Origin of the sequence: Chromobacterium subtsugae (assembly GCF_035919665.1) — a bacterium.
GTDB lineage: Bacteria > Pseudomonadota > Gammaproteobacteria > Burkholderiales > Chromobacteriaceae > Chromobacterium > Chromobacterium subtsugae.
Genome location: NZ_CP142381.1, coordinates 3,105,591 through 3,163,261, shown reverse-complemented (window position 1 = coordinate 3,163,261; position 57,671 = coordinate 3,105,591). Strand labels below are relative to the sequence as shown.

The 57,671-nt window shown below is 62.3% G+C and carries 50 protein-coding genes and 2 pseudogenes (2 of these 52 cut by a window edge); 33 read left to right on the top strand and 19 right to left on the bottom strand.

Annotation, left to right across the window (positions count from 1 at the left end):
- The 7 genes from trhP to argS all read left to right on the top strand — a co-directional run.
- Positions 1-813, top strand: the 3' portion of a protein-coding gene (trhP, locus tag U6115_RS15200; RefSeq protein ID WP_043573256.1) for a prephenate-dependent tRNA uridine(34) hydroxylase TrhP. The gene continues 534 nt to the left of window position 1, outside the view; only the last 813 of its 1,347 coding nucleotides appear in the window; the start codon falls outside the window, past its left edge; it ends in the stop codon at positions 811-813.
- Between the two features lie 689 nt (positions 814-1,502).
- Positions 1,503-2,603, top strand: coding sequence for a polyamine ABC transporter substrate-binding protein (locus U6115_RS15195; protein ID WP_080770168.1), 1,101 nt, complete (start codon positions 1,503-1,505; stop codon positions 2,601-2,603).
- A gap of 194 nt (positions 2,604-2,797) precedes the next feature.
- Entirely contained in the window at positions 2,798-3,703 is a 906-nt protein-coding gene (locus U6115_RS15190) for an ABC transporter permease subunit (protein WP_043573210.1), read from the top strand.
- Positions 3,700-4,539 carry an ABC transporter permease subunit gene (locus tag U6115_RS15185; protein ID WP_043573207.1) on the top strand — a complete coding sequence of 280 codons (840 nt, stop codon included), beginning with the start codon at positions 3,700-3,702 and terminating at the stop codon, positions 4,537-4,539. Before U6115_RS15190 ends, U6115_RS15185 begins: the two co-directional genes overlap by 4 nt.
- Positions 4,540-4,589: 50 nt before the next feature.
- A complete protein-coding gene (locus U6115_RS15180; RefSeq protein ID WP_043573204.1) occupies positions 4,590-6,059 on the top strand; it encodes a DUF3138 family protein in 1,470 nt (489 codons plus the stop codon).
- A gap of 104 nt (positions 6,060-6,163) precedes the next feature.
- Entirely contained in the window at positions 6,164-7,198 is a 1,035-nt protein-coding gene (locus tag U6115_RS15175) for an MBL fold metallo-hydrolase (protein ID WP_043573201.1), read from the top strand.
- Positions 7,199-7,357: 159 nt separating this feature from the next.
- Positions 7,358-9,076 (top strand): arginine--tRNA ligase, encoded by a 1,719-nt coding sequence (gene argS, locus U6115_RS15170; RefSeq protein ID WP_043573198.1) that lies wholly within the window; start codon positions 7,358-7,360, stop codon positions 9,074-9,076.
- Positions 9,077-9,155: 79 nt separating this feature from the next.
- Here the strand turns inward: argS and U6115_RS15165 are convergent, their stop codons facing one another.
- The 3 genes from U6115_RS15165 to U6115_RS15155 all read right to left on the bottom strand — a co-directional run bounded on the left by U6115_RS15165 (position 9,156) and on the right by U6115_RS15155 (position 13,379).
- On the bottom strand, positions 9,156-9,788 hold the full coding sequence (locus U6115_RS15165; protein ID WP_043573195.1) for a HugZ family pyridoxamine 5'-phosphate oxidase: 633 nt from the start codon (positions 9,786-9,788) through the stop codon (positions 9,156-9,158).
- Between the two features lie 96 nt (positions 9,789-9,884).
- On the bottom strand, positions 9,885-11,504 hold the full coding sequence (locus U6115_RS15160) for a S53 family peptidase (protein WP_047238327.1): 1,620 nt from the start codon (positions 11,502-11,504) through the stop codon (positions 9,885-9,887).
- Between the two features lie 246 nt (positions 11,505-11,750).
- Positions 11,751-13,379, bottom strand: a complete 1,629-nt coding sequence (locus U6115_RS15155) for a S53 family peptidase (protein WP_065202896.1) — start codon at positions 13,377-13,379, stop codon at positions 11,751-11,753.
- Between the two features lie 740 nt (positions 13,380-14,119).
- On the opposite strand from U6115_RS15155, the gene U6115_RS15150 reads away from it, so the two are divergent.
- The 7 genes from U6115_RS15150 (at position 14,120) to U6115_RS15120 (ending at position 23,541) form a co-directional block, all read left to right on the top strand.
- Positions 14,120-16,666: a TonB-dependent receptor gene (locus U6115_RS15150; RefSeq protein WP_052257942.1), complete on the top strand. Its 2,547-nt coding sequence runs from the start codon at positions 14,120-14,122 to the stop codon at positions 16,664-16,666.
- A gap of 166 nt (positions 16,667-16,832) precedes the next feature.
- Positions 16,833-17,486 (top strand): hypothetical protein, encoded by a 654-nt coding sequence (locus U6115_RS15145; RefSeq protein ID WP_043573192.1) that lies wholly within the window; start codon positions 16,833-16,835, stop codon positions 17,484-17,486.
- 36 nt (positions 17,487-17,522) lie between these two features.
- Complete coding sequence (locus U6115_RS15140; protein WP_043573190.1) at positions 17,523-18,269, top strand: MotA/TolQ/ExbB proton channel family protein; 747 nt, start codon at positions 17,523-17,525, stop codon at positions 18,267-18,269.
- Positions 18,270-18,275: 6 nt separating this feature from the next.
- Complete coding sequence (locus U6115_RS15135; protein WP_043573243.1) at positions 18,276-18,710, top strand: ExbD/TolR family protein; 435 nt, start codon at positions 18,276-18,278, stop codon at positions 18,708-18,710.
- A 10-nt stretch (positions 18,711-18,720) separates the two neighbouring features.
- Positions 18,721-19,143: an ExbD/TolR family protein gene (locus U6115_RS15130; RefSeq protein ID WP_043573188.1), complete on the top strand. Its 423-nt coding sequence runs from the start codon at positions 18,721-18,723 to the stop codon at positions 19,141-19,143.
- A 155-nt stretch (positions 19,144-19,298) separates the two neighbouring features.
- Positions 19,299-20,405 carry an efflux RND transporter periplasmic adaptor subunit gene (locus U6115_RS15125; protein WP_047238488.1) on the top strand — a complete coding sequence of 369 codons (1,107 nt, stop codon included), beginning with the start codon at positions 19,299-19,301 and terminating at the stop codon, positions 20,403-20,405.
- A 10-nt stretch (positions 20,406-20,415) separates the two neighbouring features.
- The gene (locus tag U6115_RS15120) at positions 20,416-23,541 is read left to right on the top strand and encodes an efflux RND transporter permease subunit (protein WP_059184231.1); all 3,126 of its coding nucleotides are present in this window, start codon (positions 20,416-20,418) and stop codon (positions 23,539-23,541) included.
- 42 nt (positions 23,542-23,583) lie between these two features.
- Here U6115_RS15120 and U6115_RS15115 read toward each other — a convergent pair whose 3' ends face one another.
- Positions 23,584-23,952 (bottom strand): hypothetical protein, encoded by a 369-nt coding sequence (locus U6115_RS15115; protein WP_047238486.1) that lies wholly within the window; start codon positions 23,950-23,952, stop codon positions 23,584-23,586.
- A gap of 337 nt (positions 23,953-24,289) precedes the next feature.
- Here U6115_RS15115 and U6115_RS15110 point away from each other — a divergent pair, with 337 nt between their 5' ends.
- The 11 genes from U6115_RS15110 (at position 24,290) to U6115_RS15060 (ending at position 38,429) form a co-directional block, all read left to right on the top strand.
- Complete coding sequence (locus U6115_RS15110) at positions 24,290-26,020, top strand: ABC transporter substrate-binding protein (RefSeq protein WP_236849624.1); 1,731 nt, start codon at positions 24,290-24,292, stop codon at positions 26,018-26,020.
- A gap of 21 nt (positions 26,021-26,041) precedes the next feature.
- Positions 26,042-26,980, top strand: a complete 939-nt coding sequence (locus U6115_RS15105; RefSeq protein WP_047238484.1) for an ABC transporter permease — start codon at positions 26,042-26,044, stop codon at positions 26,978-26,980.
- A gap of 16 nt (positions 26,981-26,996) precedes the next feature.
- Complete coding sequence (locus U6115_RS15100) at positions 26,997-28,058, top strand: ABC transporter permease (RefSeq protein ID WP_052878145.1); 1,062 nt, start codon at positions 26,997-26,999, stop codon at positions 28,056-28,058.
- Positions 28,059-28,083: 25 nt separating this feature from the next.
- Positions 28,084-29,787, top strand: coding sequence for an ABC transporter ATP-binding protein (locus U6115_RS15095; protein WP_047258685.1), 1,704 nt, complete (start codon positions 28,084-28,086; stop codon positions 29,785-29,787).
- Positions 29,788-30,329: 542 nt separating this feature from the next.
- A complete protein-coding gene (locus U6115_RS15090; protein ID WP_047238722.1) occupies positions 30,330-32,909 on the top strand; it encodes a TonB-dependent receptor in 2,580 nt (859 codons plus the stop codon).
- A 254-nt stretch (positions 32,910-33,163) separates the two neighbouring features.
- A complete protein-coding gene (locus tag U6115_RS15085) occupies positions 33,164-33,751 on the top strand; it encodes a hypothetical protein (RefSeq protein ID WP_236849623.1) in 588 nt (195 codons plus the stop codon).
- Positions 33,752-33,787: 36 nt separating this feature from the next.
- Complete coding sequence (locus tag U6115_RS15080) at positions 33,788-34,534, top strand: MotA/TolQ/ExbB proton channel family protein (protein ID WP_043573190.1); 747 nt, start codon at positions 33,788-33,790, stop codon at positions 34,532-34,534.
- Positions 34,535-34,540: 6 nt separating this feature from the next.
- Positions 34,541-34,975, top strand: a complete 435-nt coding sequence (locus tag U6115_RS15075) for an ExbD/TolR family protein (RefSeq protein WP_043573243.1) — start codon at positions 34,541-34,543, stop codon at positions 34,973-34,975.
- 10 nt (positions 34,976-34,985) lie between these two features.
- Positions 34,986-35,408: an ExbD/TolR family protein gene (locus U6115_RS15070; RefSeq protein WP_043573188.1), complete on the top strand. Its 423-nt coding sequence runs from the start codon at positions 34,986-34,988 to the stop codon at positions 35,406-35,408.
- 73 nt (positions 35,409-35,481) lie between these two features.
- A complete protein-coding gene (locus U6115_RS15065) occupies positions 35,482-37,485 on the top strand; it encodes a M13 family metallopeptidase (protein WP_043573185.1) in 2,004 nt (667 codons plus the stop codon).
- Positions 37,486-37,733: 248 nt separating this feature from the next.
- A complete protein-coding gene (locus U6115_RS15060; RefSeq protein WP_230623333.1) occupies positions 37,734-38,429 on the top strand; it encodes an endonuclease in 696 nt (231 codons plus the stop codon).
- A gap of 75 nt (positions 38,430-38,504) precedes the next feature.
- Here the strand turns inward: U6115_RS15060 and U6115_RS15055 are convergent, their stop codons facing one another.
- From U6115_RS15055 to dinG, 3 genes and pseudogenes are all read right to left on the bottom strand, one after another.
- Entirely contained in the window at positions 38,505-39,674 is a 1,170-nt protein-coding gene (locus tag U6115_RS15055) for a porin (protein ID WP_043573182.1), read from the bottom strand.
- A 200-nt stretch (positions 39,675-39,874) separates the two neighbouring features.
- A pseudogene (locus tag U6115_RS15050) lies at positions 39,875-40,162 on the bottom strand (DUF3579 domain-containing protein); the annotation flags it as partial.
- Between the two features lie 117 nt (positions 40,163-40,279).
- Complete coding sequence (gene dinG / locus U6115_RS15045; protein ID WP_043573237.1) at positions 40,280-42,403, bottom strand: ATP-dependent DNA helicase DinG; 2,124 nt, start codon at positions 42,401-42,403, stop codon at positions 40,280-40,282.
- 156 nt (positions 42,404-42,559) lie between these two features.
- On the opposite strand from dinG, the gene U6115_RS15040 reads away from it, so the two are divergent.
- The 5 genes from U6115_RS15040 to U6115_RS15020 all read left to right on the top strand — a co-directional run bounded on the left by U6115_RS15040 (position 42,560) and on the right by U6115_RS15020 (position 48,111).
- On the top strand, positions 42,560-44,518 hold the full coding sequence (locus U6115_RS15040; RefSeq protein WP_043573177.1) for an aminotransferase class I/II-fold pyridoxal phosphate-dependent enzyme: 1,959 nt from the start codon (positions 42,560-42,562) through the stop codon (positions 44,516-44,518).
- Positions 44,519-44,711: 193 nt separating this feature from the next.
- On the top strand, positions 44,712-45,635 hold the full coding sequence (gene argF, locus U6115_RS15035) for an ornithine carbamoyltransferase (protein ID WP_043573175.1): 924 nt from the start codon (positions 44,712-44,714) through the stop codon (positions 45,633-45,635).
- 47 nt (positions 45,636-45,682) lie between these two features.
- Positions 45,683-46,909, top strand: coding sequence for an argininosuccinate synthase (locus U6115_RS15030; RefSeq protein ID WP_043573173.1), 1,227 nt, complete (start codon positions 45,683-45,685; stop codon positions 46,907-46,909).
- 82 nt (positions 46,910-46,991) lie between these two features.
- On the top strand, positions 46,992-47,903 hold the full coding sequence (locus U6115_RS15025; protein ID WP_043573171.1) for a DMT family transporter: 912 nt from the start codon (positions 46,992-46,994) through the stop codon (positions 47,901-47,903).
- 4 nt (positions 47,904-47,907) lie between these two features.
- On the top strand, positions 47,908-48,111 hold the full coding sequence (locus U6115_RS15020) for a DUF2788 domain-containing protein (RefSeq protein WP_043573169.1): 204 nt from the start codon (positions 47,908-47,910) through the stop codon (positions 48,109-48,111).
- 64 nt (positions 48,112-48,175) lie between these two features.
- Here U6115_RS15020 and U6115_RS15015 read toward each other — a convergent pair whose 3' ends face one another.
- The 3 genes from U6115_RS15015 to U6115_RS15005 all read right to left on the bottom strand — a co-directional run bounded on the left by U6115_RS15015 (position 48,176) and on the right by U6115_RS15005 (position 49,656).
- Positions 48,176-48,700, bottom strand: coding sequence for a DUF1993 domain-containing protein (locus tag U6115_RS15015; RefSeq protein WP_043573165.1), 525 nt, complete (start codon positions 48,698-48,700; stop codon positions 48,176-48,178).
- Between the two features lie 75 nt (positions 48,701-48,775).
- Positions 48,776-49,126 carry a sulfatase-like hydrolase/transferase gene (locus U6115_RS15010; protein WP_146008474.1) on the bottom strand — a complete coding sequence of 117 codons (351 nt, stop codon included), beginning with the start codon at positions 49,124-49,126 and terminating at the stop codon, positions 48,776-48,778.
- A 152-nt stretch (positions 49,127-49,278) separates the two neighbouring features.
- Positions 49,279-49,656, bottom strand: a complete 378-nt coding sequence (locus U6115_RS15005; protein WP_231882445.1) for a DNA adenine methylase — start codon at positions 49,654-49,656, stop codon at positions 49,279-49,281.
- A gap of 52 nt (positions 49,657-49,708) precedes the next feature.
- Here U6115_RS15005 and U6115_RS15000 point away from each other — a divergent pair, with 52 nt between their 5' ends.
- Both U6115_RS15000 and U6115_RS14995 read left to right on the top strand, forming a co-directional pair.
- Positions 49,709-50,002 (top strand): transposase, encoded by a 294-nt coding sequence (locus U6115_RS15000; protein WP_043580908.1) that lies wholly within the window; start codon positions 49,709-49,711, stop codon positions 50,000-50,002.
- Positions 49,999-50,868, top strand: a complete 870-nt coding sequence (locus U6115_RS14995; protein WP_101527501.1) for an IS3 family transposase — start codon at positions 49,999-50,001, stop codon at positions 50,866-50,868. Before U6115_RS15000 ends, U6115_RS14995 begins: the two co-directional genes overlap by 4 nt.
- 46 nt (positions 50,869-50,914) lie before the next feature.
- Here U6115_RS14995 and U6115_RS14990 read toward each other — a convergent pair.
- The 6 genes and pseudogenes from U6115_RS14990 to U6115_RS14965 form a co-directional block, all read right to left on the bottom strand.
- A pseudogene (locus tag U6115_RS14990) lies at positions 50,915-51,313 on the bottom strand (DNA adenine methylase); the annotation flags it as partial.
- Between the two features lie 153 nt (positions 51,314-51,466).
- Positions 51,467-51,874 carry a phage tail assembly chaperone gene (locus tag U6115_RS14985; RefSeq protein ID WP_052258353.1) on the bottom strand — a complete coding sequence of 136 codons (408 nt, stop codon included), beginning with the start codon at positions 51,872-51,874 and terminating at the stop codon, positions 51,467-51,469.
- A 10-nt stretch (positions 51,875-51,884) separates the two neighbouring features.
- Positions 51,885-52,982 (bottom strand): phage tail protein, encoded by a 1,098-nt coding sequence (locus tag U6115_RS14980; protein WP_052258355.1) that lies wholly within the window; start codon positions 52,980-52,982, stop codon positions 51,885-51,887.
- Positions 52,982-53,557, bottom strand: a complete 576-nt coding sequence (locus tag U6115_RS14975) for a phage tail protein I (RefSeq protein WP_043579925.1) — start codon at positions 53,555-53,557, stop codon at positions 52,982-52,984. Before U6115_RS14975 ends, U6115_RS14980 begins: the two co-directional genes overlap by 1 nt.
- Complete coding sequence (locus U6115_RS14970) at positions 53,550-54,656, bottom strand: baseplate assembly protein (RefSeq protein WP_043579928.1); 1,107 nt, start codon at positions 54,654-54,656, stop codon at positions 53,550-53,552. The genes U6115_RS14975 and U6115_RS14970 overlap by 8 nt, the downstream gene beginning before the upstream one ends.
- Positions 54,653-55,024 carry a GPW/gp25 family protein gene (locus U6115_RS14965; protein WP_230623438.1) on the bottom strand — a complete coding sequence of 124 codons (372 nt, stop codon included), beginning with the start codon at positions 55,022-55,024 and terminating at the stop codon, positions 54,653-54,655. Before U6115_RS14965 ends, U6115_RS14970 begins: the two co-directional genes overlap by 4 nt.
- A 330-nt stretch (positions 55,025-55,354) precedes the next feature.
- Here U6115_RS14965 and U6115_RS14960 point away from each other — a divergent pair, with 330 nt between their 5' ends.
- The gene (locus U6115_RS14960) at positions 55,355-55,732 is read left to right on the top strand and encodes a DUF4145 domain-containing protein (protein WP_181243208.1); all 378 of its coding nucleotides are present in this window, start codon (positions 55,355-55,357) and stop codon (positions 55,730-55,732) included.
- Here U6115_RS14960 and U6115_RS14955 read toward each other — a convergent pair.
- The 3 genes in view from U6115_RS14955 to U6115_RS14945 are tightly spaced (each overlapping or abutting the next) and all read right to left on the bottom strand, a layout consistent with a single transcriptional unit that may run on beyond the window.
- Positions 55,729-56,337 carry a phage baseplate assembly protein V gene (locus U6115_RS14955; protein ID WP_043579932.1) on the bottom strand — a complete coding sequence of 203 codons (609 nt, stop codon included), beginning with the start codon at positions 56,335-56,337 and terminating at the stop codon, positions 55,729-55,731. The genes U6115_RS14960 and U6115_RS14955 overlap by 4 nt on opposite strands.
- Complete coding sequence (locus U6115_RS14950; protein WP_043579934.1) at positions 56,334-57,506, bottom strand: phage late control D family protein; 1,173 nt, start codon at positions 57,504-57,506, stop codon at positions 56,334-56,336. The genes U6115_RS14955 and U6115_RS14950 overlap by 4 nt, the downstream gene beginning before the upstream one ends.
- A protein-coding gene (locus tag U6115_RS14945) for a tail protein X (protein ID WP_043579936.1) crosses the window boundary here: on the bottom strand, positions 57,494-57,671 show its 3' portion. 29 nt of this gene lie beyond the right edge of the window; 178 of the gene's 207 nt are visible here — the last part of the coding sequence; its start codon lies beyond the right edge, outside the window; the stop codon is at positions 57,494-57,496. The genes U6115_RS14950 and U6115_RS14945 overlap by 13 nt, the downstream gene beginning before the upstream one ends.

Sequence of the window (57,671 nt, the reverse complement as noted above, 5' to 3'; positions counted from 1 at the left end):
CTGTCCGGCTACTTCAACCACCGCGATCCCAACCAGGGCACCTGTACCAACGCCTGCCGCTGGGACTACAAGATGCACGACACCCAGGGCGACGACGCCGGCGATGTGCAGGTGATCCAGTTCGACTTCAACAAGGCGATGGAAGAGGCCAATCAGAGCTTCTCTTCCTGCGGCAGCCAGCAGCGCCATCCTTTGGCCGACAAGACCTATCTGATCGAAGAAGGCAGCCGTCCGGGCGAACTGATGCCCATCATCGAGGACGAGCACGGCACCTACATCATGAACTCCAAGGACCTGCGCGCTGTCGAGCAGGTGGAGAAGCTGGTGAAGATAGGCGTGGATTCGCTGAAGATCGAAGGCCGCACCAAGAGCCTGTACTACGTGGCGCGCGCCGCCCAGGTGTACCGTCAGGCGATCGACGACGCGGTGGCCGGCCGCCCGTTCGACCTCAAGCTGCTGTCCGACCTGGATGGCCTGGCCAACCGCGGCTACACCCCGGGTTTCCTGGAGCGCCATCAGACCCAGGAATACCAGAACTACCTGACCGGCCACTCCAAGGCCAAGCAAAGCCAGTATGTCGGCGATGTGATCGAAGTGGACGCCGACGGCTGGGCGCTGATCGAGGTGAAGAACCGCTTCGGCGTCGGTGACAGGCTGGAGGTGATCCACCCGTCCGGCAACCGCATCATCGAACTGGCGGAAATGACCCGCAACGGCGAGTCGGTGCAGCTTGCCGCCGGCAACGGCATGCAGGTGCGCATCCCCGGCCTGCAGGGCTATGACAGCAAGGCGCTGATTACCCGCCTGATGTGAGCGGCGAGCGTCGCTGTACGGAAAAGGCCGCCGCGAGGCGGCCTTTTTGTTTGGCGCGTCGCCGCGGGTGTTGCGGGATTTCCACTGGACGGCGCCAGCGGCCGGCGGCGGGGTGGCGGAGCGTTTTTCTGGAGATGACAATGTCTTGACTGGCCGCCCGGCCAGCGCGGCACCTTGGCGGGCTGGCGCGGCTGAGGTGTTGATGATCCTAGACGGCACGCGCGGACATCGGCTGTCGTGTCGAATTTTTTACCCATGCCGACGCTGTCGCTATTGCAAGCATAAGTAATTGTGATTAAAAAGTAGTGACATAAAGAAAAGTGGTGTGGATTTTATTAAACACCAATGCCGTACCTGGAGATAGAGAGAGGAACCCATGATGCAAGCAGCCCACCTGTGGCCCGCCTGTCCGGCATCGCGCCGCCTCAGCCCGTCCGCCTCCTTTGCCGCCCGCGCCTCCCGCCGCCGGCCTAGCCCTTCCGACTCTTCCTGAATTCCTGCCCGATTGCGCGCATGCCGGATGCGATCCGGTTTACATGCCGTAACGCGCCGGCGATGGCGCGCGCCTGCCCAGGGTGTATGTTGGCAGTAGCGCCGGCGCGGCGCGGGCGGTAGGAAACAATGCGGTTCTTTGCTTCCCCTGGATTCGGGGGAAGCGTCTATGGTCGTGCTTACCTAGGAAGCCTGTCATGAAGAAGAAACTGATTCGCAAGGTTCTGTATTCGCTGCTGCTGTTGTTGCCAGCCGCCGGCGCGCTGGCGGAGGACAAGGTGCTGAATGTCTACAACTGGTCCGATTACATCGCCAAGTCCACCATCCCCGGCTTTGAAAAGCAGACCGGGATCAAGGTGAAATACGATGTCTACGACAGCGACGACACGCTGCAGGCCAAGATGCTGACCGGCCGCGCCGGCTACGACATCGTGGTGCCCACCTCCAACTTCATGGCCAAGCAGATCGAGGCCGGCATCTACCAGAAGCTGGACAAGTCCAAGATTCCCAATCTCGCCAACCTGGACAAGGCGCTGATGGCCAAGATCGTCGACGCCGATCCGGGCAACGCCCACGGCGTGCCCTGGGCCTACGGCACCGATGGCCTGGGCTACAACCTGACCAAGGTGAAGGCCGTCCTCGGCGCCAGCGCGCCGCTGGACAGCTGGGACATCCTGTTTGATCCCAAGTACGTGTCCAAGCTGAAGGGCTGCGGCGTGTCGGTGCTGGACCAGGCCAACGACGTTTTCGCCGTCACGCTGCACCATCTGGGCAAGGATCCCAACAGCAAGAACCCGGCCGACTACCAGGCCGCGTTCGAGGCGCTGAAGAAAATCCGCCCCTACATCACCCAGTTCAATTCCTCCGGCTACATCAACGACCTGGCCAACGGCGACATCTGTCTGGCGCTGGGCTGGTCCGGCGACGTCAACATCGCCAAGCACCGCGCCGCCGAGGCCAAGCGCAGCTATCAGCTGGCCTACGTGATCCCCAAATCCGGCGCGCCGATCTGGTTCGACGTGATGGTGATTCCGAAGGACGCGCCGCACCCGGAGGCGGCGCTGGAATGGATCAACTACATCGAAACGCCGCAGGTGAACGCCGCCATCACCGACGAGGTGTTCTACCCGACGGTGAACGCCGCGGCGCGCAAGTTCGTCAAGCCCGAGATCGCCAACGATCCCACCATCTATCCGCCGGAGTCGGTGATGAAGGCGCTGTTCCTGCTCAAGCCGCTGCCGCCGGACATCATGCGCCTGCAAAACCGCCTGTGGACGCAGCTGAAGACCGGCCGCTAAGCCGGCTTCCGGCCGGATGACGCCGTCCGGTCTTGTCTGTATCGCACAACTATAGTCCGCCGCCCGGCGCCGCCGGGACGGCCGGACAGCCGTGGGACATTGTCCGCCCGGGCCGGGCGGTCTGATGGTGTCGGCGAAGCCGCTTCGCCGATGGGGACGCAATGTTCGGACGCCTCAGGCGTCGTGGTGCCGCCATGAAACTACCCGATTCGAAATGGTTGCCGTCGGGCAGGGGGGCCGTGATTTCGGTGCCTTTCCTGTTCCTGTTCGTGTTCTTCCTGCTGCCCTTCCTCTTGGTGGTGGGCATTAGCTTCTCCCAGCAGCAGCTGGGCATTCCGCCGTACACGCCGCTGGTCAAGCTGGAAAACGACGTGTACACGATCGCGCTCAATCTGAGCCATTACCGCTTCATGTTCACCGACGACCTGTATTTCGCCACCTATGTCAGCTCGGTGAAGATGGCTTTCTTCTCCACGGTGCTGTGTTTGCTGATCGGCTATCCGATGGCCTATTACATCGCCCGGGCCGAAGGCGCGACGCGCAACACGCTGATGATGATGGTGATGCTGCCGTTCTGGACCTCTTACCTGATCCGCGTCTACGCCTGGATTGGCATTCTGAAGAACGACGGCTTTCTCAATCAGTTCCTATTGTGGCTGGGGGCGATAGACAGCCCGCTGCACCTGTACCACACCAATTGGGGCGTTTACATCGGCATGGTGTTCTCCTATCTGCCGTTCATGATCATGCCGCTGTACGCCCACTTGGTGAAAATGGACCTGACACTGCTGGAGGCCGCCTACGATCTGGGCGCCAAGCCGTGGCGCGCGTTCTGGCAGGTGACTTTGCCCTTGTCCAAAAACGGCATCATCGCCGGCAGCCTGCTGGTCTTCATCCCGGCGGTGGGCGAATACGTGATTCCGGAGCTGCTGGGCGGATCGGACACGCTGATGATAGGCCGGGTGATGTGGGACGAGTTCTTCAACAATATGGACTGGCCGATGGCCGCCACCGTCACTTGCTGCATGGTGCTGCTGCTGTTGGTGCCGATGGCGCTGTTTCAGCATTACCAGGTGAAGACCATGGAGGAAGCAAGATGATCAAGCCGAGCAAGCCGCTGTCTTTCCTGGTGCTGGGGCTGGGTTACGGTTTTCTCTACCTGCCCATCGCCTTGCTGGTGATCTATTCGTTCAACGAATCCAAGCTGGTGACGCTGTGGTCCGGCTTTTCGCTGAAGTGGTACGCCGCCTTGCTGGACGATGACGAACTGATCACCGCCGCCTGGCTCAGCCTGAAGATCGCGCTGATGACGGCCACCGCCTCGGTGGTGATCGGCACCTGGGCGGGTTTCGTTTTGGGCCGTTTCGGCCGCTTTCGCTTTTTCACCCTGTTCACCGGCATGGTCAACGCGCCCTTGGTGATTCCCGAGGTGATCCAGGGCATTTCGCTGCTGCTGCTGTTTGTGGCGATGGAGCAAAGCTTCGGCTGGCCGGAGGGCAGGGGAGTGTTCACCATCTGGATCGGCCACGTGATGCTGTGCGTGTCCTACGTCGCCATCGTAGTGCAGTCGCGGGTGCGGGAGTTGAACCTGTCGCTGGAGGAGGCGGCGATGGACCTGGGCGCGCGGCCGCTGAAGGTGTTCTTCGTCATCACGCTGCCCCTGATCTCGCAGGCGCTGGTGTCGGGCTGGCTGCTGTCGTTCACGCTGTCGCTGGACGACCTGGTGCTGACCGCCTTCCTGTCCGGGCCCGGCTCCACCACGCTGCCGATGGTGATCTTCTCGCGGGTGCGGCTGGGCCTGAATCCGGAAATGAACGCGTTGGCCACCTTGTTCATCGTGTTGGTGTCGGTGGGCGTGGTGGCGGCCAACATCTATATGAGCGCGATGACGCGCAAGCGGGAAAAGGAGATGCGGCTGGCTTTCGCCAATGGCTGAGACGGGTGGTGCGCAGTGCTGTCGGCAGGTTCACACAAGGAGAAATGACGATGAAGAGGGTACTGATCAGTGCATTGATCGCGGCGCTGCCCGGCGTGGCGTTGGCGGATGCGAAAGCGGACGAAATCGCCAGGCTCAAGGCGCAGATGCAGAAACTGCAGGCGCAGATGGCGGAATTGCAAAAGGCGGTGGAAGCGGCCACGGCCGAGAAACCGGCCCCTGCGGCATCGGCCGCCGCGGATGACGCCAATGCCGATCTGAAGGAGAGGGTGGCCGGCATGGAATTGAAAGTCGACCGGCTCAACACCGCCGCCAACGAGGGGCCGATCGCCGGTCTCAGCGTCACCGGTTACCTGGACCCCACCTATATCTATAACCGCGGCAACAACAGCGCGGGCTTCCAGTTCCTCAACCACCAGAACACCTACGCCTACAGCAACAGCACCTTCGGCGACGTGTACCTGGACATCAAGAAGACGTTCGGCGTCGGCCCCACCGCGCCCAGCGCCGAAATCAGCATCATGCCCAACCGCGGCAGCGGCAACACCCTGTTGGATGGCGGCAGCGGCAACAACATCATCAACACCGCGGTGATCAATGTTCCGTTGTCGGACACCTGGTCGGTCAATGCCGGCTTGATGAACAGCTTCGGCGGTTACGAGGTGCAGCAGTCCAACCAGATGGTGACGCTGACCCATGGCCTGCTGTACGACTTCAGCGACCCCGGCAGCTATGTCGGCGCCGGCTTCGCCTGGAGCCACGACGTGTGGGCGTGGAAGTTCCTGCTGGCCAACGAGCAATACCGCACCCACGCCAACCTGGCCAATGCCGGCAACAGCAGCGTCACCGGCGCGCCGCAGGTCAAGAGCAACAACACGCCGACGATGACCGCGCGCGTCGACTACACCTGGAGCAGCGCGCTGGATCTGGGAGGATCGTTCAACGCTGGCCGCCAGACGCTGCTGACAGGCTCGAATTGCCAAGGCAGCTACGGTTACCAGTGCACGGCGAACAGCCCCTACTCGAATTACTTCTTCACCGAAGCCGACGCCAGCTACACGCTGGGCGACGTCCAGTACAACGCCGAATTGGACTACGGCCAGCAGCAGAACGCCGCCTGGAACGGCGGCAACGCGCAGTGGTACGGCGTGTCGCTGCTGGGCCACCGCAAGTGGATGACGGACACGGTGGGCAAGATGGGGGCGACGCTGCGCTACGACTATCTGAATGACAGCAAGAACGGCGGCGGCGGCGGCGGCATCGCGCTGGGCAGCAGCGGGTATGACGGAACCAACGCGTTCGGCGTGTCGCCAGCCTGCGTGGCCAGCGGCGCGGCCAACTGCAAGGGGGCCAACCGCCAGGCGCTCACCGCCGATCTGCTGTTCTTCCCCACCGACCAGCTGACGCTCAAACTGGAATACCGGCACGACTGGGCCAGCGAAAGCGTGTTTCTGCGCAACGACGGCAGCTTCCGCAAGAACAACGATCTCTTGGGCGCGCAAGCGGTCTATAGCTTCTGATGCCTGGCGCGGCGTGCGGCGGCGGGGCGACCCGCCGCTTTTTATTTGGAGCCGCCATCGCTCTGCGGCAAAATGCGGCCATCATTTACTGTTCGAGCTTGCGCATGTTTCGTAATTTTCTGCCGCATTGGCCATTGCCGCGCTACCGGGCCGACTCCGCCCGTTCCCACCACGGCGCGGCCGGCTATCAAAACCTGTATCCGTTCAAGCAGCCGCGCTTTGCCGATCTGTTGCGCTGGAACTGGCAACGCTGGCGGATGCCGGCGGTGGCGCACCGGCTGCAGGACATCCGCCGGCAAACGCCCGACGCCGCGGCGCTGGCGGCCAACGCCAGCCAGCCCTCGTACACCTGGATCGGCCACGCCAGCGGCTTCATCCAATTGGCCGGGCGGAACCTGCTGCTGGACCCGGTGTGGTCGGAGCGGGCGTCGCCGTTGAGGTGGGCCGGCCCCAGACGTCTGCTGCCGCCGGCGCTGGCGCTGGAGTCGCTGCCCAGAATAGATCTGGTGATGGTCACCCATAACCATTACGACCATCTGGACTTCGCCACCATCCGCCGCCTGGCGCGGCAGGCCGGCGGCGCGCCGCAGTTCGTCGTGCCGCTGGGCGTGGCGCCCACCTTGCTGGGCGCCGGGGTGCCCGCCGCGCACATCCATCAGCTGGACTGGTGGGAGAGTTTCAAATTGGGCGGGGTGGAGGTGGTGCTGACGCCTGCGCAGCATTGGAGCAAACGCATGATCTTCGGCGACCGCAACCGCGCGCTGTGGGGCGGTTTCGCCGTGCGCGGCGACGGCCTGCAGCTTTGGTACCCGGGCGATACCGGTTATCATCCCGAGCTCTTCGCGCTGATTGCCGAGCGCATCGGCTCGCTGGACCTGGCATTGCTGCCTATAGGCGCTTATCAGCCGCGCTGGTTTCTGCAAGCGCAGCATATCGACCCGGCCGAAGCGGTGGAGATCTTCCGCATCATGCGGCCGCGCCGCGCGCTGGCCGTGCACTGGGGCACTTTCGTGCTGACCGACGAGGCGCTGCACCAGCCGCCGCTGGATTTGGCCGCGGAACTGGACAAGCATGGCATCGATGCCGCCGATTTCTCGGTTCCCGCGATGGGCGAGACTTTCTGGCTGCGGCCCGATTGATCAGCTGCGGGGCGCGCTGGATCAAGCAATGGGCATTTTCCTGGGCACGGGCGGCATCAAGCATTGCCGGTGCAGGCTTAGGCGCATACAATCAAACACAAGTTTATTTTCAGAAGCGAAGACGCGTTTTCGTTTTCGCGGCATTTCGTGGGGCTACCAATGACAATTCATCAACTGATCAACGAGCGGGTACAGGCGGCGCTGGCGGCAGCGGGCGCGCCTGACGCGCCTGCCGTGATTCAGCCGGCGTCCAAGCCGGAATTCGGCGACTATCAGGCCAACGGCGTGATGGGCGCCGCCAAGGCGCTGAAAACCAACCCGCGCGCGCTGGCCGAAAAGGTCGTCGCCGCGCTGGATCTTGCCGGCATCGCCGACAAGGTGGAAATCGCCGGACCGGGTTTCATCAATATTCATCTAGCCCCTGAATATCTGGCCCGACGAAGCGAAGCCGCCCTGAAAGACGACAAGCTGGGTCTCGCGCCGGTGAAGCCGCAGCGCGTGATGGTGGAGTACTCGTCGCCTAACCTGGCCAAGGAAATGCACGTCGGCCACCTGCGCTCGTCGATCATCGGCGACGCGCTGGCGCGCGTGATGGAATACGTCGGCCATGACGTGGTCCGCGCCAACCACGTCGGCGACTGGGGCACCCAGTTCGGCATGCTGGTGGCCTATCTGGTGGAAACCAGCCACGCCGGCGACGCCGACCTGCAGCTGTCCGATCTGGAAACCTTCTACCGCAACGCCAAGGTCCGTTTCGACGAGAGCGAGGACTTCGCCAATACCGCGCGCGACTACGTGGTGAAGCTGCAAGGCGGCGACCAGGAGGTGCTGAAGCTGTGGCGCCAGTTCGTCGACGTGTCGCTGAAGCACTGCGAAGAAGTGTACCAAACGCTGAACGTCGGCCTGAAGCGCGAGCATGTGCGCGGCGAATCGTCGTACAACGACGACCTGCCGGTGATCGTGCAGGAACTGCGCGCGGCCGGCCTCTTGACCGAGAGCGATGGCGCGCAGGTGGTGTTCCTGGAGGAGTTCCGCACCCAGGAAGACAAGCCGATGGGCGTGATCGTGCAGAAGAAGGACGGCGGCTTCATCTACACTACCACCGACATCGGCGCGGTGCGCTACCGCCATCGCGAGCTGAAGCTGGACCGCGTGATCTACGTGGTGGACGCGCGCCAGAGCCAGCACTTCGCCCAGATGTTCACCATCTGCCGCAAGGCCGGTTTCGCGCCGGAAGCGATGAAGCTGGAGCACGTCGGCTTCGGCGTGATGATGGGCGATGACGGCAAGCCGTTCAAGACCCGCTCCGGCGGTACCGTCAAGCTGATCGAGCTGCTGCAGGAGGCGCAGGAACGCGCCTACGCGCTAGTGGCGGAAAAGAATCCGGACCTGTCCGAAGAGCAGAAACGCGAAATCGCCAACGCGGTGGGCATCGGCGCGGTGAAGTACGCCGACCTGTCGAAGAACCGCATGAGCGACTACATCTTCAACTGGGACACCATGCTTGCCTTCGAGGGCAACACCGCGCCGTATCTGCAGTACGCGTACACCCGCGTGCAGAGCCTGTTCCGCAAGGCCGAGGACTATGACGCGGGCGCGAAGATCGTCATCACCGAGCCAGCCGAGAAACAGCTTGCCGCGGCGCTGGCGCAGTTCGAAGACACGCTGAACGCGGTGGTGGAAGGTTGCTACCCGCACTATCTGTCGCAATACCTGTACCAGATCGCCACGCTGTTCTCGCGCTTCTACGAGGCCTGCCCGATCCTGAAAAGCGAAGGCGAAGTGCGCGCCAGCCGCCTGCAGTTGGCCGCGCTGACCGCCCGCACGCTGAAGACCGGCCTGGACCTGCTGGGCATCAAGGTGCTGGAGGCGATGTAAGCGGCATCCGCATGCGCTTAAGCAAGTCAAACCCCGCCAGACCGGCGGGTTTTTTCTTTGGCGGTCCGGACACGCCGGCTCAGCCCAGCCGCGCCAGCCGCTCGCGGATGCGGGCCGGCTCAGGCAGCGCTTCGTCCCAATCCACCCGGCGATAGCTGCCATGCCAGAGCAAGTCTGCGCCGAAGCAATCGCAACCCAATACTCGGATCGATTCCGGCAACGCGGCCTGCGCTTTTTCCAATAACAGCCGCTCTTCCTCCAGGCTCAAGGCGGGCAGTTCGTTCCAGGCGCGTCCATCCACCCAGCCCATGCTGCCCAGGCCGGCGATCAGCCGCGTCCGCATGGGCCGCAGGCGGAAAAACATGAAATCCAGCGCCAGCCATTCCTCGGCTTCCGGCTGGTAGCGCAGCAGCCGCGCGCGCAAGGCGTCGGACGCATCGAAGCGCTCTGCGTCGCCCAGCATGGTCAGCCGAGCGGCAGATTGGGCGGCGTCATCGTCCGGAGACAGCAAGGACAGGCTGATGCGCGGGTCGGCCAGCAGGTTCTTGCTGTGTTCGGCCAGCGCGCTGACCACGAATACCGGCCGCTGGCGCTCGTCGCAGAAAAACTGGATGGCGCTGGCATAGGGGTAGCCGGGATATTGCCGCGACTGGGTGGCAAGCGTGGCGTGGCGGCATTGATGCAGCAGGCGGATGGCGAGGTCGGGTTTCATGGCGTTGGCGGGCAGGGAAAGATGCCGACATTCTAGGCCGGCGCGCGGCCAAAGCAAAACGCCCCGCGTCGGCGGGGCGCGTCGGGCAGGGCGGGCTCAGAAGCCGGCGGTCTTGCCGATGAAGCTGTTGAGATTGGCGACGTTGAGGCTGCCCCAGCCGGTGGCGTAATCCCAGCCAGCGGCAGCCTTGAAAGCGCCGTTGCCGCCGCCGCTCACATCATGGTACAGCGCGGGATTGGCCTTGAAGTATTTGTAGATGGCGGTGGCAGGCGAGCTTAGTTTGTTGCCGTTTGCCGATTGGATGCGGTTCCAGAAGCCGGTGAACAGCGGCGCCGCCAGGCTGGTGCCGCCCACTTGGTAGGCGGCGCCGGCCACCAGCACCAGCTCGCCGCTGTTGGGGTCGGCATCGAAGGCGATGTCGGGCACGCCGCGGCGGGTTTTGCTGACGCTCAGCACGCCGGCGGCGGTTTGCCATGCCGGCGCGGCTTCGGTATAGCTGGGTCCGCCGCCGCCGCCGCTCCAGGCTTGCTCGCTGCCGTAGGCGGCGCTGCCGTTGGTGGCGAGCGTGGTGCCGCCGACCGCGACCACATAGGGCGATACCGCGGGGTAGCTCTGATAGGCAGTGCCGCCGCCGCATTCGTAGGAGCCGGCATCGCCGCTCGATACCGAGAAGGTCTGGCCATGGGCGACTGCAGCCTGCAGCATCTGGTCGACACTGGCGGTCATGCCGGAAGCTTGCGCGCCCAGTTCGCATTCGCCGAGCGAGACATTCACCACTTTGGCGCTGTTGGCGCTCACCGCCTTGTTGATCGCCGCTGCGATGTCGGCATTGCTCATCGACGGCGCTGCGTAAAATTGCAGCTGTTTCAAGGCTCCGCCGCTGGCGGCCAGGATGGTTTGGCTGTCCAGATTCCACTCCACGATGCCGGAGGTGTCGCCGCTGGGCGCGCCGGCGTTGACGATGGCGACGCTGGGCGCGGCGAAGCCGGCGCTCCTGGCGTAGCTGTTCAGGTCGGCCACCGTCTGGTTCAGATTGCCTTCGGCGATGATGCCGGCCACGCCGCTTTTGGCTGCCGGCAGGCTGGCGGCGTTATAGATCGATGCGAAATCGGCGGGCTTGTGGGCCATCACGCCGGCGCTGGATTTGGCGACGGCCTGCGCGCGGAAGGCCGCGTGGAACTGGTGGACATTCTGCAGGCCGTGCACCGCCAGCACGATGCCGGCCAGGCTGGCCGGCACCTGAGCAGTCGCCACGTTGGCGACAGCCTGGCGGCCGTTGACGTTGTAGCGGTGCAGCCTGGTTTGGAAAGCGCTGTAGACGGTGGCGGCGCTGCCGTCGGCGTGGATCAGCAGATTATTGGGATCGACGCTGATGTTGCGAAAGCCGTTTTGCTGCAAATGGCTGACCACCTGCTGCACCTGGGCGGCGGTGGGGGCGTATTGGGCCATGAACTGGGCGTCGCTGATCGGCTGCCCCTGGCCGGCCAGGATGCCGGCGGTCAGCGCGTCGAGTCCGGCTTGGTTGCGTAGCGCCAGACTCACCGCGATATGGACCAGCTCGCCGCTGGCGATCTCTCCATTATCTGTCGCGCTGGGGATCAACTGCCGTACCGGGTGGGCTTGGGTGCCGGTGGCGGCCCAGCCGCCGGCGGCATGGGCTGCCAGGCTGATCGCGCTGCCCAGCAGCATGGCAAGGGTTTGATTTTTCAACGACATCCCAGCTCTCCTGATAGAAACCCGTCGGACAGTTCCAAGATTAGTACGGGTTTTTACTAGATAGCGAGGGCTCTCCGCTTTGTAAAGCAATTACTCTCAAATTACCCGTTTTATCTGTAATTGAAATGTGAAAATGACGGCGTGGTGCCATGCGCAGGCTGTTTTGAGACGGATTGGCGTGGGGCAGGGCGCAAAGAAAAACCCCGGGCAAGCCCGGGGCGGATGACTGCAAGCGGCACGCTTCGATCAGAAGCCGGAATGGCTGCCGATGAAGGTGTTCAGCGCGGAGACGTTCAGGCTGCCCCAACCGGTGGCGTAGTCCCAGCCCTTGGCGGCCTTGTAGCCGCCGTTGTTGCCGGAAGTCACGTCGTGATACAGACCGGTGTTGGCCTTGAAGTACTGATAGAAGGCGGTGTTCGGCGATACCAGGTTGTTGCCGTTGGCGGACTGGATGCGGGCCCAGAAGCCGGTGAACAACGGAGCGGCCAGGCTGGTGCCGCCGATTTGCTGGCTGCTGCCTTGCACGATGACCAGCGCGCCGCTGTTCGGGTCGGCGTCAAACGATACGTCCGGCACGCCGCGCTTGGTCTTCGAGGTGGTCAGTACGCCAGCTTTGGTTTGCCAAGCCGGGGCGGCTTCCACAACGCTGGGGCCGCCGCCGCCGCCGTTCCATACCGATTCCGACGAGTACTTGGTGCCGCTGGTGGACAGCGTGGTGCCGCCTACCGCGATCACGTACGGCGAAGTGGCCGGGTAGCTTTGGCCTGCGCTGCTGCCGCATTCGGCGGAGCCGGAGTCGCCGGTGGAGACCGAGAAGGTCTGGCCCTGGGCTACGGCGGTCTGGAAGATCTGGTCGTCGGAGGCGACGGTGCCGTCGCTCTGCGCGTCGCTTTCGCATTCGCCCAGCGATACGTTGATCACCTTGGCGGAACCATCGCTGACTGCGGAGTTGTAGGCAGCGGTGATATCAGCGTTGGTCATCGAGGTGGCGACGTAGAAGTTCATTTGCTGCAGCGCGCCGCCGGCGGCGGCCAGGATGTCCTGGCTGTCCAGGTTCCACTCGCCGATGCCATCGGTGTCGGACGACGCGTCGCCGGCGTTGATCACGTTGGTCTGCACATAGCTGTAGCCGGCGGAATCTTCAAACTGCTGCAGGTCTTGCAGGGTTTGGGTCAGGTCGCCTTCGGAGATGATGCCGACGGTGGTGTTGGTAGCGGCCGGCAGGCTGCTGGCGTTGTAGATCAGCGGGAAGTCGGTCGGGTTGTGGCCGGTGACGCTGTTGGTTTTGGCCGCAGCCAGGGTCTTCACGCCGGCCTTCTGCAGGGTGGTGTGGAACTGATGCACGTTCTGCAGGCCGTGAACCGACAGGACGATATTGCCCAGCGATTGCGGAACCTGAGCGGCGGTCGAGTTGGCGAAGCCGCTGCGGCCGTTCACGCTGACGTGGCGCAGGCTGGCGTTGAAGGCGGTCTTGGCGGTGGCGGCGCTGCCGTCGGCGCTGACCAGCATGCGGTTGGCGGCAACCTTGATGTTGCGGAAGCCGCTCTTTTGCAGGTGGGCCACTACCTTGTCCACTTGCGCCTGGGTCGGCGCGTATTGAGCCATGAATTCGGCATGGCTGAGGGTTTTGTGGCTGGTGCCGGCCAGCAGGCTGCTGGTCAGAGCGTCCAGTTGAGCCTTGTTGCGGACCTTCAGGGTGACGGCGACATGCACGGATTGGCCGGCGGCGACTTCGGTGGTGGCCTTGGCGGCGGTAAGGGTGGCCAGAACCGGATGGGCTTGAGTGGCGGTATTGACCCAAGCTTCAGCTGCGTTGGCGCCGGCGCCGAACATGCCGGCGATGATCAATGCAATAGCGTGCTGTTTTACAAACATGCAAATTTCTCCTCTTTGCAGTTAAGTGCAGGGGGCGACGGTATGTCTTTCCCTGATATCGGCGGGGTTTGTATTGCGGATTGTGTCCGCGCCCTTCGCCTTGAAACATCCTCCACGTTCCGGGAGGCATGTCGTAATTTCATACGACTATTTCGCAATAGATTAAACGCAGAGAAAATGCCAAATGGATTTAACACAAATTCATAATTACAGCCTGTATTTAATGAAATCGACAAGAATTACCCATTTTGAAAGATTGAGCATTCAGTTAAATGACGAAATAGAGCATTTATTCAATTTTTAGCAAAATGAGCGGTTCAGCATTTCTCATGTGTTGAATGAGTAAAGCTGATAAATGGCGTCGAGTGCGGAGTGGATTATTTGTGAAAAACACAACAGAAAGCCGAGAGGAAATGCATAAATGCAACAATTCAGTGGGGAATCGAGTGCGGTAAAAGATGTGTATTTATGTGTTTATGTGACAAATTGTGACGAATGTATCGGCGGATTTAGCGAATGCGCCCGCAATGATTGAAATATGGATTGTGACGGTTTGTCTCTATAAAAAAAGCAAATATTCACTTCTTTTTACGTTGCAATCATGAAAGTAAATGGTTATTGACGTTAGTCATTACAAACTTTCACACTCAAAACGCATCTCCTCAGTATGAAAAAGACATAGAGCCATGTGCCCACGAGGCGAATGGACGACACATCTACAAAAGGGATTTGGAGAAATCATGAATTACAAGAGAAAAACTCTGGTGGTGGCGCTTTCGCTGATCGGTAGCATGACGGCAGCGGCAGCTTATGCTGATGATTCCGATGCGTCCTTGCAGCGTGTCGATGTGATCGGCTCGCACATCAAGCGGTTGAAGGATGAAAAAGCCACCGAATTGACCACGGTGAAGGTGGATGACCTGGCCAAGCAAGGCCTGACTACGGTGGAGCAGGTGGTCAATGCACTGTCGTCCAACCAGTCGAATATCGGTGCCAATTCCAGCGTGGGCCAGTCCACCGGTGGCGCCGCCTTTGCCAACCTGCGCGGTCTGGGCCAGCAATACACGCTGGTGTTGCTGGATGGCCGCCGCATCGCCTATCACCCATTTGACGGCACCGCAGCCGACCTGAACTCCATTCCGCTGAGCTCCATTGAACGGGTGGAAGTGCTGCCGGACGGTGCGGCTGCGATTTATGGTAGTGACGCGGTAGGTGGCGTAATCAACTTTGTCACCAAGAAGAGCGTGCAAGGCCTGACCCTGGGCGGGGATTTCCTGACCCCGCAACGCTCGGGGGGGAATGAGAAAAATCTGGATGGCTCTTACGGCTATGGCAGCCTCGCCAAGGATGGCTTCAACGTCTATGCGACGGTGAATTACCACAAAACCGATCCCGTGATGGCCAATCAGCGGGCTTTCGCTTCCGCCATCCTGCCGACGACTAAGCCCAGCGTTAATAGCTATCCGGGCAACTATTCGATAGACGGCGGCAACACGCTGATTGGACCGAGCTCATATCCTAACTGCTATGGCGCCACGGCCAAGGGCGGTTACTGCGTGATGTATCCGTCGTCAATGGTTGGTATTCAACCGGAAACCGAGCAGATTTCCGGTTTGGCCAAGGGCACGCTGCGCATCGGCGACAATCATGAGTTGTCGGTGACTTATAACATCACGCGCACCAAGACCAACTCCTTGTCCGCGCCTACGCCGACCTTTGGCGATGTGCAACTGCCTAGCGGCACGCAAGGCATCAACAGCGGCTCCAATCCGATTCTGCCTGCGCTGCGGACCATCCCGCTGGGTGACCGCAACACTGAGGCGGTGAGCACTACCCAGAAGCTGCAGGTGAATCTGGAAGGCCTGGTGGCAGGTTGGGACTATCGTACCGGCGTAGGGTACTCGCAAAGCTATGCTACCGAGGAATTGGTAAGCGGTTTCACCGGCATCAACGAGTTGACCAATGCGTATCTGAACAATCAGATCAGCCTGACCACCGGCATGGCCACTGACCCCAGCGTTTGGAGCAAGATCGGCCTGACCGGTCATCTGGATGACGGCAAGTACACTTCGGTCGGCGCGGACTTCTCCTTGAGCAAGGAGATCTACCAGTTGCCGGCCGGCATGTTGGCCGTGGCCTTCGGCGGCGAAACCCGCCACGATACGCTCACCCACAATTTCAACTACCCCATCAGCACTGATGCGCTTGGACCTGGTATGACGCTGTCCAAGAACACTCAGGGCAATCGTACGGTGGACGCCCTGTTCGGCGAGGCCGACATTCCTATCGTCAAGAATCTGGATGGTAAGGTGGCGGTGCGGTATGACCATTACAACGATGTCGGCGATACCGTTAATCCGCAAGTGTCTTTGCGCTATGAAATGACGCCGCAGGTGCTTTTCCGCTCGTCCGCCAGTACCGGTTTCCGCGCGCCGTCGTTGTACGATATGTACACGCCCAATCAGGAACAGCTGACCGGCAACAACTACGCCAATCCGCTGACTTGCCCCAGCATGTCCTCGTCGTGCACCCAGATTCAGCGTTACATGATGACTGGTGGCAATACACACCTGAAGCCGGAGAAGTCTTCCTCGCTGTCGTTTGGCATGGTGATTCAACCCACCAAGAGCATTACTGCGAGTGCCGATTTCTGGTGGGTGACCATCAAGGATCAGATTGGCACCTTGCCGGAAGCTACCCTGTTCACGCCGCAATACGCCAACCTGTTGTCTTATGACAGCAATGGCAACCTGGTGGGGCAGGCTACCACCATGAACATGGGCAACTCCAGCTCGGCTGGCGTGGATCTGGACTTCCACTGGACGCTGCCGAAGACCAATTACGGTAACTTCGGCATCGAACTGGCTGGTACCTACCTGGCCAAGAGCGACTATCAGATCGTGGCAAATGGCCAGTACTACAGCAATTTGGGCCAATATCCGACCACGCTGAACGAGCCGACCTTCCGTTGGCAGCACACGCTGACCTTCAACTGGTCGCTGGGCCCGTGGAGTTCGGTGCTGTCCGAAAGCTACAAGTCGGGGTACACCGACCAGCATCTCAACCCGGATGGCAGCCAGCACTTCGTGAAGCCGTACTCGACTTGGAACCTGTCAGGCAGCTACGAATGGAACAAGCATCTGACGTTGACCGCTGGCGTTCGCAATCTGTTTGACCAGTTGCCGCCTTACAGCAATCAGACCTACCTGTTCCAGGCCAACTATGACGCTCGCTTCGCCGATCAAGTGGGTCGCGCCTACTTCCTGAAGGCCAACTACAAGATGTAATTTGGAGCACGAATGCCCGCCTCGCTGGCTTAGCCTGGCAGAGGCGGGCAGATTCATGCGTAGAGATTGCGAGACGGAGTGAGGGTTCACCCCGAGTTGTAAATCGGATGGCCGGCAGGGATAGCCATGCCGGTCACCCACGCAGTGGAAGGACATGTGAAAAGACATGGCAAGTATTCCCATAAAAGGCAACCCTAGTCTGAGAAACCGGCGCAGCGCCGGCCTGATCGGCGTGATCGCGTTCCATGCTCTGCTGATCTACGCGCTGGTGACCGGCTTGGCGCAAGGCGTGGTCAAGGTGATCCAGCAGAAAGTGGAAGTGTCGGTGATCAGCGAACCGCCGCCGCCGCCACCGCCGCCGCCGCCGAAGATCGAGAAAGTGGTGCAGCCGACGGCGGCGCCGAAGCCGCAAGCGTATGTGCCGCCGGTCGTGAATCCGCCGCCGGTCGTGCAATCGGCGAACGCGATCCAGTCGGTGACATCGGATCCGAAGCCGCAACCCGCGCCGACGCCGGCGCCGGTGGTGGAAGCGCCGAAAGGGCCGATTTCGGCGAAAGCCAACTGCAGCCACCTGGAAGCGCCGGAGTACCCGAGCAAAGCGCAGGAAGACGAAATCCAGGGCGTGGTGCGGGTGGTGTTCGGCGTAGGCGCGGACGGCAAATTCAGCGGGATCAGCAATATCGGTTTCGACGGCAGCATCCCGCCGCGCTACCGCAGCAGCTTCAAGTCGGCGATCAGCGCCGCATTGCAAGGCTACACCTGCCAGGCCAATTCCCAGCTGACGCAGGAATTCGGCTTCAAACTCGACTCTGGCTCCTAAGACCAGGGCATCTCAAGACACAAAGGAGTAAATACCATGGCTAAATTCACACAAGCTCTGCTGGGCAAGGCACTGGCTGCGGCCGCGGCGCTGAGCGCGCTGCCGGCGATGGCGGCGGAGACGGTGACCACGGACAACCCGTACGGCATCGACGCGCTGTGGTCGCAAGGCGACTTCGTGGCGCGCGGCACGCTGATCATTCTGCTGATCATGTCGGCCTCCACCTGGTACGTGGGCATCGTCAAGCTGCTGGAGCAACGCCGCCTGATCAAGCAGGGTCACGAATTGCTGGGCCACCACGGCGTGGACCTGCAAAAAGCCGCCAGCGAACTGGCGGACGAAGGCATGTACAGCGCGGTAGCGCAAGCCGGCATCGAAGCGGCGAGCGAACACAAGGGCGAACTGTCCAACCGCGTGGACCTGAACACCTGGGTGTCGATGGCGATTTCTGACGCGGTGGACTCCGCCAGCCATCACATGCAAAACGGCCTGTCGGTGATCGCCACCGTGGGTTCGACCGCGCCGTTCGTCGGCCTGTTCGGCACGGTATGGGGCATTTACCACGCGCTGGTGAAGATCGGCACCTCGGGGCAGGCCTCCATCGACAAGGTGGCCGGTCCGGTGGGCGAAGCGCTGATCATGACCGCGATCGGTCTGGCGGTGGCGGTGCCGGCGGTGCTGGGTTACAACTGGCTGGTGCGCCGCAACAAGCTGGTGCTGGACAACGTACGCGTGGTGTCCGGCCGACTGCACGCCAGCCTGCTGAACAACCCGACCCGGTAATTGGCCATGGCCCGTTATAAACGCTTTGGCCACGGCAAGGGAGACGAGGATCAGGTGCTGTCGGCGATCAACACCACGCCATTGGTGGACGTGATGTTGGTGCTGCTGATCATCTTCCTGATCACCGTGCCGGTGGTGACGCAAACGGTGAAGATGACGCTGCCGAAAGAGCAGAACATCCCGACGCAGACGAAGCCGGAAAACATCGTGCTGGGTGTGGACACGCACAACACGATTTACTGGAACACGCTGCCGATGAAGAGCCAGGAAGACCTGCTGGCGCGACTGGTGAAGGAAGCGAAGAAGACACCGCAGCCGGAAGTGCACATCCGTGGCGACGCGGCGGCGAAGTACGCGCCGATAGGCCGCATCGTGCTGGCGGTGCAGCAGGCGGGGATCGTGAAGATCGCGTTCATCACCGAGCCTCCGGCGCGGAACTAGGAGAAAAGACATGGCGATGAATGTAGGGTCGTCGGGAGAAGACGATCTGATGATGGAAATCAACACCACGCCGTTGATCGACGTGATGTTGGTGATGCTGATCATGCTGATCATCACGATACCGATCCAGACGCACGCGGTGAAGCTGGACATGCCGGTGAACACGCCGTCGAAGCCGCTGGAGAAGCCGGTGGTGGTGCAGATCGACATTTCGCCGGACAATTCGGTGCTGTGGAACGGCGAGAAGCTGGCGGGTCGGGAGCAGCTGGAGGCGAAGCTGACGGCGGCGGGGAAGGCGAGTCCGCAGCCTGAGCTGCACATCAAGCCGAACAAGGACGCGAGCTACGAGCCGGTGGCGATGGTGCTGGCGGAGTCGCAGCGTTTGGGTTTGACGAAGCTGGGCATCGTCGGATCGGAACAGTTCGTCAAATGACATTCAAATAGCCATTGTCTTATGGCATGATGAGAAACAGGCGGCTGCGGTTGGGCCGCCTGTTTCGTGCGCGGAGGGTGTTATCCTCCGTCTGTCGCCAATCCATGCAAAACCGGCTGCGGGCCTCGCCGCCCGCAAGCGGGAACACAATACACATGAACACACGTCATTGCCTGATAGCCCTCCTTCTTTTGCCGCTTGCCGCCTGCAACAAGAGCGATGGCGCCGAAAAGCCGGCCGCCGGCAAGAGCGCGTCCGCGCCGGTCGCCCGCAGCTTGTCCAGCGCCGATGTGATCAAGGCGCAGATCCAGCCGCTGGCGGCCACCATTCCCTTCACCGGCTCGCTGACCGCCCTGGCCAGCAGCGCGGTGGCGGCCGAAGTGGACGCCAATGTGCGGGAAGTGAAAGTGAGGGAAGGCGAGGCGGTGCGCCGCGGTCAGTTGCTGGCGGTGCTGGACGCCGAGGCGCTCGGGCAGTCGGTGGAGGAGCAGAACGCCCAGCTGGACAATACCAAGTCGCGCTTGAAGCTGGCCAAGGTTAAGTTGGACAAGCAGCGCGAGCTGCTGGGCAAGGGCTTCATTTCCCAGGTGGCCTATGACGAACTGGAAAGCGATTACCGGGTGAAGGAGGGCGAATTGCGCGCCCAGGCCTCGCAAGTGGCCCGCGCCAAGCGCCTGCTGCAGGACACCCAGGTGAAGGCGCCGATTGACGGCGTGGTGTTCGAGCGCAAGATCAATCCGGGCGAAGTGGCCAGCCGCAATATGAAGCTGTTTTCCATCGCCAACCTGTCGGTGCTGGAAATCGCCGCCACCGTGCCTTCGCGCCTGGTGTCGCAGGTGCGCGTCGGCATGGACGCCAGTTTCAGCGTGGATGGCCGCAGCGAGCTGCAGCATGGCGAAGTGGTGCGCATCAATCCGGTGGCCATCCCCGGCACCCGCAGCTTCACGCTGTTCATCCGGGTGCAGAACCCTGCCGGCCAATTGAAGGTGGGCCAGTTCGCCAAGGGCGGCGTGGTGCTGCGCGCAGTGAAGGACCAGGTGGTGGTGCCCTTGTCCTCGGTGCGCGACATCGACAGCCAGCCGTGGCTGATGGTGGCGGAGAAGGGCAAACTGGTGAAAAAGCCGGTGACGGTGCAACTGCGCGCCGAAAACGAGCGCCAGGCGGCGGTGGCGGGCATCGCGCCAGGCGCCAGCGTGATCGTCGGCGAGTTGCTGGGCAGCAAGATCGGCGACGCCGTCGGACTGCCGGGCGGCCAGGGTTGAGGGGCGCGACATGTGGCTGACCCGAGTTAGCGTACGCAACCCGTACTTCGCCGCCGTCCTGATGATGACGCTGATGGTGTTGGGCTTGTTCTCCTGGCAGAAGCTGGCGGTGGAGGAAATGCCCGACGTGCGCATGCCGATGGCGGTGGTGTACACCCCGTATTCCGGCGCTTCGCCCGAAGTGGTGGAGAGCGAAATCAGCAAGCCGCTGGAAGAAGCGCTGAACACCGTCAACGGCATCAAGGAAATCCGCTCCTATTCATCCGAAGGCAGCTCCTTCGTGGTGGCCGAGTTCGAACTGTCGGTCGACCCCATCGTCGCGGTGCAGAACGTGCGCGACAAAGTGGCGTCGGTGCAGGGGCAGTTCCGCCGCGAGATCGGCACGCCTTCGGTTTCCCAGGTCGACCCCAACGACAAGCCGATGCTGTCGCTGTCGCTGACCTCCAGCCAGACCCGGCCGCGCGAATTGAGCAGCTGGGCGGAAAACGTGCTGAAAAAGCGGCTGCAGATGGTGGAGGGCGTCGGCGACGTCAGCCTGATCGGCGCGGTGAAGCGCGAGATCCGCATCGATATCGACCCGGTGCGGCTGGAAGGCTCCGGCCTGTCGCTGGCCGATGTGGCCGACGCGATCAAGGCGGCCAACCAGGACTTCCCGGCCGGCAACGTCTCCACCGCCCAGAAAGAGTGGGCGATCCGGGTGTCCGGCAAGCTCAAGTCGGCCGAGGATTTCGCCGCGCTGGCGGTCGGCTACCGCAACGGCACGCCGATCCGGCTGGACGACATCGCCGATGTGGCGGATACCGAAGCCGAACAGGACAGCGTGTCGCTGATCAACGGCCAGCCCGGCCTAGGCATCGACATCAAGGCGGCGCGCGGCGCCAACGAGGTGGCGGTGGCGGCCGGGGTGAAGAAGTTGCTGGAAGAATTCAAGCCGCGGATGCCGGCCGGCACCGTGCTGCGCTACACCTATGATTCGGCCGAGGATGTGAAGAAAGCGCTGCACAGCGTGGAGTCGATGCTGCTGGAAGGCGCCGGCCTCACCATCCTGATCGTGTTCCTGTTTCTGGGCAGCTGGCGCAGCACGGTGATCACCGGCCTGACGCTGCCGGTGGCGCTGGTGGGCACCTTGTTCGCCATGCAGCTGATGGGCTTCACGCTCAACATCCTGACCCTGCTGGCGCTGTCGCTGTCCATCGGCCTGCTGATAGACGACGCCATCGTGGTGCGCGAGAACATCGTCCGCCACGCCGCGCTCGGCAAGAGCCATTACCAGGCGGCGCTGGACGGCACCAATGAAATCGGCCTGGCGGTGCTGGCCACCACGCTGACCGTGGTGGCGGTGTTCCTGCCGGTAGGCTTCATGAGCGGCATCATCGGCCGCTTCTTCCACCAGTTCGGCCTCACCGTGGCGGTGGCGGTGCTGATTTCGATGTTCGTCAGCTTCTCGCTCGACCCGATGCTGTCGTCGATCTGGCACGACCCGCACCACCACGGCGACAAGCACCGCGGCCCGCTGGGACGGATGCTGGATTGGTTCGAATCCTCGCTGGACGGCCTGTCCGAGCGCTACGCCAAGGTGATCCATTGGGTGCTGGGCCATCGCAAGACGGTGCTGGCGCTGGCGCTGGGCATCACGGCGGGCAGCTTCATGCTGGTGCCGATGATAGGCGGCGAATTCATTCCCGAGCGCGACAGCGGCAAGCTGAACGTGGTGTACCAGACCGCGCCCGGCTCCTCGCTGGAATACACCACCGCCAAGGGACGGGAGCTGGCCCAGGTGCTGTCGGGCATCCAGGAGATCCGCACGGTGTCGCTGGATGTCGGCGCCGGCAATTTCGGCGCCGGCAAGAACGACGGCACGCTGACTCTGGACATCGGCGACAAGCATCAACGCCAACGCAGCTTGAACGAAGTGATCGCCGATGCCCGCAAGCGGGTGCAGCCGGTGGCCGGCGTGCTGATCAAGGCGGTGGCCAACGACGAACAGCAGGGCAAGCCGGTATTCATCGGCCTGCGCGGCGGCGATCTGCGCGAGTTGGACGCGGTGTCGCGCGAGATCATGCGCAAGATCGCCAAGATCAAGGGCGTGCGAGACATTGAATCCAACCTCACCGAGGGCGACCCGTCGCTGAGCCTGACCCTGAAGCGCGACGCCGCGCTCAGCCTGGGCGTGGACCTCAACCGGGTGGGCAATCTGTTGTCGATGCTGTTGGCCGGCAACGTGGTGACCACCTGGGAAGCGCCCAATGGCGACAACTACGACGTGCGCTTGCGCATCCCCAAGGACGCGCGGCGCCAGGAGTTGCTGGACCAGCTCAAGGTGGCGGGCAACCGCGACGAGAACGGCGCCTCGCAAATGGTGCCGCTGTCCTCGCTGATCGAAACCCGGCAGGGGATCAGCCCGCGCCAGATCAAGCGCACCAATATGATGCGCGAGATCAGCATCATGGCCAATGTGGAAGGGCGCGACGTCAGCTCGGCGATGTCCGACGTCAACAAGCTGCTGGAGGGCATGCAGCTGCCGCCGGACGTGCAACTGGTGAGGCGCGGCCAACAGAAGGATATGGATGAAACCATCAGCAACGCGCTGCGCGCGCTGGGGCTGGGCGTCATCTTCATCTATCTGATCCTGGCGGCGCAGTTCCGCAGCTTCACCATGCCGGTAACCATCATGGTGTCGCTGCCGCTGGCTTTCGGCGGCGTGTTCTTCGCCTTGTTCCTGTGGGGGTCGACGCTGAACATGTTCTCGATCATCGGCATCATCATGCTGATGGGCCTAGTGGCCAAGAACGGCATTCTGCTGGTGGACTTCATCAACCGCTGCCGGCAGGAGGGCATGGAGCGCAATGCGGCGATCGCCGAAGCCGGGCGGGTGAGGCTGCGCCCGATCATGATGACCAGCCTGGCGATGATTTTCGGCATGCTGCCGCTGGCGCTGGGCACTGGCGATGGCTCGGAGACCAACCGGCCGATGGCGCACGCCATCATCGGCGGCCTGGCCACTTCCACGCTGCTGACCTTGCTGGTGGTGCCGGTGGTATACACCTATCTGGACAGCTTGCGCGGCCGCATTCGCCGGCTGTTGGGCGGGAAACGCAAGGACGCGCTGGTATTGAAGGCCGAAAACGGTAAATAGGACAGGCGCCGGCTTGGGCCGGCGTCTGTGACAATGACAGATTTATTTGCGCGGCTGGGCGACGCAATCGTTGCCGTCGAAGCTTACCGACTGGACGACATGGTCATGCGGGTCCACCACGAAATTGGTGGTGCAACTGTAGTACACCGAACCGCCGCCGCTGATGCCCCAGGGGTGGTAAAAGCCGCTGCTCTGGATCGGCATGTCCTGGCTGTACGCGTTGCGGTAGGTGTACAGCAGCTTGCCGTTGGGCATGGTCATCTGGCTGGTGGGCGTGCCCCAGGCGGCCAGTAGTTCGTTGGCGTCGCGGCCTTGCCAGACCAGCACCTTCTGCGCGTAGCCCTGCTGGGTGGCGCAGCCGGCGCTCAGCAGGCAGGCTGCGAGCAGCAGGACGGTGAGAGGGGTCTTCATTTCCGTTTCCTCGCATTCTTTGGGTGGGGAATGGCGCGGATCGCGGCGATTGCAGCTGCGACCGTCCCAAGGCGGCCATTCATGGGTTCTTCATAATTCTGCTTTTATTTTACGATGATGTCAGCGCCGCCCGCTGTCAATCGTTAAGGTTTGGGCAGAAACCGCCATCTGTTAACAAGATTGTGCAACAGGCGGCCGGCGCTTGATCGGGCGCGACGCGGCGGCAGACCGCGGCGCCCCATCCGCCGGCTCCGATGAAAACAACAAAGGAGAAACGACTATGTGCCTGAGAAAGCCCATCGCGGCGGCACTGATGGTCTGGGGGAGCATGTTGCCGATGCACGCATCGGCGGAGAAAGTGCTACATGGCGTATTCAACGCGCAGGAAACCGGCTTCGACCCGGCCAAGGTGTCGGACGTGTATTCCGCCGCGGTGATCGAACATATCTATGACCCCTTGCTGACCTTCGACTACCTGTCCCGTCCGGTGAAGGTGATCCCCAATGTCGTCACCGCGATGCCGACGGTCAGCGCCGACGGCCTGACTTACACCTTTCATCTGAAAAAAGGCATTTATTTCGCGCCGGACCCGGCTTTCAAGGGCAAGAAGCGCGAACTGACCGCCGCCGACTACGCCTATACGATCAAACGGCTGTCCGACCCCACGGTGGCCTCGCCGCTGAGCGACACCTTCACCGGCAAGCTGGTGGGGCTGGACGCGCTGGTGAAGAAAGCCGGCAAGGGCAAGCTGGATTACGACGCGCCGCTAGCCGGCATCCAGACGCCGGACCGTTACACGCTGCAGCTGAAGTTCAAGCAGCCGTTCCCTTCGCTGCCCTACGTGCTGGCCGGCAGCTGGGTGGAAGCCCAGGCGCGCGAGGTCATCGAGGCCTACGGCGACAATACCAACGCCCATCCGGTCGGCACCGGCCCCTACATGCTGAAGGACTGGAAGCCCGGCAACAGCATGACGCTGGTGCGCAACCCCAATTTCCGCAGCGAGACATTCCATTACCAGGCCGGCGCCGACGCCCGGGACCAGCGGATCGCCGCGCAGATGAACGGCAAGCGCTATCCGCAGATCGACCGGATCGAGATTTCGGTGATCCAGGAGGAGCAGCCGACCTGGCTGGCGTTCAAGAGCGGCGAGCTCGACGTGCTGAGCGGCAACCCCAGCATTCCGCAGCCGCTGATTCGCCAGGTGCTGCGGCTGGACCCGCATAATCCCGCGCGCGCGGAACTGAAGGCGGAATACCGCGAGCGCGGCTTCCAGCTCAACCGCAGCCTGGAGGAGGGCATCACGTTCTATGCCTTCAATATGAAGGATCCGGCGGTCGGCGGTTTCGGCAAGGACAAGATAGCCCTGCGCCGGGCCATCGCGATGGCCTTCGACAACAGCGAGACGATAAGCAACATCCGCCGCAACCAGGCGGTGCCGGTGCAGTACATCGTGCCGCCCAACGTCGCGGGCCATAACCCCGACTTCCGCGCCGCCTATCCGTTCAACCCGGCGCTGGCCAACGCGCTGCTGGACCAGGTCGGTTACAAGATAGGCGCCGGCGGCTACCGCAACCAGCCCGACGGCAAGCCGTTCACGGTGGATTTCGTCACCGGGCCGACGGCCATCGACAAGCAGTGGAACGAATACTGGCAAAAAGCCTTCGACCGCATCAAGGTGCGCGTCAACTTCCGCGTGGTGCAATGGAACGAGCAGGCCAAGGCGCTGCAGGAGTGCAAGTTCGGCATAGCCGGCGCGGCCTGGGGGGCAGATTATCCGGACGGCGACGATTTCATGCAGCTGCTGTACGGCCCGAATACCGGCGGCAGCAATTACTCCTGCTACCGTTCCGCCCGCTTCGACAGCCTGTATGAACAGTCGCGGGTGCTGCCCGACGGCCCGGCGCGCAACCGCCTGTACGATCAGATGAACAAGATCGTGGCCGGCGACACGCCCTGGGTCTACGGCGACATCCGCTATGTCAACGGCGTCGCCCAGCCCTGGGTGAGAGGCTTCAAGGTGCATCCCAACTTCAACGCCATCTGGCGCTTCCTGGACGTGCAGAAATAAGCGGCCCGCGAGGAGAACATCATGTCCGCATTCATCATTCGCCGGCTGCTGCAAATGATCCCGACCCTGCTCGGCGTCATGCTGCTGGTTTTCACGCTGTTCAGCGTTGTCGGCGGCGATCCGACGCTGGTGCTGGCCGGCAAACACCTGACGCCGGAAGTGCTGGCGCAGATCCGCAGCCAGCTCGGCCTCGACAAGAGCCTGCCCGAGCAATTCTGGCTATTCGTCCACCAGGTGCTGACGCTGAATTTCGGCACTTCCTGGTCCACCCAGCAGCCGGTGGCCGACATCATCGGCAGCCGCGTCGGCCCGTCGCTGACGCTGGCCGGGGCAATGCTGGTGGTCGACCTGCTGATCGCCATCCCGCTGGCCGCGCTGGTCGCCTATTTTCGCGGCGGCCTGACCGACCACCTGATCACCATCATCTGCACGGTGGCGATGTCGATCAGCGCGCTGATCTACATCATCGCCGGCCAGTATTTCCTGGCGTTCAAGCTGGGCTGGTTCCCGGTGCGCGGCTGGGGCGATTCGTTCTGGACCAATCTGTTCCTGTACGTGCCGCTGCCCTTGCTGATGGGCCTGATGGTGTCGCTGGGGCCGGACATCCGCTTTTACCGCAGCTTCTTCGTTGAGGAGCTGGGCCAGGACTACGTGCGCACCGCGCGCGCCAAGGGCTTGTCCGAGCGCCGCATCATGCTCAAGCACGTGCTGCGCAACGCGCTGATCCCGGTGGTGACCAGCGTGATGATGTCGCTTCCTTATTTGCTGATCGGGGCTTTGGTGCTGGAGAACTTCTTCGGCATCCCCGGCATGGGCAACGAGGTGATCCAGGCGGTCAACAAGAGCGATTTTCCGGTGATCAAGGCCATCACCATCTACATCGCCATCGCCACCATGGCGTTCAATCTGCTGGGCGATCTGGTCTACAAGTGGATCGATCCGCGCGTGCAACTGAAATAAGCGGGGGAAAACAATCATGACGACACTGCAGAATGCCGCGGGCCATCCGCCGGCCATGCCGTCCCGCAGCCTGTGGGCGCTGGGTTGGCAGCGTCTGAAGCGCAACAAGGTGGGCTTCATCTCTTTATGGATAGTGCTGGCCTATTTGCTGGTCGCCATCGGCGGCTGGTGCAATTTGATAGGCAGCAGCTGGACCGACGAGGTCGGCGTGCCATACGCGCCGCCCAGTTGGATAAAACCGTCGGCTGACGACGTGTTGCCGCCTGAGCGGGCGGCGGCGAAAGCGGCGGCCGCGCCCATCGTGGCGATGAGTCCGGCGGAAGACCCGATAAGCGAAGAGCTGGCCGCGGCGCAGAAGCATGTCGGCGACTATGCCGGCAAGGCGCAGACGCGACGGGACACGCTGCCGTTCGGCGGCGACTTGCAAGGCCGGGATGTGATCCAGAAAACCCTGAAAGGCACGTCCACCTCCATTTTCGTCGGCGTCTTCGGCGCGGTGTGCTCGCTGATGATAGGTTGCGCGCTGGGCGCGGCGTCCGGTTACTTCGGCGGCAAGACCGACGACTTCCTCAACTGGTTCTACAGCGTGTTCACCTCGGTGCCCGACATGCTGCTGCTGCTGTCCTTCGCCGCCGTGTCGGGCCGCGGCATCGGCACTATCATTTCGGTGATGGCGCTGACCAGCTGGACCGGCACCTATCGGCTGGTGCGCGCCGAATACCTGAAGTTGAAGGGACGCGAATACGTGCAGGCGGCCAATGCGATAGGCGCCGGCGACATGCGCAAGATGTTCATCCATATCCTGCCCAATATCTCCCACCTGCTGCTGGTGCAGTTTTCCTTGCTGACGGTGGCGCTGATCAAATACGAGGCCATTCTGTCCTTCCTCGGCTTCGGCGTCGACGTGCGCCAGGTCAGCTGGGGATCGATGCTGGAAGAAGCGCCGACCGAACTGATCCAGGGCTATTGGTGGCAGATGCTGGCGGTGACCGTGGCCATGTCGGTGCTGGTGACAGCGTTCAGCCTGCTGGTGGATGCGCTGCGCGACGCGCTGGATCCGCGCGCGGTGGCCAAGTAGGAGGCGGCAAGTGGAGAACCATCAAATGAATCAGCAAAACACCCTGCTGTCCGTGCGCAATCTGAAGGTGGGTTTCCGCCAGGAAGACGGCGGCCGCTTCGAGGCGCTCAAGGGCGTCAGCTTCGACATTCCGGCCCACCGCACGGTGGCGCTGGTCGGCGAATCGGGCTCCGGCAAGTCGGTGACGTCGATGGCCATCATGCAGCTGCTGCCGCCGCAATCCAGCGAGATCGATCCGGCGTCCGAACTGCTGTTCCAGGGCCGCAACCTGCTGCGGCTGTCGCGCGGCGAGCTGCGCAAGCTGCGCGGCAAGGACATCGCGATGATTTTCCAGGAGCCGATGAGCTCCTTGAACCCGGTGTTCAGCGTCGGCGAGCAGATCGTCGAGACGCTGACCCTTCACGCCGGCTTGAGCCGTTCCGCCGCCTGGAAGCGCGCGGTGGAGCTGCTGCGCGAAGTGGGCCTGCCGGAGCCGGAAAAGCGGGTGAAAGCCTACCCGCACGAACTGTCCGGCGGCCAGCAGCAGCGGGTGATGATCGCCATCGCCATCGCCTGCGAACCGAAGCTGCTGATCGCCGACGAGCCGACCACCGCGCTCGACGTCACGATTCAGAAGCAGATCCTGCAACTGATCGCCGACCTGCAGAAGAAGCACGGCATGTCGGTGCTGTTCATCACCCACGACCTGGGGGTGGTGGGCGAATTCGCCGACGAAGTGATCGTGATGCGCCACGGCGTGATCCGCGAGCAAGGCACGGTGAAGCAGATCTTCGAAAACCCGCAGGACGCCTACACCAAGGCGCTGCTGTCGTGCCGGCCGCACCTGGACCGCCGCCCGGAGCGGCTGGCGGTGATCGACGACTTCCTCCAGCCGGGCGGCTATGTCGAACCGGCCGAAAGGACACGTGGCTACGCCGCCGGCGACGAAATCGTGCTGGACGTGCAAGGGCTGTGCAAGAGCTTCGACATCCGCGAAGGGCTGTTCGGCAAGCGCCAGTTCCACGCGGTGAAGGACGTGTCGTTCCAGTTGGCGCGCGGCAAGACGCTGGGCATCGTCGGCGAATCCGGCTCGGGCAAGACCACCGTTGGCCTGACGCTGGTGCGGCTGCACCAGGCCACCGGCGGCAAGGCCTTGTTCCACGGCCAGGACCTGATCGGCATGAGCGCCAAGGCGTTCCACGCCTACAAGAAGCGGATCCAGATCATCTTCCAGAACCCGTACGCGTCGCTGAACCCGCGCTTCACCGTCGAGCAGATCCTGACCGAGCCGATGCTGCTGCACGGCATCGGCCAGGACGGCGGGCAACGCCGCAAGCTGGCGCAGGACCTGCTGGACAAGGTGGGCCTGCCGGCGGGCGCGCTGGCCAAGTACCCGCACGAGTTCTCCGGCGGCCAGCGGCAGCGGATCGCGATCGCGCGCTGCCTGACGCTGAAGCCGGAAGTGCTTATCTGCGACGAATCGGTATCGGCGCTAGACGTGTCGGTGCAGGCGCAGGTGTTGAACCTGCTGCAGGACCTGCAGGACGAGTACAAGCTGTCCTACCTGTTCATCTCGCATGATCTGGCGGTGGTGAAGCACATCTCGGACCAGGTGCTGGTGATGAACAAGGGTCAGGTGGTGGAGCAGGCGGATGCGGACGTGATCTACCGCGAGCCGAAGGACAGCTACACCAAGAAGCTGCTGGGGGCGATTCCGCAGGGGTGGAGCGCGGCGCTGGCGCCGGCCTGAGTTCTGGTGAAGTCGAAACGAAACCGGCCGCGAAGGCCGGTTTTTTTTATGGCCTCGGCACGGAAGGGAGCGGTTGTCAGGGGGCTTGTGATTGGGCGGGTGATTTTTTTTGATTATAAATATGAGTATTACTCACTTTGTTAGTGAACAATAAATTTCTTTTTTACAAATAAAGAGAATTATTTTGTAAAAAAACAACATTTATTGAAAAAATCCGGCATGGATTGTTGATAAGGCGACGCAGTGCGAGCGAGGGGGATTCTCAACCTCCGGACAAGGACAAGGGCGCAGCCGGCACTGGATTTGCTTGCCGCCGCGCATTCTGCCGCCACCGTCGCCATGGGCGGAAGCCGGGCAGTGCGGCCAATATCGGAGCGCTTTGCAAATTGTGACTGACTGTTACCTAGATTGACGCATTGTGCGAACTCTTCACACACTCGAAACATGACATGCACATGCATGGCGTGTCTGTACCTCCTGCCATGCCGGCCACAGAACCGGCAGACAGGGCTCGGGAAATAGCGTGAAGGAGAAGTTCCGTGATGAAAAGAACACAGCTGGCGCTGGCGCTGGCTTTGATAGGCATCGGTTCGCATGCTCCGCTGGCGTTGGCAGACGGCAACGGAGAGCTGGACCGCGTGGAAGTGACCGGCTCCAACATCAAGCGCAGCATCAAACAGGAGAAGGCGCTGCCGGTTACCGTCATCCGCACTGAAGAGGCGACCAAGCAGGGCTTCACGACGGTGGAGCAGGTGGTGAATTCGCTGGCCAGCAACCAGTCCGGCATGGTGTCCGCGTCTTCGGTCCAAAGCGTGAGCGGCGGCGCGTCCTATGCCAGCCTGCGAGGCTTGGGTTCGCAGTACACGCTGGTGCTGCTGGATGGCCGCAGGGTCGCCAGCCAGGCCATCAGCGGCTACGCCACCGACCTGAATGCGATACCGCTTTCGGCCATCGAGCGCATTGAAGTGCTGCGCGACGGCGCCTCCGCGATTTACGGCACCGACGCCATCGGCGGCGTGATCAACTTCATTACCAAGAAGTCGGTTACCGGCCTGACCGTAGGCGGAGAAATCCTGTCCACCGAGCACCGCGGCGGCAATACCGGCAACTTCAACCTGATTGGCGGCGTCGGCAATCTGGCGGAGGACGGCTGGAATGTCTATGGCTCGCTGGCTTATCAAAAGACCCAGCGCATCACCACGCTGGAGCGCAGCTACGCGCATAACAATCTGACTGCGGACAACCTGAGTGGCTCGGTTTTCCCCGCCAACTTTATTTACAAGGGCGTTGGTTACAACCCGGCGGCGCCGAAGTGCCAGCCGCCCTATGCGCAGCCGCTGGATGCCAATTCCTGCGGCGAGATGTCCACGCTGTTCATGGATCTGACGCCGGAGGTGGAGCAGTGGACAGCCACCGCCAAGGCCACCAAGCAGATCGGCGATCATTCCCTGTCGCTGCAGTACATGGGCGCGCGCAATATCAGCACCACCCGGATATCCCCGACCCCGCTGGCGAAGATCGCCACGCTGGTGGCGGGCGACAAATATTATCCAACCACCTTGCCGGATGGCACGCCTACCGATGGCAGCCCGGTGGTATTGAACGCGCGCTCGGTGCCGCTGGGGCCGCGCACCACCAAGAGCACCTCCGACACGCAGCGGATCGCCTTCAATGCCGAGGGCTTGCTGGGCGGCTGGGACTACCGGACCGGGGCCATCTATTCGGAAAACAAAACCACCATCAATTACCAGAGCGGCTATGCCAACGAAACCTTGATCCGCAACGCGTTCAAGAACGGCACCATCAACCCTTTCGGTCCTTCCGATCCGGGCGCGTGGGATAGCGTGAAGTTGTCCGGCGACGGCTGGATCGCCAAGTACACCACCGCGCTGGCCGACTTCAAGGCCAGCAAGGAGGTGCTGGAGTTGCCCGCCGGCATGCTGGCGACCGCGATCGGCGCCGAAGTGCGCCACGAGAAGCTGGATAGCCAGATCCAGGCGGCGGCCAGGAACGCCATCGGCTCCGGCATCGCCAATTCGCAATCCACTTCGGGCCAGCGCAATGTGTCCGCGCTGTATGCCGAGGCGGACATCCCGGTGCTGAAGGGGCTGGATGTCCAGGTCGCCACGCGTTTCGACCACTACAACGATTTCGGCAACTCGTTCAACCCCAAGGTGGCCTTCAAGTACCAGCCGGTTTCCCAGGTGTTGTTCCGCGGCTCGGCCAGCAAGGGCTTCCGCGCGCCGTCGCTGTACGACGTGTTCATGCCGGACTCCAAAACCTATAGCGCCGACAAGTTCAACGACCCGGTGCGTTGCCCGGGCGGCGTGCCGGCCAACGGCGGCAACAAGCCGCAGGATTGCAATCAGCAGTTCATGGTGATGCAGGGCGGCAGCCGCACCCTGGCGGCGGAAAAAGCGTCTTCGCTGACCTTAGGCCTGGTGATCGAGCCGGTGCCGGCGGTGACCGCCAGCGCGGACTTCTGGTGGACCATGGTGCAGAACAGCATAGGCACGCTGGATCCGGGCGCCATCTTCGCCGATCCGGCGAAGTACGCCGACCGCTTCGTGCGCAATCCGGATGGCTCGCTGGACTACGTCAAGACCCCGACTGAGAACCTGGGCAATCTGAGCGTGGCCGGCGTGGATGTCAGCCTGGCATTCCGCCTGCCGAAAACCGCCATCGGCGATTTCAGCGTCAATCTGGACGGCACCTACACCTCCAAGTACGTACAGCAGTTGGAAAAGGACGGCGTGTATTACAGCCCGCTGGGCGGCTGGTATCAGAACATCCTGCTGCCGACGCTGCGCTGGAAGCATAGCCTGGCCTTCAACTGGGCGAAGTCGGCCTGGAGCGCCTCGCTGGTGCAGAACTATTCGTCCGGCTACACCGACATGAACCCGAACGACGAAAACCACAGCGTGCGCTCCTACTCGAACTGGAACCTGTCCGGCAGCTATGTCTGGAAGAAGAAACTGACGGTGACGGCGGGGGTGAAAAACCTGTTCGATCAGCAGCCGCCGTTCAGCAACCAGACCAAGTCGTTCCAGTATGGTTTCGACCCGGTTCTGACCGATCCGGTGGGGCGCGCCTTCTTTATCAAAACGTCGTACAAACTGTAGTCTATGCCTATTGTATTTAATCGATAGGTATAGCATTCTGTCATGGGTGCCAAACCCAAGTGGTAGGTAGCAAGGGGATGCGGTTTTGCCGCATCTTGATGTTGTAATCGTCGGCGGGCATGGGCGTTTCGGCTCATGAGGACGGAGCGCCCGGCTCGCCGGCTTTGAACGAACGGGTAACCCAAATGACGAGTATCACAGCTAAAGGAGTGGGAGGCCCTCCGCCAAGGCGACGATTCGCCGGCTTGGCTGGGGTGATCATATTCCATGCCGTGCTGATCTACGCGCTGGTGACCGGCTTGGCGCAAGGCGTGGTCAAGGTGATCCAGCAGAAAGTGGAAGTGTCGGTGATCAGCGAACCGCCGCCGCCGCCACCGCCGCCGCCGCCGAAGATCGAGAAAGTGGTGCAGCCGACGGCGGCGCCGAAGCCGCAAGCGTATGTGCCGCCGGTCGTGAATCCGCCGCCGGTCGTGCAATCGGCGAACGCGATCCAGTCGGTGACATCGGATCCGAAGCCGCAACCCGCGCCGACGCCGGCGCCGGTGGTGGAAGCGCCGAAAGGGCCGATTTCGGCGAAAGCCAACTGCAGCCACCTGGAAGCGCCGGAGTACCCGAGCAAAGCGCAGGAAGACGAAATCCAGGGCGTGGTGCGGGTGGTGTTCGGCGTAGGCGCGGACGGCAAATTCAGCGGGATCAGCAATATCGGTTTCGACGGCAGCATCCCGCCGCGCTACCGCAGCAGCTTCAAGTCGGCGATCAGCGCCGCATTGCAAGGCTACACCTGCCAGGCCAATTCCCAGCTGACGCAGGAATTCGGCTTCAAACTCGACTCTGGCTCCTAAGACCAGGGCATCTCAAGACACAAAGGAGTAAATACCATGGCTAAATTCACACAAGCTCTGCTGGGCAAGGCACTGGCTGCGGCCGCGGCGCTGAGCGCGCTGCCGGCGATGGCGGCGGAGACGGTGACCACGGACAACCCGTACGGCATCGACGCGCTGTGGTCGCAAGGCGACTTCGTGGCGCGCGGCACGCTGATCATTCTGCTGATCATGTCGGCCTCCACCTGGTACGTGGGCATCGTCAAGCTGCTGGAGCAACGCCGCCTGATCAAGCAGGGTCACGAATTGCTGGGCCACCACGGCGTGGACCTGCAAAAAGCCGCCAGCGAACTGGCGGACGAAGGCATGTACAGCGCGGTAGCGCAAGCCGGCATCGAAGCGGCGAGCGAACACAAGGGCGAACTGTCCAACCGCGTGGACCTGAACACCTGGGTGTCGATGGCGATTTCTGACGCGGTGGACTCCGCCAGCCATCACATGCAAAACGGCCTGTCGGTGATCGCCACCGTGGGTTCGACCGCGCCGTTCGTCGGCCTGTTCGGCACGGTATGGGGCATTTACCACGCGCTGGTGAAGATCGGCACCTCGGGGCAGGCCTCCATCGACAAGGTGGCCGGTCCGGTGGGCGAAGCGCTGATCATGACCGCGATCGGTCTGGCGGTGGCGGTGCCGGCGGTGCTGGGTTACAACTGGCTGGTGCGCCGCAACAAGCTGGTGCTGGACAACGTACGCGTGGTGTCCGGCCGACTGCACGCCAGCCTGCTGAACAACCCGACCCGGTAATTGGCCATGGCCCGTTATAAACGCTTTGGCCACGGCAAGGGAGACGAGGATCAGGTGCTGTCGGCGATCAACACCACGCCATTGGTGGACGTGATGTTGGTGCTGCTGATCATCTTCCTGATCACCGTGCCGGTGGTGACGCAAACGGTGAAGATGACGCTGCCGAAAGAGCAGAACATCCCGACGCAGACGAAGCCGGAAAACATCGTGCTGGGTGTGGACACGCACAACACGATTTACTGGAACACGCTGCCGATGAAGAGCCAGGAAGACCTGCTGGCGCGACTGGTGAAGGAAGCGAAGAAGACACCGCAGCCGGAAGTGCACATCCGTGGCGACGCGGCGGCGAAGTACGCGCCGATAGGCCGCATCGTGCTGGCGGTGCAGCAGGCGGGGATCGTGAAGATCGCGTTCATCACCGAGCCTCCGGCGCGGAACTAGGAGAAAAGACATGGCGATGAATGTAGGGTCGTCGGGAGAAGACGATCTGATGATGGAAATCAACACCACGCCGTTGATCGACGTGATGTTGGTGATGCTGATCATGCTGATCATCACGATACCGATCCAGACGCACGCGGTGAAGCTGGACATGCCGGTGAACACGCCGTCGAAGCCGCTGGAGAAGCCGGTGGTGGTGCAGATCGACATTTCGCCGGACAATTCGGTGCTGTGGAACGGCGAGAAGCTGGCGGGTCGGGAGCAGCTGGAGGCGAAGCTGACGGCGGCGGGGAAGGCGAGTCCGCAGCCTGAGCTGCACATCAAGCCGAACAAGGACGCGAGCTACGAGCCGGTGGCGATGGTGCTGGCGGAGTCGCAGCGTTTGGGTTTGACGAAGCTGGGCATCGTCGGATCGGAACAGTTCGTCAAGTAAGCCGTCATCTGTTCGTGTGGAAAGGCAGCCTTCGGGCTGCCTTTCTTTATCACGGTGGACAAGGAGGAGAAGAATGAAATTGAAACTGATGGTGCTGGCGCTGGTCATGGCCGGCCAGGCCTGGGCGCACGAGCTTTCCGGCATCGACACCAAGAATTTCAATCCGGATGTGCGTCCGCAGGACGATATCTATCTGGCGGTGAATGGCAAGTGGCTGGATACCCATGAAATTCCGGCGGCGGAGTCCTGGGAGGGCGCGTTCAAGGAGTTGCGCGACCTGAGCGAGGAGCGCAGCCGCAGCCTGATCGAGACGGCATCGGCCGCGAGCGGCGCGGCGGGGAATGCGCAGAAGATCGGCGCGCTCTATTCCAGCTTCATGGATGAGGCCGCGGCGGAGAAAAAGGGCCTGCAGCCGATAGAGGCGGACCTGCAGGCCATTACCTTGTTGTCCAGTCGGAACGAGCTGTTGCGGCTGCTCGGCGCCGGGCAGGCAGGCAACGCGCGTTTGCCGTTGGCTTTTGAGGTCGGCATAGACGCCAAGGATGCCAAGTCCTACCTGCCGGAGCTGTACCAGAGCGGCTTGTTGATGCCGGACCGCGATTATTATCTGGGCAAGGATCCGCGTTTCGCCAAGGCGCGCGCCGCCTTCCTGGTCTATCTGCAGCAGTTGTTCAAGCAGGCGGGTTACGCGCAGCCGGCCAAGCGCGCGGCCAGGGTATTGGCGCTGGAGACGCAGCTGGCACAGCTGCAACGCAGCCGGGTGGATAACCGCGATCCGCAAAAACGCTACAACAAGATGACGGTCGCCCAGTTGGCGAAGCTGGCGCCCAAGCTTGACTGGCATGGCTTCTTCGCCGAGGCCAGGGCGGCCGATCTGGCGGTGCTTAACGTCAATCAGCCGGAGTATGTGAGCGGCTTGGCGCAATTGCTGCGGAAGCAGCCGCTGCTCAATTGGCAGGACTACCTGATCGCCCATACGCTGGATGGCTATGCGCCCTATCTGAACAAGGCGCTGGTGGATGCGCGGTTCGACTTCTACGGCAAGGCCTTGTCCGGCACGCTGGAGCAGCGCCCGCGCTGGAAGCGCGGCGTGCAGCTGGTGGAGTCGTCGCTGGGAGAGGTGCTGGGCGAGCAGTATGTCGCCAAGTATTTCCCGGCCGAGCACAAGCAGAAAATGCAGGAGCTGGTGGCCAATCTGATGCAGGCGTACCGGCAAAGCATAGACGGCTTGAGCTGGATGAGTCCGGCGACCAAGCAGGCGGCCCAGGTCAAACTGTCTAAGTACATGCTGAAGATCGCTTACCCGGATCATTGGCGCGATTACTCCGGCCTGCAGTTGCAAGCCGGGGACCTGGTGGGCAACGTCAAGCGCGCCAATCGCTTCGAATACCAGTGGCAGCTGTCGCATCTTGGCAAGCCGGTTGACCGGACCGAGTGGGGCATGACGCCGCAAACGGTGAATGCCTATTACAATCCGAGCCAGAACGAAATCGTGTTTCCCGCCGCCATTCTGCAGCCGCCGTTCTTCAATGCGCAGGCGGATGACGCCGCCAATTACGGCGGCATCGGCGCGGTGATCGGGCACGAAATCAGCCATGGCTTCGACGATCAGGGCAGCCAGTACGATGCCGACGGCAACCTGCGCGATTGGTGGACCGCGGAAGACAAGGCGCGCTTCCATGAACTGACCAACAAGCTGGTGGCGCAATACGAGGCCTACGAACCGCTGCCTGGCAAGCACATCAACGGCAAGCTGACGCTGGGCGAGAACATCGCCGACAACGTTGGTTTGCAGATCGCTTACAAGGCTTATCAGCTGTCGCTGGGCGGCAAGCCGGCGCCGGTGATCGACGGCATGACCGGCGATCAGCGCTTCTTCTACGGCTTCGCACAGGTTTGGCGCGGCAAGGTGCGGGACGAAGCGCTGTTGTCGCGCCTGGTGTCCGATCCGCACTCGCCGGAAGCGTTCCGCGCCATCGGGGCGACCTCGAACAGCGATGCGTTCCAGAAGGCTTTCGAAGTGAAGCCGGGCGACAAGATGTTCAAGCCGGAAGATCAGCGCATCCGCATCTGGTAAGCGTTTGCCTTCTGCTTATTCCAGCCCGCGGCGCGAGTCGCGGGCTGTTTATTTTGGCAATAATATTGCTGTAATTGGTTCGGATGCTTACACTTCGGGCCATGCGTATATCGGTATGGATAGTTTTAAGCGCGCTGCTCGCGGCGTGTGATTCGCGGCAGGTGGAGTCGGTAGCCAAATCAGGAGAAGTGCGGCAGCTTGCGGCCTTGGGTCAGGCTTTGCTGACTAGCTCCAAGGGGGAGCACGCTTTGCCTGATGCGCCAGCTGTTGAGGCGGCGCCTCTGGTGCGCGGCGGCAAGGAGGTTGGCCATCGTGATTTTCCCGCTGCCAAGCGCATCCTGCCCAGGGTGTATGCCGGCATGGAGGTGGATTTCTACTGCGGTTGCCGCTATCAAGGCAAGGCGGTGGACTGGGCCTCCTGCGGTTATCAGCCGCGCAAGTCGGAAAGCCGCGCCAGCCGCATAGAGTGGGAGCATGTGGTGCCGGCCTGGGTATTGGGGCATCAACGTCAGTGCTGGCAGAAAGGCGGCCGCAAAGCTTGCGGCGATACGGACCCCCTGTTTCAGATGGCGGAGGGCGATCTGAACAATCTGGTGCCGGCGGTGGGAGAGGTCAATGGCGATCGCGCCAATTTCTCCTACGGCGCCTGGGAAATCCATCCGCGCCCTATTTACGGCCAGTGCCAGTCGCTGGTGGACTTCAAGCAGAAGCGTTTCCAGCCTCGGGAGGAAGTTCGCGGTTCAGCCGCGCGGATCACGCTGTATATGCACCAGCGCTATGGCCTGCGCATCAGCCAGCAGGACAAGCAGCTGATGTGCGCCTGGGCGCGCAAGTATCCGGTGGATGAATGGGAGCGGCAGCGCAATCGCCGCATCATCCAGTGGCAGGGAGAGGGCAATTTTCTGGTGTCGCAGCCTGGAGAACTGGATAGAGTCTGCAGCTGACCCGCTGCGATCGGGAGAAGAAAAAAACGCCACGGCATGCCGTGGCGTTTTTGATGGCGAGCGGGAGGGCGACGCTTAGAACGCTACCTTCATGCCGATGCCGAAAGCTTGCGGGCTGTTGCCCGGGGTCAGGCTGGCGTCTTTGGTGCCCAGGGCTGTGTCATATACTGCGTTGTTGGCGAAGTTGGCGTTCTGTTTCGCGTTGTTGGTGATCTTGGTGGCGTAGGCCAGCAGCTGGGTGGACTTGGACAGGTTGTAGGTGCCGCCCAGGATCCATTGCTTGGCCTTGAAGTCGTCGCCATTGATGCCGGCGCCGACATTCTTCAGCGTGCCGAGCTGGCCGTAGGACAGTTTGATCGACGCGGCGCCGAAGTCCTGGCCCAGCGCGATCAGCCAGTCATCCTGTTTTACTTGGCCGCCGGCTAGTTGGTCATAGGTGCCCCATTCATAGTTGCCGCCGATGAAGGTGCCGAAGTCGAACTTGTAGCTGGCGGCAATACTGTAGAACGAGATGTTCTTGCTGGATCCCAGAGAAGAGGTCAGGGCACCAGTTTTTGCATCAAAGGATGTTCCCTTATCATATTGCTTGTCCCAAGCAGTGGCCAAGTTCAGGCTGCCCCAGTTGTAGCCCAAGCCCAGGGAGATGCGCTTGGCATCTGTGCTCTGTTTGTTGGCATCATTGGCACGGGCTTCATCCACGCCCCAGGAGCCGCCCAGCGTAAAACCGGCCCATTTCGGGGAGAACCAGTGGACCGAGTTGGCCAGACGGGCTTCGCCACGGCTGTTGACCGAGCTGGAGCCGAAGTTGTCGGCGGTGGTGTTGACCATCAGGTCGGTGCCCAGCGCGCTGTTGCTGCTGCCGGTGAAGACCTTGTAGGCGGAGTCGTTCTGACCCAGCAGCACTTTGCCGAAGTCGGCGTTGTCGATGCCGATGAAGGTGTTGCGGGTGCCGAAGGATGCGGACTGGCCCTTGTCGTTGGTGCCGCCGTTCTCAAAGTTGCGCAGGCTGCTTTCCACTTGCCAGATGGCCTTGGTGCCGCCGCCCAGATCTTCCCAGCCCTTGAAGCCGATGCGGGAGTTTTGATCGCTCACGCGGGTGCGGGAAGTATACGGGCTGGTGCTGCCGGAGGCTTTGGCGGATTCGATGCCAGCGCTGAGGAAACCGTAGATGGTGACGTCGGCGTGGGCGGCTACCGGGAGGATGAACATAGATGCAACCAAGGCTGCCAGATTCTTCTTCTGCATGAGGATACTCCAAGTCAAGTCTGAGGTTCTGTGGTGAAGCGGTGAAGTCTTCGTGTCTGCTTAACAACTATCGCACGACTGCTTCACAACTTTGTCTGAGTTTAACCACAGAATATGACGGGAGTGTTTCCAAACTGGCAAAAGGAGTGGTGGAAAAACGACGCCTGTTGCAATTATGCCGAAAATTTGTTCGGGTAGACTTCGTCAATTAGTGTCCGACAATCGACCACGCGCAAGTCATTGTCCTTGGCGAAGTCCATCAGGAACTGGTAGATCTGCGGATGCACTTTTTCCAGCTTTTTGTCGACTGCCACGCAACGCACGCCTTCCAGCAGCATCGGGCGAACATAAGCGTGGTAGGACAGGCGTTGGTTGGTGTCGAAGGAGGCCAGGATGCCGGCGAGGCGTTCCGCCCAGTCGCTGGGGCGGAAAGTGCGGCCCTCGGAGGTGAGGCCCTGGATGACGATTTCGTATGGATTGCAGATCATGGCGGTGGAACCAGTGTGTGTGCTTTTGGTGTAGCCTGTTTTGTTGCAGCTGCTAAGGCGTTTTTTGTCGGCCGGCGATTTTTACTTATGCGAAAGTTTCGTGATCATACCTGAAAATCATATGCGCTTGAATGGCGGCAGCGAGGCCAGCAGTTTTTTGCCGTAGCTTTGCCGTGTCAGGCGGTTGTCCAGGATGGTGACGCGGCCATAGTCGCGCTCGGTGCGGATCAGCCGGCCCACCGCCTGCACTAGTTTGATCGACGCCTCCGGCACCGTCAGTTCGATGAAGGGGTTGCCGCCGCGTTTCTCGATCCAGCGCGACAGGGTCTTGCCCACTGGGTCATCCGGCATCGCGAACGGCAGCTTGGCGATGATCACGTGCACGCAGCTTTCGCCTGGCAGGTCCAGCCCTTCCGAAAATGAATCCAGGCCGAAAATCACGCTGGATTGCTGCTCTTCCAGCCGCTTGTGGTGGGTGTCCAGCAGGGTGCGCTTGGGGATTTCGCCCTGCACCAGCAGGCGATCGCGCAGCTCGGCCGGCAGCCCGGCGGCCACTTCCTGCATCTGTTTGCGCGAAGAAAACAGCACCAGGGTGCCGACCGCCTGGGCCGGGTCGATCAGCTTGGGCAGCCATTCGATGATCTCGCGGGTGTGGCCGCCCGGGTCTTTCGGGCTGGCCTGCAGCGGCGGCAGGTACAGTTCGCCCTGCTCATCGAAGTTGAACGGCGAATCCAGGGCCAGGCAGCTGACCTTGGGCAGCCATTTCAGGCCGGTTTGCGACAGCAGCAGCTCGAAATCGCCCAGCGAGCGCAGCGTGGCGGAGGTGAGCACGGCGCCGCAGGCGCGGCGCCACAGCGTGGCGGCCAGGCTGGCGGCGGCGCTCACCGGAGAGGCCGAGAACAGGTAGTCGCCCTTGCCTTCGGCGCGGCGGGTGATCCATTTGGCGATCGGCGGCGCGTTTTCGGCTGTTTCGGTATCGAACAAATCCCATACCGCCATCAGCTGTTCCGCGCGGCCGATCAGGAAGCCCAGCTCGGTGGCGGTCTTGTCCAGGTCGCCGTCGCCATTCTTGTCCTTGCGGGTTTCCGACAGCGCGTTGCCCATGTCGTCCAGCTGTTTGGACAGCGAGCGGGCGGAAACGGCCATATTGGCGGCGGGCGTTTTGAGCCGTTCCGGCAGGATGCCGTCTTCTATCAGCCAGGAGGGCTCCAGATTGTCGCTGCTGGCGGCCAGCGCGTCCTCGCCCTCCAGCAGCCACAGCCATTCGGTGAGGGTTTCCACGCAGGCGGCGGCGGAGTCTATCGCCTGGCTGGCCAGCTCGGCCTTGCCGGTGTGCGCTTCGGCGTGGACCACCACGGCGGCCACTTTGTCCAGCCAGCCCAGCGCCTGCGCCAGCGAATGCTCGGCGGCGAACTGGTTGATCGCCTTTTTGGCCAGATGGTGCGCCTCGTCTATGCAGTAGAAGCTTTCTTCCGGCGCCGGCAGGATCACGCCGCCGCCCATGGAGACATCGGCCAGCATCAGGTCGTGGTTGGCCACCACCACGTCGACGTTTTCCAGCGTGTCGCGCGCCAGGTAGAACGGGCACTCGGCGCGGTTCGGACAGGCGGTTTTCAGACAGCCGTGGCGATCATTGGTGACGCGCGACCACAAGCCGTCCTCGATCACGGTGTCCCAGTTGTCGCGGTCGCCATCCCATTTGCGGTAGTGGAAGGCGTCGGCCATCGCCGACAGCGCGTCCAGTTCGGCTTGTTCGGGCTTGTGGTCCCACAGCGCCATCATCGGATCGGGCTGCAGCAGGCTTTGCTGCGCGTGCTGGGCGGTAAGGCCGTACAGCCGGTACGGGCACAGGTAGCGGCCGCGGCCCTTGGCCAGCGCGAAGCTCAGCGGCAGACCGCTGTTTTCCACCACGAAGGGCAGGTCGCGGTTGACCAGCTGCTCCTGCAGCGCCACGGTGGCGCTGGTGACCACCAGTTTCTTGCCGCGCGCGCGCGCCATCACGCCGCCGGCCAGCAGATAGGCCAGGCTTTTCCCGACGCCGGTGGGGCCTTCGATCACGGCGATGCTTTCGCCTTCGCGCTGCGGCCACTCGTCTTCCACCTTCTCCTGGGCGCGGGAGAGGGTGTTGGCGATTTCGGCCAGCATCCGCCGCTGCGAGGCGCGCGGGCGGAAGCCCGGCAGGTTGTCGGAGAGGGTACGGTAGTGGTCGCGAATCGCGTCTTTTTCGGCATCGGTCAGCATGGCGCAATTGTATCGCATGCGGCCTTTGTGCGCCTGCATAATGACGGCGACGGCAAGATGTGGATAGGATAGGCGGAACAACAGAAAAACAAGCAGCGGCGCGCGCGGCCCGGACAGACAAAAACAACGCGCGGCAACACAACTGGAGAAACCATCATGAAACCCGTCAGCCGCGTTCTCGTGGTCAGCGATGATGTGACATGGCAAGCCGAAGTGCTGGCCGGACTTGGGGCTGCAGCGGTGCGGCTGGAAAATCCGTTCGGCCTGACCTTCGTCGCCGCGGCGACCAGCGCCGAAACCATGGACCTCATCGCGCGCGACGGCGAAACGCAAGTCGTGCTGGTCGACCGCCAATTGAAAGGCGCCGGCGCGAACCAGGCGGCGGCCCAGCTGGCCAACCGCATCAGCGCGTTCCGGCCGGAGGTCTCGCTTTACGTGTTTCTGCAGGACGATGACGAGCGGGCGCTGGTGGAAGAGCTGGCCAGCCACGCGGTGGACGGCTATTTCTACCGCGATGAGGCCGATTTCAACGGCTGGTTCCGCATCCTGGCGGCCGAGCTGGCGGAAAAGTCGGCCACGCCGTTTTACGACAAGCTCAAGCAGTACGTGCGGATGGCCAAGGACTCCTGGCATACCCCGGGCCATTCCGGCGGCGATTCGCTGAAGGGCAGCCCCTGGGTAGGGGATTTCCACGATTTCGTCGGCGAGCACCTGCTGCGCGCCGACCTGTCGGTGTCGGTGCCGATGCTGGATTCGCTGCTGCACCCGACCGGGGTGATCGCGGAGTCGCAGATGCTGGCGGCCAAGGCTTTCGGCGCGAAGAAGACCTATTTCGCCACCAACGGCACCTCGACATCCAACAAGGTGATCTTCCAGACGCTGCTGGCACCGGGCGACAAGCTGCTGCTGGACCGCAACTGTCACAAATCGGTCCATCACGGCGTGATCCTTTCCGGCGCGCTGCCGGTGTATCTGGATTCGTCGATCAATCGCCAGTACGGCATTTTCGGGCCGGTGCCGAAGACCACCATCTTCGAGGGGATAGATGCCAATCCGGACGCGCGGGTGCTGATCCTCACCTCCTGCACCTACGACGGCCTGCGCTACGACCTGAAGCCCATCATCGAGGCCGCGCACGAGAAGGGCATCAAGGTGATCGTCGACGAGGCCTGGTACGGCTTCGCCCGCTTCCACCCGGCCTTCCGTCCGACGGCGCTGGAGTCCGGCGCCGATTACGTCACCCAGAGCACCCACAAGATCCTGTCCGCCTTCTCGCAGGCCAGCATGATCCACGTCAACGATCCCGGTTTCGACGCGCATCTGTTCCGCGAAAACTTCAACATGCACGCGTCCACCAGTCCGCAGTACAACTTGATCGCCAGCCTGGACGTGGCGCGCAAGCAGGCGGTGATGGAAGGCTACCGCCTGCTGGACCGCACCTTGAAGCTGGCGCAGGAATTGCGCGAGAAGATCAACTCCACCGGCGTGTTCCGCGTACTGGAGCTGGCCGACTTGCTGCCGGAGGAGGTGAGGGAAGACGGCATCCAGCTCGACCCCACCAAGCTGACGGTGGACTTCACCCGTTCCGGCTTCACCGCCGACGAACTGCAGCAGGCCTTGTTCGAGCGTTACAACGTCCAGGTGGAGAAGTCGACGTTCAGCACCATCACGCTGCTGCTGACCATAGGCACCACCCGCAGCAAGCTGTCGCGGCTGTACGACGCGATGCTGCGGCTGGCGAAGGAAAACCGTCCGGCGCGCGCGCTGGGGCGGATGCCGGAGATCCCGCATTTCAGCCGATTGGCCTGCCTGCCGCGCGACGCCTTCTACGAGGCCGGCGAACGGTTGCCGCTGCTGGACGACGATGGCCGTCCCAATGCCGAGCTGTGCGGCCGCGTGTGTTGCGACCAGATCGTGCCTTATCCTCCCGGCATTCCGGTGCTGGTGCCGGGGCAGCTGATAGACGACACCATCTTGTCGTATTTGGCGCGGCTGCAAAAAACACAGAAAACCATAGAAATGCATGGTTTGGCTGAGGATGGCGGCGAATTTTACGTGCGCGTGCTGCGTCCGGCCGAGTTGGCGGAATTGCCGGGACGAGGATTGTTCAATTGAATGCTTGTCAGGCAGGGTGATTTCCGATAAATATAACAAATGTCGCATTTCTGTAAATCATGACTTTGTCCTGTCTGGGGTGCGGCGTTTGTTAAAGTGACTTGAGACCAGCGTGTAGTAATGTGCCGTTGCGCATGAAATCACCTCTCGGTGTTGCACGCGCAGCGGCCTCTTTTTTTCCGATTGGAGCATCATGAAGTCCGTAAGGCATTACCTGCAGTTCAGCGACCTGACTCCCGACGAGTACCACCATCTCTTCGAGCGAACCAAGGTTCTGAAGCGACGACAAGGCGCCGGCGAGTTGCACCGGCCGCTGGTCGGCAAGGTGATGTCCATGGTGTTCGAAAAGCACTCCACCCGCACCCGCGCGTCGTTCGAGGCCGGCATGGCCCAGTTGGGCGGGCATGCGATGTTTCTGGACACCAAGAGCTCGCAGATGGGCCGCGGCGAGCCGGTGGAGGACACCGCGAGAGTGTTGTCGCGGATGAGCGACATCATCATGATCCGCACCTTCGAGCAGCGCCAGGTCGAACGGCTGGCGGCGCATTCCCGCGTGCCGGTGATCAACGGCCTGACCAATGAATACCATCCGTGCCAGATTCTGGCCGACATCTTCACCTATGTGGAGCGGCACGGTTCGATCAAGGGCAAGACCGTGGCCTGGATAGGCGACGGCAACAACGTCTGCCGCACCTGGCTGCAGGCCGCGCGCGTGCTCGGCTTCAAGCTGAAGGTGGCGTCGCCGCTGGGCTACGAGCTGAAGGCGTTGGACGGCCACCATTACGGCTCGGAGCTCCTGGAGCTGACGCAAGACCCGGCACGGGCGGCGAGCGGGGCGGACATCGTCACCACCGACGTGTTCACCAGCATGGGTTACGAGGCCGAGCAGGCGGCGCGGCGCGAGGCTTTCGCCGGCTACCAGGTGACGGCGGAACTGATGAGGCACGCCAAGCCCGACGCGCTGTTCATGCACTGCCTGCCCGCGCATCGCGGCGAGGAGGTGGCGGCCGAGGTGATAGACGGCCCGCAAAGCGTGGTATGGGACGAAGCCGAAAACCGCATGCACGCGCAAAAGGCCCTGATCGAATTTCTGTTGCTGGGGCACCGCGAGGACTGAGTCCCGCCCGGCAATCGACAAGCAAACAATACGTGGGAAGCAAAGCAATGTCTGACATCAAGAAAGTAGTACTGGCCTATTCCGGCGGCCTGGATACCTCCGTCATCCTCAAGTGGCTGCAGGACGTTTATCAATGCGAAGTGGTGACCTTCACCGCCGACATCGGCCAGGGCGAAGAAGTGGAGCCGGCGCGCCAGAAAGCCGTGTCGCTGGGCATCAAGCCGGAGAACATCTTCATCGAGGACCTGCGCGAGGAGTTCGTCCGCGACTACGTGTTCCCGATGTTCCGCGCCAACACCGTCTATGAAGGCGAATACCTGCTGGGCACCTCCATCGCCCGGCCGCTGATCGCCAAGCGCCAGATCGCGATCGCCAACCAGGTGGGCGCCGACGCGGTGTCGCACGGCGCCACCGGCAAGGGCAACGACCAAGTGCGCTTCGAGCTGGGCTATTACGCGCTCAAGCCCGACGTCAAGGTAATCGCGCCGTGGCGCGAGTGGGACCTGCTATCGCGCGAGAAGCTGCTGGCTTACGCCGAAGCCCACGGCATCGACATCAGCAAGAAGAAAAACGGCGGCAGCCCGTACTCGATGGACGCCAACTTGCTGCACATCTCTTATGAAGGCACCTCGCTGGAAGACCCGGCGCGCGAGCCGGACGAGGACATGTGGCTGTGGAGCGTCAGCCCGGAAAACGCGCCGGACCAGGCTGAATACGTCGAGCTGGAATACAAGCACGGCGACATCGTCGCCATCAACGGCCAGGCGCTGAGTCCGGCCGCGGTGCTGACTGAGCTGAACCGCCTGGGCAACAAGCACGGCATCGGCCGCCTCGACATCGTCGAAAACCGCTATGTCGGCATGAAGTCGCGCGGCTGCTATGAAACCCCGGGTGGCACCATCATGCTGAAGGCGCACCGCGCGATCGAGTCGATCACGCTGGACCGCGAAGTGGCGCACCTGAAGGACGAGCTGATGCCGAAGTACGCGCAGCTGATCTACACCGGCTACTGGTGGAGCCCGGAGCGCGCGATGCTGCAGCAGATGATAGACGCGTCGCAGGCCACGGTGAACGGATGGGTGCGGCTGAAGCTGTACAAGGGCAATGTGATCGTCGTCGGCCGCGAATCGAAAACCGATTCGCTGTTCGACCCGACCATCGCCACCTTCGACGAAGACGGCGGCGCCTACAACCACGCCGACGCCGCCGGCTTCATCCGCCTGAACGCCTTGCGGATGCGCATCGCCGCCAATGCGCGGAACAAGCGCGGCTGATACAATCGGTTAATACCGTTGACATGGCGGCCCAGGCCGCCATTTTTCGTTCTTTGCGCAATAGATTAGGAGAGGCCGCGCCATGCGGGCAAGCAGTTGGATTCCGTGGGTTTTCGTCGCGTTATGGAGCACCGGCTTCACCGGCGCCAAGTTGGGTTTGCCGTATTGCGGCCCCTTCACCTTCCTCGCCATCCGCATGGCGCTGACGCTATTGTGCTTCGCCGGCCTGATCGCCGCGCTGCGGCCCGCCTGGCCGACCTTGGCGCAGATGCGCAGCCAGTGGGTCAGCGGCGGGATGCTGCACGGCGGTTATCTGGGCTGTCTGTTCGCCGCCATCAAGCTGGGCGTGCCGGCAGGCTTGGCCGCGCTGATCATGGGCCTGCAACCCTTGTTGACTGCCTTGCTGTCCATGGGGCTCGGCGGCCAGCGCTTCAGCGCCGGGCAGTGGCTGGGGATGGCGCTGGGGCTGGCCGGCACGGCGCTGGTGATTCTCGGCAGCAAGGGCGTGTCTTTCGGCGGCGGCGCCGGGGCGGCCTTCGCCGCGGGCGGGCTGTTGCTGATCACCGGCGGCACCCTGTACCAGAAACATCGCGGCGGCGGCGCGCACCCCATCGCCGGGGCCTTTCATCAATACCTGTCGGCTTTCGCCGTGACCGGCCTGCTGGCCTTGCTGTTCGAGCGCGGCCAGAGCGTCGCGTGGAGCGGCCAGTTCGTTTTCGCGCTGGCCTGGAGCGTGTTGATGCTGTCGGTGCTGGCCATCCTGCTGCTGATGCGCATGCTGCGCGATGGCGACGTCGGCAAGGTGGCGGCTTATCTCTACCTGGTGCCTGGCCTCACCGCCATCCAGGCCTGGCTGTTGTTCGACGAGCGCTTGAGCCCATTGGCGATGGGGGGTATCGTACTGGCAGCGGCGGGCGTGGCCCTGGTGTTGCGCGGCGGCCGCTTCCGTCCGGCGGCCCGGCCGGCAGGGCAAATGAAAGCAGACAAGGGTTGAAATCGTGTCCGAAGAGCAATTTACCAATATTTCGCTGGTGGTGTGCCTGACCGGCTTGATCATTTTCATGGGCTTCATCATCTGGGACCTGGGCAAGAAGTCCAAGGCGGGCAAAACCGGCATGTTTGTGTTGTTCCTGGTGCTGGGCTTCGGCGTGTCAGGCTTCGTGTTCAAAAATATCCTGGCTGAATTCCTCCTGCGCAAGTAGGCCTGAAGGCAGTCAAGACAAAGCCCCGGCGCTGGCGTCTGGGGCTTTTTGCCGTTTGCCGCGCTTATTCGGCGAGGCTGGCGGGCGCGCCGCCCAGATAGTCGGGCTTGCCCAGCTCCAGGCCGTTGTGCCGCAAGATGGCGTAGGCGGTGGTCAGGTGGAAATAGAAATTGGGCAGCGCGAAATTGCGCAGATAGCCCAGGCCGCTGAATGTTATCTCTTCTCCCCGCACTTTCAGCGTCACCGCGCGGTCTTCGCTGCCTTCCAGCTGCGCCGGCGTCACGCCGGCCACCAGCGCCAGCGTCTTGGCGATGCGCGCCTGCAAATCGTCGAAGCCGATTTCGTCGTCGGCGTAGCTGGGCACCTCCTGGCCGGCCAGGCGGGCGGCGCAGCCCTTGGCCAGGTCGCAGGCGATCTGCGCCTGGCGCAGCAACGGGAACATGTCCGGCGCCAGCCGGGCTTGCAAAAACACCTGGGGGTCGATATTCCTGGCTTCGGCGTGGGCGGCGGCCTTGGCCAGAATGGCCGACAGGCTGTTGAGGCCGCGCGTCAGCGCGGGAATGGCGGCTTGATGCATGGTGAGGGACATGGCTGATTCCTTGTGGTGGGGAGACGCTGAGTTCGGGCAATGCTGATGGGATGATGTTGCGGCGGCAAGCCGCCGTCAACTGCGCGCGGCGCCGTGAAACACGCCCAGATTGTCGGCAGGCATGCGCGGCTGCTCCGCCAGCCGCGGGCTGATCACGATGAAAGGCACTTGTTTGCGGTTGGCCGGCAGCCCGAGGCTGCAGTCCGCGGCGTGGTATTCGCGCTCGGGCCGGCACCAGCCCTCGGTGCGCAAAGGGTGGTCGGATGTCACGATGACGGAGAAGTCGTCGCCGAAACGGCCGCGCATCTTGTCCAGCAGTTGGCCCAGCACCTGGCTGGCATCGGCCAGATTGGCCAGGTAGTGGCTGCGCAGGTTCTCGCGGGTTTCCATGCTGGGATGGGGCAGGGGCAGGTGCAGGTAGAGCATGCCGCCCTCGCGCCAGAACGTGAAGCGCGGCGCGAAAACTGAGCGCCGTTTTGCGCGATAAATGGTGACCCAGTCATTTTCCAGTATCTGCAAAAGAATTTCACTTCCTGTACGAAGGGGCCAACTGGCCCCTTCGCTCTTTTCGTAGGCGATCACCAGTTGCGGATGATCAGCTCTCCTTTCTTGTCCTTGCTGCGGCCGGCGCCGCCCACGGTGTAGGCGATATCTACATGCCCCATATTCAGCCCGTCAAACGCCTGGCGCATTTCCGGGATATCGTTGACTGAGATGATCATGCGCCCCTTCATCGACTTGGCCAGCTCGGCCATGCGCTGGTACTGATGCAAGCCAAAGTCAACGCCGTAGCCCGCTGTGCCCCAGTATGGCGGGTCGCAGTAGACCAACGTGTGCTCCCGGTCGTATTTGTTGATGCAGTCAGCCCAGTCCAGGTTCTCGATATAGGTCCGGCTCAGGCGTAGGTGGGCGGCAGACAAATCTTCCTCAAGCCGCAGCAGGTTGGTCTGTCCCATTCCCCGTGGACACTAACTTAAGGTGGATAATCCCCACCAAGGAGCAGTGTTCATGATCAAGACCAGACGTACTTTCCCGGAGGCCCTCAAGCGCGAAGCGGTTGAGCAGGTACTTGCCGGCACCCCGTTACGGCATGTTGCCCAAGCCTTCGACATTACCGAGTCGCTGCTGGGCAAGTGGAAGCGTCAACTCCAAGACGCAGGACCCGATGCCTTCCCTGGCCGAGGCAAACAGACCGGTGAAGCCGCCGAGCTCAAGCGACTGCGGGATGAACTGGCCCGCGTTACCATGGAGCGCGATGTCCTAAAAAAGGCGCTCGCCATCTTCTCGCAACCCATGAAGTGAAATTCCGCGCGATTCAGGCGCTGTCGGACCGCTACCCGGCAGCCCCGATGTGCCAACTGTTTCGTGTGTCCCGCAGTGGCTACTATGCGTGGCTACACCGCCCACCTTCGGCGCGAGAGATGGCGAACCGACAACTACTACGTGAAATCCGGCTGGTGCATGCCGAGGTCAATGGTATTTATGGCCATCGGCGTATTCATGCCGAACTTCTTGCACAGGGCTTCGCCTGCGGGCGGCATCGCATCGCGGGCCTGATGCGGCGAAACGGTATCAGGGTTAGAACTCGTAAACATTGTCGACCCGTCAGTGGTGGTCAACACCTTCTACCCGTGGCGCCTAATCTGCTGCAGCGACAATTTGCTGCTGGTGGCGACATCAATCAGCGTTGGGTGTCGGATATGACCTATATCCGGACCGGTGAAGGGTGGCTGTACCTGGCGGTGGTGCTCGACTTGTACTCCCGGGCGATAGTGGGCTGGGCCATGCATCATCGAATGCAGCAAGAACTGGTGCATGCTGCCCTGACGATGGCAGTGGCGCGCCGCCAGCCTTCAGGAGAGGTGATTCTGCATTCGGACCGCGGGAGTCAGTACTGTGCCTTTGACTACCAGGCATTGCTGAAACGGCACGGAATGGTACCGAGCCACTCCCGCACCGGGAACTGCTGGGATAATGCAGCGATGGAGAGCTTCTTCCGTTCATTGAAGTCGGAACGTGTTTATCTGACCCACTACCGGAGCTACGAGGAGGCGCGTACGGATGTGTTTGATTACATCCGCTTTTACAATCACCAACGACGTCATTCAACCCTGGGGTATCTGACCCCGGTTGAATTCGAACGCCGCCGTTCAGAGCTTAGTGCTTAACCCTCTGTCCATGGGGAGTGGGACAGACCAGGTTGAGCTTGGGTGGGCTGGTGGTGGCCGTCCCAAAACTTTGGCCATCCACCTTCCCGCCGAAAGCCATCTTCTGGAGGTAAAAGAACCTGGCTGCCCGCTGGATGTCGGTCAGCGTCTCCTCGGGCGTGATCTGCAGCCACTTGAAGATTTGCCGCGAGGTCAGCGACCACTTGAATTGACGCACAAACTCTTCCATGTGGTGACGCACAACCCGATAGAGATTTACCAGCTCTCCATTGACGTCGTTGATCACCTCCACCTTCGCCGGCTCCTTCAAGAAGTACAGCGCGGCCGCGCCGCAGAAGGGTTCGACATAGCAGGTATGTTCGGGAAACAGAGGAAGGATGTGCTTGGCCAGACGGCGCTTGCCGCCAATCCAGGGAACGATGGGTGCTGCTGTGATTTGTAACATCTGCAAGACTCTTTCCTGATGCGAAATATCCCGATAGGCTTATTTCACCGTTGGCCAACGGCAATGACAGCCTTGGGATGACTTGCAGGTCTGCTCTGCGGGTCAGCTGGCCAGGTGCGTGTTTGCAGCACGCGCCTGGTCGCTGTTCTCAATTTATTGCGGCTTGGCTGGCCAAGTCGTTTTCACCGGAAAGTCCGGTTGCTGCGGCACGTCGCGCAATGCCTGGGCATATACCGCCCATTGCCGCGCCTGCTCCTCGATCAGGGTTGTGGGGATGCCATAGCTTTTCTGGCTGGCGTGTCGATCCAATACCGCCAGCGCATCTTTCAGCAGCTCGTCACGAAACAGGCGCGCCTGCGCCGCTTGCTCATCCAGGGTCGCCGGGGGTTTGGGCCGCGCTACCGGTTGTCCTTTGTCATCTACGCCAATCACTGCGCCTGCAGCTTGGGCATCCAACAAGGCGTGGTAGGCGTCGAGCGTCACCTCCACGGCGTCTTCAGGGCGAATGGAGCTGTCTTGGTCATAGAAACCACAGCGAGAGGGGGAAAAGTACACGATCATTCTGCGGCTCCTATAGCTTCCCAATCACACGGATAAAAATGGTGCCCTCATCCGGCGGGCCACCATAGATGCCTCGCGTGCGGATCGTGCCCCCGGTCGATGTCGGAACAGATGCCAGCAGCGCCGTCACTTCACCCTCGGCATCCAGTACCGACGGCCAAACGCCATAGACCTCAGCCATCGCTAACGGGAAGACAAACGGAATCAGTTGGTCGCGGCGGTTGAATGGAACCGAAAACCACTGCTCCACCAAGCCATCAGGGTATTTCCGGTGGCCACGCGGCGCGATCTGGCCGGGGAACAGCTCACCCACATGGGCAATCGCGGTGGCCAGATCGCTCTTGCTTGCGCCATCCACAATGCCATACCCAGCCAACGTGGTGGCCTGCGCGGCAAAGCACTCATGCAACCACCCGTACTTCGAAGACCGCAGCGCCCCGTCGCTGCCAATCGTCAGGCATTCGAGATTGTCGATCTTCAGCATCAACTTGGCCGAGCCTGAACCTGGCGAGGCGCTCTTGGCTGCGAAAAGTCCGGTGTCGCCATCGACATCAAAGCCGTATCCCACGGCGGCCGTGTCGGCCCCCGCATCCGCCGGATCGCCCTTGTTGGCGCGGAACGCCGCCCCCCAGACCCGCCGCTCGGCATCGCGCCAGGCGGCATCGGCAATGCCATAGCCCGCCAGCGTTGTGGGCGTGGATGTAAGCTTGCTCCAATCCAAAGCCGGGAAGTCGGCGGCGGACAGCTGGCGGCCGGCGGTCACTCGGCCTTTCACGTCGACCGTCACTACGGCATAGCTGCCTGGCTTCACGCCGCTGTTGGCCAGCGTCAGCGCCGCACTGGTGTCGCCACTTCCGTCAAACGCTACATTCCAGCTACCGTCGCCAGTCAGGGTGATCTGGCGTGCCGTCCTCAGCTGCGCGGCGTAAGCCGCCGTCGACGCGCCGTCCGCAAGCTCATCCAGCTGCTTCTTCAGGTAGGCGGTACGGTTGGCCAGCTGCTTGCCTTGCAGATTGTCGATGCCGTCCGGGCCGGCCAGCACCGGATCGGAGGTTTCCAGTTGATAGATGCCCGTCTCCCAGACAGGCTTCTCCTGCAGATTGGCCATCAGGCGCTCCCTCGGTTGAATTGCTTGTCACGGCGGATGGCGCCGTTGTGGCGGTTGGCCGCGGCCTGGTACTCCAGGCTGGCCAGGTGGCAGCGTGCCGGCGCGACAGCCAGCAATGCCCTGCGCAGGTTTGCCGCCTGATCATTGGTGATGGGCTGCGGCAACAGCACGCGGTATTTCGCCCATGTATCCGCCTCGCCATGCACATGCATGCCATCGCGCCGAATGACGCCATTGCGCCGCTGGCCGGCCAGCCCCTCGATCAACGTGGCCTCGCCCAGGCCCAGCCGGCGAATCACTTCCCGGATGGCCCACGGCGTGCCTTTATAGCGGTGCAGCTCGATGGCGCCCTTGATCATCCGCCGCCTGGCGTAGTCGGACTCGGCCAGTTCCCAGCCATCGCCCGGCAGGCTGAACTGCTCGGCCAGCAGCGGCAACGCCGAGCGGGCGACGTTGTCCACCAGGTAGACCAGCAGCCCGGACACATCTACTGCGCTGATCCTTGCTGCCAGCGCGGCGAGGATGCGGCTGCGGGCGTCGCCGGCCAAGGCCGGCGGCAATGGCAGATCAGCCATTCGTCGTCTCCGTCGGCGCCAGTTTGATCCCGATGCAGCGCGCCCATTCGTTCGCGGTCAGCACCAAGCGCGGCGGGCTGATCAGCGTGACCTCGTAGACCCCGGCCACCTGGAGCGCGGCGATGATCTGGCTGGGCACGATGTCCTGGCCCAGCGCCGCCGCTTGTTTGGCCGCATAGGCGGCCGCCTGCTGACTGGCGGCGGCGCGCACCTGCGCGGCGTCGGCCTGGTTAAACAGCTTCAGCTGCGCCTCGATCACATAGTCCACCGCAGTCGGCGCCAGCGCCTGCACCCGGTCGGTCAGCGGCCGGACCTTCTCGGCGCAGCACGTGGCCTGCACCAGGGCGAGCATATTGGCATCCGGCAGCCCGGCCCCAAGCAGCGGGTAGAGCTGCACCACCCCAGGCGTAGGCGACAGCACGGCGACGTCGACAATGCTTTGATGCGCGCGCAGCGCGTGGAAGCGGTAGGCGGCCACGCTGCCCGCATTGGAGAACGACTCCGGCGCCAACGTGATGCGTTCGCGCAAGCGCTCGTCGTCTTCCACGTCGACACCGCCGGCCGTGGCTGCGGTGTTGGTCACCACCACGTCCATGTCGCCCAGGTCGTCCATCAGGTTGACGATCTGTCCAGGTTGCCAGCCGTTGCCGGCGCTGCCGGCGTCCTGGCAGGTGGCGGCAATCTCCAGCGACATCATGCCGGCCTGCAACGTCGCCGCCTCATTGGTGGCGAAGGCCACCACGCCGTCGCCGCTCTCCGCGCGGGTGCCGGCCGGAATCAGCAGCGGGCTGGCCAGCGGCGCATCCAGGGTAAAGCGCAACGTGGCGCGGGCCGGCTGGGCCGGCAGGCGGGTAACGCCGACCAGCTGGCCCAGGTAGTCCAGCATCGGCGCGTGGGCGAACGCCACCAGGTTCTGTTTCGCCGCTTCCTGGATACCTATGCGGATCAGGGTTTCGCGGTAGGCAAGCAGGTCGATCAGCAGCCGCTCAACCTGGGCCGGATACAGGGTTTTGCCGCTCAGCTGCTCATATTGGGCGATGATTTCGGCCGTGATGGCTGCGGGATCACGTGCGATGAAGTCGGGTTCGGGCAGAGTCATAGCCGCACCTCCGTTTCCCGCACGCCAGCAGCAATACGCCAGGTCACGCGCAGGATGATGCGGGCGCCGTCGATCAGCGGCGCCACCTTCACCAGCTGGCAGCGCGGCTCCCATTGCCGGATCGCTTCCACGGCTTCGCGTACCACATGTGGCACGGCTTGAGTGACCGGGTGATCGATATACAGATGGATGTCAGAACCGAAGTCAGGGCGATGCGGATCGCTGCCCTTGGGCGTGGTCAGGATGATGCGAATGCACTGGTCGATGTCCGCCTCGGCCTCGACCAGGTCGGGACGGTTCAGTGCGGGTTGCCAGTGAAGGGAGTCAGATAGTAGCCGGTTCATGACGCCATGATGTAGTACCATCATAGCTGTCCAACATTAATGCGGGTTAAAGAAAGGTAGCAATAAAATATGGACTATGTGCCACCAAGCTTCCAAGCCGAAGGCTACAATTGCCCTTTTTGCAAGGCTTACTCCCATGTGGAGTGGACCTACCTAGGCCCTAGTCGAACTGGTTTCGTTAACGAAAGAATTCGGCAAGCTCAATGCGCCAAATGCTCCAACTCATCAATATGGCGTGAAACGACTGACACTGACGTGGCACATGCTCCTCGTAAAGGAGAAATGTTATTCCCTCGTATTAGCTCTGTTCCGATGCCATCAGAGGACTTGCCTGGTAACTGTAAAGCAGACTATATGGAGGCACGGGAGATTGCCCTTCAGTCTCCACGGGCTGCTGCAGCGCTCCTTCGGTTACTTGTCGAAAAGCTCGCTCAACAGTTTGGGGAGCCTGAAAATACTATCGATAAGAACATCGGCCTAATGGTTCAGAAGGGCTTGCCCGCAGCGCTCCAGAAAGCATTTGACTCTGTACGTGTGATTGGCAATGCTGCGGTACACCCTGGGATCATGGATATTGATGACAATCCTGACGTTGTTACTAGCCTGTTCAAATTGGTGAATATAATCGTTGAAAAAATGATCACCGAGCCGAAGGAGATCGATGCAGTTTTTGAACTGCTGCCGGACTCTCGGAAAGCTGGCATCGCCGCACGCGACAAGCCCAAAACCTAATGGCTATGATGGTTTGAGTTCCCGCCAGCGTCCATCACGGAGCCGCTGGCGTTCACATTTCCATCCACCTGCATATTCCCGCTGATCACCGCTGCCGAACCGGCCCCGCCAGACACCGCCATCCCGCCTTGCCCCACCAGTTTGCCCTTCACCAGGACGTTGCCGGAAAACTCGGAATCCGGCGCGTCCACCGTCACTTTGCCACCGGCCTGCAGTACGATGTCCGCGCCTGTCTGGACCACCACCTTCTGCACGCCGGACACGGTGAGCGTGTGGCTGGCGCGGTCGTACTCCAGCAGCGCGCCATCCTTGAACCGCACCATGAACTTGTTGCGGCTGGTGGTCGGCGGCGGGTCGGCTTCGGAGTAGATCGCGCCCAGGATCACGCCATCCTCGCCGTGGGCGTCCAGCAGCACCGCTACCTGCTCGCCTGTGTCGTAGGTCCAGCAGGCCTGGTCGTCCTGGGTTTTCGGGTAGGCGATGGGGAGCCACATGGTGCGCATATTGTCCATGTCCGGCAGGCGCACGCGGGCGAAGCCCGGCTTGCTGGCGCTGACGGTGCCGTACTTGATGGTGGCGCCGAACTCATCCAGGGTCTCGTTCACTTCTTCTTGCCTTTCTGCGGCGTGGTGCCGACCACATCCACCTTGCCGTCTTCCATGCCGTAGACCTTCAGCCCTTTGCCGGCGGCTTTCTTGCCGCTGCGGCCGGCGCCTTTCTGCACCGGCAGGCTGGCGCGCTTCACTTCCAGCTCGGTGGTATAGCCGTTGCTGCGGTCGATGCGGTGGCGGGCGGACTCCACCAGGTAGCGGCCGTCCAGCTTGCCCAGGCCCGCCAGGTTGAACGTTGTGCCCGCCACCAGGCGCGGCTGGCCTGGCAGCGCCAGGTTGCCGGAGGTCTGCTCCAGATTGCTCTTGTCCATCGCCGCCTTCACCTTGGCATGGGCTGTCGCCCTGGAGGTGGCGCGGCCGGCCATTTTCAGGGTGTCGCCACTGGTGCCAGGCGTGTGGCTGCTTTTCTTGCCGGGCTGAGTGGTATGGCCCACCTCGGCCACCTGGCCAGCCTTCATCCCGTACACCACCAGCTTCTTGGTCTTGGGGTTATGACGCTTGAGCTTGGCCTCCTGGTAAATCTCCTTGATCTTGTCGCGCAGGTGAACCGAGGTCAGGTCGGTTCTCTGCAGCGTCAGCGCCGCCGCGCCGTCGCGCAGGTCGGCCAGCTCGCTGAACACCATCTTGCTGCCGGTGATCTTGAACACGTAGCCGAACTCGCGCGCCAGGCGCACCAGGAACGCGACGTCGCGCTCCTGGTACTGCGTCACCCGGTCGATGCGGATGTCGCGGATTTTGCCGACCAGCACCAGGTGATTGCGCTTGGCGATGCGCTGGGCGATGGCCGCCAGCGTGGTGTTCTCGTAGGCCCGGCCGACGCGCGTGCGCACCGACTTCTTCACGCCGGCCGCCAGCGCCTTGATCGACACCGTGGACGGCGGGAAAGCAAACTCCACCTCGTCGATCTCAAACTCGCCGCAAGGCAGCGGCCGCTCGCCGGCATAGCCGATCTTCAGCGTCAGCTTGTCTCCCTGGCGCGGATACCAGGCGTTGATCCAGCGGCCGTCGCTGTCCTCCAGCGTCACCTCCAACTCGTCGGACTGGCCGGACAGATAGTCGGTATACGTCACCGACAGCACGTAAGGCGCGATATCGCTGGTGATGTTGCGCTGGCCATAGGACAGCTGAAACACCGGGTGCGGCACTGTGTTCAGCGCATCCATAGCGGCAGTTCCTCGGCCAGGTCGGCTTGTTCAATCACGGGTATCGACAGCACCAGACCCGCCGGCAGCGCCACGCCCAGCGGCGCGTGCGGATTGGCGGCGATGATCTGCTCGTAGGCCAGCGCGTCGCCGTAGTAGCGGTAGGCCAACTGATCCCAGCGCTCG

Excerpts from the sequence above, each read along its gene's own strand:
- U6115_RS15195 (WP_080770168.1), top strand. The coding sequence starts at position 1,503 with ATGAAGAAGAAACTGATTCGCAAGGTTCTGTATTCGCTGCTGCTGTTG.
- U6115_RS15190 (WP_043573210.1), top strand. The coding sequence starts at position 2,798 with ATGAAACTACCCGATTCGAAATGGTTGCCGTCGGGCAGGGGGGCCGTG.
- U6115_RS15185 (WP_043573207.1), top strand. The coding sequence starts at position 3,700 with ATGATCAAGCCGAGCAAGCCGCTGTCTTTCCTGGTGCTGGGGCTGGGT.
- U6115_RS15180 (WP_043573204.1), top strand. The coding sequence starts at position 4,590 with ATGAAGAGGGTACTGATCAGTGCATTGATCGCGGCGCTGCCCGGCGTG.
- U6115_RS15175 (WP_043573201.1), top strand. The coding sequence starts at position 6,164 with ATGTTTCGTAATTTTCTGCCGCATTGGCCATTGCCGCGCTACCGGGCC.
- argS (WP_043573198.1), top strand. The coding sequence starts at position 7,358 with ATGACAATTCATCAACTGATCAACGAGCGGGTACAGGCGGCGCTGGCG.
- U6115_RS15165 (WP_043573195.1), bottom strand. The coding sequence starts at position 9,788 with ATGAAACCCGACCTCGCCATCCGCCTGCTGCATCAATGCCGCCACGCC.
- U6115_RS15160 (WP_047238327.1), bottom strand. The coding sequence starts at position 11,504 with ATGTCGTTGAAAAATCAAACCCTTGCCATGCTGCTGGGCAGCGCGATC.
- U6115_RS15155 (WP_065202896.1), bottom strand. The coding sequence starts at position 13,379 with ATGTTTGTAAAACAGCACGCTATTGCATTGATCATCGCCGGCATGTTC.
- U6115_RS15150 (WP_052257942.1), top strand. The coding sequence starts at position 14,120 with ATGAATTACAAGAGAAAAACTCTGGTGGTGGCGCTTTCGCTGATCGGT.
- U6115_RS15145 (WP_043573192.1), top strand. The coding sequence starts at position 16,833 with ATGGCAAGTATTCCCATAAAAGGCAACCCTAGTCTGAGAAACCGGCGC.
- U6115_RS15140 (WP_043573190.1), top strand. The coding sequence starts at position 17,523 with ATGGCTAAATTCACACAAGCTCTGCTGGGCAAGGCACTGGCTGCGGCC.
- U6115_RS15135 (WP_043573243.1), top strand. The coding sequence starts at position 18,276 with ATGGCCCGTTATAAACGCTTTGGCCACGGCAAGGGAGACGAGGATCAG.
- U6115_RS15130 (WP_043573188.1), top strand. The coding sequence starts at position 18,721 with ATGGCGATGAATGTAGGGTCGTCGGGAGAAGACGATCTGATGATGGAA.
- U6115_RS15125 (WP_047238488.1), top strand. The coding sequence starts at position 19,299 with ATGAACACACGTCATTGCCTGATAGCCCTCCTTCTTTTGCCGCTTGCC.
- U6115_RS15120 (WP_059184231.1), top strand. The coding sequence starts at position 20,416 with ATGTGGCTGACCCGAGTTAGCGTACGCAACCCGTACTTCGCCGCCGTC.
- U6115_RS15115 (WP_047238486.1), bottom strand. The coding sequence starts at position 23,952 with ATGAAGACCCCTCTCACCGTCCTGCTGCTCGCAGCCTGCCTGCTGAGC.
- U6115_RS15110 (WP_236849624.1), top strand. The coding sequence starts at position 24,290 with ATGCACGCATCGGCGGAGAAAGTGCTACATGGCGTATTCAACGCGCAG.
- U6115_RS15105 (WP_047238484.1), top strand. The coding sequence starts at position 26,042 with ATGTCCGCATTCATCATTCGCCGGCTGCTGCAAATGATCCCGACCCTG.
- U6115_RS15100 (WP_052878145.1), top strand. The coding sequence starts at position 26,997 with ATGACGACACTGCAGAATGCCGCGGGCCATCCGCCGGCCATGCCGTCC.
- U6115_RS15095 (WP_047258685.1), top strand. The coding sequence starts at position 28,084 with ATGAATCAGCAAAACACCCTGCTGTCCGTGCGCAATCTGAAGGTGGGT.
- U6115_RS15090 (WP_047238722.1), top strand. The coding sequence starts at position 30,330 with ATGAAAAGAACACAGCTGGCGCTGGCGCTGGCTTTGATAGGCATCGGT.
- U6115_RS15080 (WP_043573190.1), top strand. The coding sequence starts at position 33,788 with ATGGCTAAATTCACACAAGCTCTGCTGGGCAAGGCACTGGCTGCGGCC.
- U6115_RS15075 (WP_043573243.1), top strand. The coding sequence starts at position 34,541 with ATGGCCCGTTATAAACGCTTTGGCCACGGCAAGGGAGACGAGGATCAG.
- U6115_RS15070 (WP_043573188.1), top strand. The coding sequence starts at position 34,986 with ATGGCGATGAATGTAGGGTCGTCGGGAGAAGACGATCTGATGATGGAA.
- U6115_RS15065 (WP_043573185.1), top strand. The coding sequence starts at position 35,482 with ATGAAATTGAAACTGATGGTGCTGGCGCTGGTCATGGCCGGCCAGGCC.
- U6115_RS15055 (WP_043573182.1), bottom strand. The coding sequence starts at position 39,674 with ATGCAGAAGAAGAATCTGGCAGCCTTGGTTGCATCTATGTTCATCCTC.
- dinG (WP_043573237.1), bottom strand. The coding sequence starts at position 42,403 with ATGCTGACCGATGCCGAAAAAGACGCGATTCGCGACCACTACCGTACC.
- U6115_RS15040 (WP_043573177.1), top strand. The coding sequence starts at position 42,560 with ATGAAACCCGTCAGCCGCGTTCTCGTGGTCAGCGATGATGTGACATGG.
- argF (WP_043573175.1), top strand. The coding sequence starts at position 44,712 with ATGAAGTCCGTAAGGCATTACCTGCAGTTCAGCGACCTGACTCCCGAC.
- U6115_RS15030 (WP_043573173.1), top strand. The coding sequence starts at position 45,683 with ATGTCTGACATCAAGAAAGTAGTACTGGCCTATTCCGGCGGCCTGGAT.
- U6115_RS15025 (WP_043573171.1), top strand. The coding sequence starts at position 46,992 with ATGCGGGCAAGCAGTTGGATTCCGTGGGTTTTCGTCGCGTTATGGAGC.
- U6115_RS15015 (WP_043573165.1), bottom strand. The coding sequence starts at position 48,700 with ATGTCCCTCACCATGCATCAAGCCGCCATTCCCGCGCTGACGCGCGGC.
- U6115_RS15010 (WP_146008474.1), bottom strand. The coding sequence starts at position 49,126 with ATGCTCTACCTGCACCTGCCCCTGCCCCATCCCAGCATGGAAACCCGC.
- U6115_RS15005 (WP_231882445.1), bottom strand. The coding sequence starts at position 49,656 with ATGGGACAGACCAACCTGCTGCGGCTTGAGGAAGATTTGTCTGCCGCC.
- U6115_RS15000 (WP_043580908.1), top strand. The coding sequence starts at position 49,709 with ATGATCAAGACCAGACGTACTTTCCCGGAGGCCCTCAAGCGCGAAGCG.
- U6115_RS14985 (WP_052258353.1), bottom strand. The coding sequence starts at position 51,874 with ATGATCGTGTACTTTTCCCCCTCTCGCTGTGGTTTCTATGACCAAGAC.
- U6115_RS14980 (WP_052258355.1), bottom strand. The coding sequence starts at position 52,982 with ATGGCCAATCTGCAGGAGAAGCCTGTCTGGGAGACGGGCATCTATCAA.
- U6115_RS14975 (WP_043579925.1), bottom strand. The coding sequence starts at position 53,557 with ATGGCTGATCTGCCATTGCCGCCGGCCTTGGCCGGCGACGCCCGCAGC.
- U6115_RS14970 (WP_043579928.1), bottom strand. The coding sequence starts at position 54,656 with ATGACTCTGCCCGAACCCGACTTCATCGCACGTGATCCCGCAGCCATC.
- U6115_RS14965 (WP_230623438.1), bottom strand. The coding sequence starts at position 55,024 with ATGATGGTACTACATCATGGCGTCATGAACCGGCTACTATCTGACTCC.
- U6115_RS14960 (WP_181243208.1), top strand. The coding sequence starts at position 55,355 with ATGGAGGCACGGGAGATTGCCCTTCAGTCTCCACGGGCTGCTGCAGCG.
- U6115_RS14950 (WP_043579934.1), bottom strand. The coding sequence starts at position 57,506 with ATGGATGCGCTGAACACAGTGCCGCACCCGGTGTTTCAGCTGTCCTAT.